Origin of the sequence: Tepidiforma flava (assembly GCF_027594505.1) — a bacterium.
In the GTDB taxonomy this organism is placed as follows: Bacteria; Chloroflexota; Dehalococcoidia; order Tepidiformales; family Tepidiformaceae; genus Tepidiforma; species Tepidiforma flava.
In genome coordinates this window covers 2548244-2605914 of sequence record NZ_CP115149.1, presented here as the reverse complement: position 1 = coordinate 2605914, position 57671 = coordinate 2548244, and the positions used below count along the sequence as shown (strand labels likewise).

46 protein-coding genes, 1 other RNA gene and 1 pseudogene (2 of these 48 running past the window's edge) are annotated in these 57671 nt (G+C 69.5%); 24 read left to right on the top strand and 24 right to left on the bottom strand.

All coding sequences use genetic code 11. The features are described from left to right. The 3 genes and pseudogenes from O0235_RS16155 to O0235_RS14175 form a co-directional block, all read right to left on the bottom strand. Positions 1-178 (bottom strand): annotated as a pseudogene (locus tag O0235_RS16155) (right-handed parallel beta-helix repeat-containing protein); its annotated part reaches 731 nt to the left of the window's first position; the annotation flags it as partial. A gap of 43 nt (positions 179-221) precedes the next feature. Then, positions 222-1055 carry an MBL fold metallo-hydrolase gene (locus O0235_RS14180; RefSeq protein WP_270056424.1) on the bottom strand — a complete coding sequence of 278 codons (834 nt, stop codon included), beginning with the start codon at positions 1053-1055 and terminating at the stop codon, positions 222-224. A gap of 12 nt (positions 1056-1067) precedes the next feature. Further along, a complete protein-coding gene (locus O0235_RS14175) occupies positions 1068-2300 on the bottom strand; it encodes an aminotransferase-like domain-containing protein (protein WP_270056423.1) in 1233 nt (410 codons plus the stop codon). A gap of 242 nt (positions 2301-2542) precedes the next feature. Between O0235_RS14175 and gltB the strand changes: the two genes are divergently transcribed. Together gltB and O0235_RS14165 are read left to right on the top strand one after the other, a co-directional pair. Further along, positions 2543-7108 (top strand): glutamate synthase large subunit, encoded by a 4566-nt coding sequence (gene gltB, locus O0235_RS14170; protein WP_270056422.1) that lies wholly within the window; start codon positions 2543-2545, stop codon positions 7106-7108. Continuing rightward, positions 7101-8540 carry a glutamate synthase subunit beta gene (locus tag O0235_RS14165; protein ID WP_270056421.1) on the top strand — a complete coding sequence of 480 codons (1440 nt, stop codon included), beginning with the start codon at positions 7101-7103 and terminating at the stop codon, positions 8538-8540. The genes gltB and O0235_RS14165 overlap by 8 nt, the downstream gene beginning before the upstream one ends. 45 nt (positions 8541-8585) lie before the next feature. On the opposite strand, the gene O0235_RS14160 is transcribed toward O0235_RS14165, so the two are convergent. The 5 genes from O0235_RS14160 to O0235_RS14140 all read right to left on the bottom strand — a co-directional run bounded on the left by O0235_RS14160 (position 8586) and on the right by O0235_RS14140 (position 14162). After that, positions 8586-9170 carry a serine O-acetyltransferase gene (locus O0235_RS14160; protein WP_270056420.1) on the bottom strand — a complete coding sequence of 195 codons (585 nt, stop codon included), beginning with the start codon at positions 9168-9170 and terminating at the stop codon, positions 8586-8588. Between the two features lie 53 nt (positions 9171-9223). After that, a complete protein-coding gene (locus O0235_RS14155; RefSeq protein WP_270056419.1) occupies positions 9224-10225 on the bottom strand; it encodes a polyprenyl synthetase family protein in 1002 nt (333 codons plus the stop codon). Continuing rightward, positions 10222-12144: a 1-deoxy-D-xylulose-5-phosphate synthase gene (gene dxs, locus O0235_RS14150; protein WP_270056418.1), complete on the bottom strand. Its 1923-nt coding sequence runs from the start codon at positions 12142-12144 to the stop codon at positions 10222-10224. Before dxs ends, O0235_RS14155 begins: the two co-directional genes overlap by 4 nt. A gap of 106 nt (positions 12145-12250) precedes the next feature. Then, the gene (locus O0235_RS14145) at positions 12251-13492 is read right to left on the bottom strand and encodes a sensor histidine kinase (protein ID WP_270056417.1); all 1242 of its coding nucleotides are present in this window, start codon (positions 13490-13492) and stop codon (positions 12251-12253) included. Positions 13493-13499: 7 nt separating this feature from the next. Beyond that, the gene (locus O0235_RS14140; RefSeq protein WP_270056416.1) at positions 13500-14162 is read right to left on the bottom strand and encodes a response regulator transcription factor; all 663 of its coding nucleotides are present in this window, start codon (positions 14160-14162) and stop codon (positions 13500-13502) included. Between the two features lie 166 nt (positions 14163-14328). Here O0235_RS14140 and O0235_RS14135 point away from each other — a divergent pair, with 166 nt between their 5' ends. Next, positions 14329-15429 (top strand): class I fructose-bisphosphate aldolase, encoded by a 1101-nt coding sequence (locus tag O0235_RS14135; protein WP_270056415.1) that lies wholly within the window; start codon positions 14329-14331, stop codon positions 15427-15429. Positions 15430-15523: 94 nt separating this feature from the next. Here O0235_RS14135 and O0235_RS14130 read toward each other — a convergent pair whose 3' ends face one another. Both O0235_RS14130 and O0235_RS14125 read right to left on the bottom strand, forming a co-directional pair. Next, positions 15524-16297: a response regulator transcription factor gene (locus O0235_RS14130; protein WP_270056414.1), complete on the bottom strand. Its 774-nt coding sequence runs from the start codon at positions 16295-16297 to the stop codon at positions 15524-15526. 290 nt (positions 16298-16587) lie between these two features. Beyond that, entirely contained in the window at positions 16588-17367 is a 780-nt protein-coding gene (locus O0235_RS14125) for a sigma-70 family RNA polymerase sigma factor (protein ID WP_270056413.1), read from the bottom strand. A 424-nt stretch (positions 17368-17791) separates the two neighbouring features. On the opposite strand from O0235_RS14125, the gene O0235_RS14120 reads away from it, so the two are divergent. The 3 genes from O0235_RS14120 (at position 17792) to ssrA (ending at position 20036) form a co-directional block, all read left to right on the top strand. Beyond that, positions 17792-19111 (top strand): S41 family peptidase, encoded by a 1320-nt coding sequence (locus O0235_RS14120; protein ID WP_270056412.1) that lies wholly within the window; start codon positions 17792-17794, stop codon positions 19109-19111. A gap of 68 nt (positions 19112-19179) precedes the next feature. Then, a complete protein-coding gene (smpB, locus tag O0235_RS14115) occupies positions 19180-19635 on the top strand; it encodes an SsrA-binding protein SmpB (protein ID WP_270056411.1) in 456 nt (151 codons plus the stop codon). Positions 19636-19676: 41 nt separating this feature from the next. Continuing rightward, positions 19677-20036, top strand: a transfer-messenger RNA (tmRNA) gene (ssrA, locus tag O0235_RS14110). An 83-nt stretch (positions 20037-20119) separates the two neighbouring features. On the opposite strand, the gene O0235_RS14105 is transcribed toward ssrA, so the two are convergent. Both O0235_RS14105 and ispG read right to left on the bottom strand, forming a co-directional pair. Then, complete coding sequence (locus O0235_RS14105; protein WP_270056410.1) at positions 20120-20839, bottom strand: MOSC domain-containing protein; 720 nt, start codon at positions 20837-20839, stop codon at positions 20120-20122. Between the two features lie 36 nt (positions 20840-20875). Continuing rightward, positions 20876-22042 (bottom strand): (E)-4-hydroxy-3-methylbut-2-enyl-diphosphate synthase, encoded by a 1167-nt coding sequence (ispG, locus tag O0235_RS14100; protein WP_270056409.1) that lies wholly within the window; start codon positions 22040-22042, stop codon positions 20876-20878. On the opposite strand from ispG, the gene O0235_RS14095 reads away from it, so the two are divergent. Continuing rightward, positions 22041-22175, top strand: coding sequence for a hypothetical protein (locus tag O0235_RS14095; protein WP_270056408.1), 135 nt, complete (start codon positions 22041-22043; stop codon positions 22173-22175). The two genes, ispG and O0235_RS14095, sit on opposite strands and share 2 nt — an antisense overlap. A gap of 32 nt (positions 22176-22207) precedes the next feature. Here the strand turns inward: O0235_RS14095 and O0235_RS14090 are convergent, their stop codons facing one another. The 4 genes from O0235_RS14090 to O0235_RS14075 are packed head-to-tail and all read right to left on the bottom strand — an operon-like array spanning position 22208 to position 26388. After that, the gene (locus tag O0235_RS14090; protein ID WP_270056407.1) at positions 22208-24589 is read right to left on the bottom strand and encodes a heavy metal translocating P-type ATPase; all 2382 of its coding nucleotides are present in this window, start codon (positions 24587-24589) and stop codon (positions 22208-22210) included. Positions 24590-24616: 27 nt separating this feature from the next. Continuing rightward, the gene (locus O0235_RS14085) at positions 24617-24826 is read right to left on the bottom strand and encodes a CopZ family metallochaperone (RefSeq protein ID WP_270056406.1); all 210 of its coding nucleotides are present in this window, start codon (positions 24824-24826) and stop codon (positions 24617-24619) included. A 26-nt stretch (positions 24827-24852) separates the two neighbouring features. Beyond that, a complete protein-coding gene (locus tag O0235_RS14080; RefSeq protein WP_270056405.1) occupies positions 24853-25128 on the bottom strand; it encodes a metal-sensitive transcriptional regulator in 276 nt (91 codons plus the stop codon). Positions 25129-25185: 57 nt separating this feature from the next. Next, positions 25186-26388 carry a CaiB/BaiF CoA transferase family protein gene (locus O0235_RS14075; RefSeq protein WP_270056404.1) on the bottom strand — a complete coding sequence of 401 codons (1203 nt, stop codon included), beginning with the start codon at positions 26386-26388 and terminating at the stop codon, positions 25186-25188. A gap of 77 nt (positions 26389-26465) precedes the next feature. Between O0235_RS14075 and O0235_RS14070 the strand changes: the two genes are divergently transcribed. The 8 genes from O0235_RS14070 to dnaG all read left to right on the top strand — a co-directional run bounded on the left by O0235_RS14070 (position 26466) and on the right by dnaG (position 37653). Continuing rightward, positions 26466-27083 carry a class I SAM-dependent methyltransferase gene (locus O0235_RS14070; protein ID WP_270056403.1) on the top strand — a complete coding sequence of 206 codons (618 nt, stop codon included), beginning with the start codon at positions 26466-26468 and terminating at the stop codon, positions 27081-27083. Then, positions 27080-27988: a deoxyribonuclease IV gene (locus O0235_RS14065; protein WP_270056402.1), complete on the top strand. Its 909-nt coding sequence runs from the start codon at positions 27080-27082 to the stop codon at positions 27986-27988. The genes O0235_RS14070 and O0235_RS14065 overlap by 4 nt, the downstream gene beginning before the upstream one ends. A gap of 27 nt (positions 27989-28015) precedes the next feature. Beyond that, positions 28016-28321, top strand: coding sequence for a hypothetical protein (locus tag O0235_RS14060; RefSeq protein WP_270056401.1), 306 nt, complete (start codon positions 28016-28018; stop codon positions 28319-28321). A 379-nt stretch (positions 28322-28700) separates the two neighbouring features. Next, entirely contained in the window at positions 28701-30539 is a 1839-nt protein-coding gene (glmS, locus tag O0235_RS14055) for a glutamine--fructose-6-phosphate transaminase (isomerizing) (protein ID WP_270056400.1), read from the top strand. 103 nt (positions 30540-30642) lie between these two features. Next, complete coding sequence (ppsA, locus tag O0235_RS14050; protein ID WP_270056399.1) at positions 30643-32949, top strand: phosphoenolpyruvate synthase; 2307 nt, start codon at positions 30643-30645, stop codon at positions 32947-32949. Positions 32950-33046: 97 nt separating this feature from the next. Continuing rightward, on the top strand, positions 33047-34099 hold the full coding sequence (locus O0235_RS14045) for a deoxyguanosinetriphosphate triphosphohydrolase (protein ID WP_270056398.1): 1053 nt from the start codon (positions 33047-33049) through the stop codon (positions 34097-34099). Positions 34100-34190: 91 nt separating this feature from the next. Next, positions 34191-35735 (top strand): CARDB domain-containing protein, encoded by a 1545-nt coding sequence (locus O0235_RS14040; protein ID WP_270056397.1) that lies wholly within the window; start codon positions 34191-34193, stop codon positions 35733-35735. Positions 35736-35814: 79 nt separating this feature from the next. Continuing rightward, positions 35815-37653 carry a DNA primase gene (dnaG, locus tag O0235_RS14035; RefSeq protein WP_270056396.1) on the top strand — a complete coding sequence of 613 codons (1839 nt, stop codon included), beginning with the start codon at positions 35815-35817 and terminating at the stop codon, positions 37651-37653. A 276-nt stretch (positions 37654-37929) separates the two neighbouring features. Here the strand turns inward: dnaG and O0235_RS14030 are convergent, their stop codons facing one another. Both O0235_RS14030 and O0235_RS14025 read right to left on the bottom strand, forming a co-directional pair. Beyond that, positions 37930-38478: a TetR/AcrR family transcriptional regulator gene (locus O0235_RS14030; protein WP_270056395.1), complete on the bottom strand. Its 549-nt coding sequence runs from the start codon at positions 38476-38478 to the stop codon at positions 37930-37932. After that, the gene (locus tag O0235_RS14025) at positions 38453-39877 is read right to left on the bottom strand and encodes an HD-GYP domain-containing protein (RefSeq protein ID WP_270056394.1); all 1425 of its coding nucleotides are present in this window, start codon (positions 39875-39877) and stop codon (positions 38453-38455) included. The genes O0235_RS14030 and O0235_RS14025 overlap by 26 nt, the downstream gene beginning before the upstream one ends. Positions 39878-40172: 295 nt before the next feature. Here O0235_RS14025 and O0235_RS14020 point away from each other — a divergent pair, with 295 nt between their 5' ends. Beyond that, a complete protein-coding gene (locus O0235_RS14020; protein WP_270056393.1) occupies positions 40173-41366 on the top strand; it encodes a CaiB/BaiF CoA transferase family protein in 1194 nt (397 codons plus the stop codon). 3 nt (positions 41367-41369) lie between these two features. Here the strand turns inward: O0235_RS14020 and cysS are convergent, their stop codons facing one another. Together cysS and O0235_RS14010 are read right to left on the bottom strand one after the other, a co-directional pair. Continuing rightward, complete coding sequence (gene cysS, locus O0235_RS14015; protein WP_270056392.1) at positions 41370-42584, bottom strand: cysteine--tRNA ligase; 1215 nt, start codon at positions 42582-42584, stop codon at positions 41370-41372. A 63-nt stretch (positions 42585-42647) separates the two neighbouring features. Next, positions 42648-45020 carry a CaiB/BaiF CoA-transferase family protein gene (locus O0235_RS14010; protein ID WP_270056391.1) on the bottom strand — a complete coding sequence of 791 codons (2373 nt, stop codon included), beginning with the start codon at positions 45018-45020 and terminating at the stop codon, positions 42648-42650. A 192-nt stretch (positions 45021-45212) separates the two neighbouring features. Between O0235_RS14010 and O0235_RS14005 the strand changes: the two genes are divergently transcribed. Both O0235_RS14005 and O0235_RS14000 read left to right on the top strand, forming a co-directional pair. Beyond that, positions 45213-46052 (top strand): SH3 domain-containing protein, encoded by an 840-nt coding sequence (locus O0235_RS14005; RefSeq protein ID WP_270056390.1) that lies wholly within the window; start codon positions 45213-45215, stop codon positions 46050-46052. 104 nt (positions 46053-46156) lie between these two features. Continuing rightward, positions 46157-47914: a DEAD/DEAH box helicase gene (locus O0235_RS14000; protein WP_270056389.1), complete on the top strand. Its 1758-nt coding sequence runs from the start codon at positions 46157-46159 to the stop codon at positions 47912-47914. Between the two features lie 12 nt (positions 47915-47926). On the opposite strand, the gene O0235_RS13995 is transcribed toward O0235_RS14000, so the two are convergent. After that, entirely contained in the window at positions 47927-48400 is a 474-nt protein-coding gene (locus O0235_RS13995; RefSeq protein ID WP_270056388.1) for a YbaK/EbsC family protein, read from the bottom strand. 57 nt (positions 48401-48457) lie between these two features. Here O0235_RS13995 and O0235_RS13990 point away from each other — a divergent pair, with 57 nt between their 5' ends. From O0235_RS13990 to O0235_RS13965, 6 genes are all read left to right on the top strand, one after another. Beyond that, positions 48458-49717, top strand: a complete 1260-nt coding sequence (locus O0235_RS13990) for an acyl-CoA dehydrogenase family protein (protein ID WP_270056387.1) — start codon at positions 48458-48460, stop codon at positions 49715-49717. Positions 49718-49769: 52 nt separating this feature from the next. After that, positions 49770-50501, top strand: coding sequence for an MBL fold metallo-hydrolase (locus O0235_RS13985; RefSeq protein WP_270056386.1), 732 nt, complete (start codon positions 49770-49772; stop codon positions 50499-50501). Positions 50502-50544: 43 nt separating this feature from the next. Further along, the gene (locus tag O0235_RS13980; RefSeq protein ID WP_270056385.1) at positions 50545-51732 is read left to right on the top strand and encodes a thiolase family protein; all 1188 of its coding nucleotides are present in this window, start codon (positions 50545-50547) and stop codon (positions 51730-51732) included. A 15-nt stretch (positions 51733-51747) separates the two neighbouring features. After that, entirely contained in the window at positions 51748-52155 is a 408-nt protein-coding gene (locus O0235_RS13975; protein WP_270056384.1) for a Zn-ribbon domain-containing OB-fold protein, read from the top strand. Between the two features lie 54 nt (positions 52156-52209). After that, positions 52210-52614, top strand: a complete 405-nt coding sequence (locus O0235_RS13970) for a VOC family protein (protein WP_270056383.1) — start codon at positions 52210-52212, stop codon at positions 52612-52614. Positions 52615-52701: 87 nt separating this feature from the next. Next, positions 52702-52911: a hypothetical protein gene (locus tag O0235_RS13965; RefSeq protein ID WP_270056382.1), complete on the top strand. Its 210-nt coding sequence runs from the start codon at positions 52702-52704 to the stop codon at positions 52909-52911. A gap of 84 nt (positions 52912-52995) precedes the next feature. Here the strand turns inward: O0235_RS13965 and O0235_RS13960 are convergent, their stop codons facing one another. The 3 genes from O0235_RS13960 to O0235_RS13950 form a co-directional block, all read right to left on the bottom strand. Beyond that, on the bottom strand, positions 52996-56430 hold the full coding sequence (locus O0235_RS13960; RefSeq protein WP_270056381.1) for an FtsX-like permease family protein: 3435 nt from the start codon (positions 56428-56430) through the stop codon (positions 52996-52998). 7 nt (positions 56431-56437) lie between these two features. Then, positions 56438-57175, bottom strand: coding sequence for an ABC transporter ATP-binding protein (locus O0235_RS13955; RefSeq protein WP_270056380.1), 738 nt, complete (start codon positions 57173-57175; stop codon positions 56438-56440). Between the two features lie 65 nt (positions 57176-57240). Then, a protein-coding gene (locus O0235_RS13950) for a DUF309 domain-containing protein (RefSeq protein WP_270056379.1) crosses the window boundary here: on the bottom strand, positions 57241-57671 show its 3' portion. It continues 67 nt past the right edge of the window; 431 of the gene's 498 nt are visible here — the last part of the coding sequence; its start codon lies off the right edge, out of view — the gene reads right to left on this strand; its stop codon occupies positions 57241-57243.

The window sequence follows — 57671 nt, the reverse complement described above, 5'->3', positions numbered from 1 at the left end:
TGACGGCCGTGATCGCCGTCCGAAGCGTGCAGTTCGCCGGGTGCGGACAGGTGCCGGGCGCGTCCGAGACGGACGTGACATAAACGACGGCAGGGTCATCGGCCGCCGCCGGGCCAGCCCCCCCGAGAACAGGGCACAGGAGCACGAGGAGGAGCAGCCCCGGCGCAAGTCGTCGCATCAGGCCAACGCTACCGAGCCGCGGCCCGCGACGGCAAGACGGTTCACAGCGGTTCGAAGACGCGCCGGCCGTCCCGCAGCGTCAGCCTTCCGATGCCCGGGTGCGGCCAGTGCCCCGCGAACCACAGCAGGCCTTCGGAAATTGCCCGCTCGAACAGCGCGTCCCGCGTCGCGGCCGACTGCACCGGGTCGACGTCGAATGCCGGCGACCAGTCGGGGTGGATGAGCTGCGCCGGGTGGTGCGAGGCATCGCCGATGATGATGCCCCGGTCCCTGCCGTCGACGACCCCGATCGCGACATGGCCGGGCGTGTGCCCCGGCGTGGGCACGAAGACGAGGTGCTCGTCGAGCGCCGTCTCCCCGTTCACGAACCGGATGCGGCCGGTGTGGCGGAGCGGCTCCACGCAGTCCCGCAGATGCTCGTTCCCGGGCGCATCGAGCCGCCCGGGCGCCATCCAGTAGTCCCACTCCTGCCGCTGGATGACGAACTCCGCGCGGGGAAAGAAGACCTCCGGCTTGCCGCCTGCCCCTTCGACCGTGTTCCAGCCGACGTGGTCGATGTGCAGGTGGGTATGCACCACGAGGTCGATATCGCCCGGCGCCAGCCCCGCGGACCGCAGCGCCTCGTCCAGCCGCCCCGGCGGAAACCCGGGCCGCTTCCTCGGGCCGAGGCCCGTGTCGATGAGGACCGTCTTCCCTGCCGACCGCACGAGGTAGCAGGTGACCGCCATCGTGAAGAGGCCGCGTTCGTCGGCCTGGTGGCCGAACTCCGCGAGGAAGGCGTCGGCGTGCTGCGGCACGAAATGCCGCGGGTTCATCAGCACCGGCGCATCCAGCAGCGGCGCGATCGTCACGGAGCCGATCGAGACGGTGTCCATTCCCGGCCGCTCCTACTTGATGCCCGCGCGCGCAGCRACGTCGGCCATCGCCTCGCCGAGCCGCTGGATGCCCTCGTCGATCTCCTCCATATCGACATAACTGAAAGCCAGCCGCAGGTGATTGGTCGCCTGGCCGTCGGCGAAGAACTGCGGACCCTGCCCGACGATGACGCCCCGCTCGTTCGCTGCGACCTGCACATCCCGGGAGCTCATCCCCGGCCGCAGCGCGAGCCAGAGGAAGAATCCGCCCTTCGGACGGGTGTAGCTGATGTACGGCGCGCAGTACCGCGCCAGCGCAGCCTCGACCCGTTCGAGCTTCCGCCGGTAGATGCCCCGCAGCCGCTCGATGTGCCGGTCGAGGTCGCCGTTGCGGATCATCTCTGCGATGACGCGGCCGAGGAACGGGCTCGTCCCCATGTCGTGGCGCAGCGCCGCGATGCGGGAGATGAGCGCCGGCGGACCCTGGATCCACCCCATCCGGAGGCCGGTGGCGATCGTCTTCGAGAAGCTTGCGACCTTGACCCCGTGCTCGCCTCCGCTCAGCGCAAACAGCGACGGCGGCGGCGGCTCCTCGAACCAGAGCTCGCCGTAGGCGTCGTCCTCGAGGATGAACGTCTCGTACCGCCGGGCGAGCTCAAGCAGGTGCTGCCGCCGTTCGAGCGTCATCGTGCAGCCGGCCGGGTTCTGGTGGTTCGGGATGCAGTAGATGAACTTCGCCCGACGGCCCTGCGCTGCAAGCTCGGCGAGCTTCGCCTCGAGGATGTCGGTCCGCATCCCTTCGGCGTCCAGCGGAATCGCGACCTGTTCCGCGCCGAACGACCGGATCGTCCGCATCGAACCCGGAAAGTTCGGGCTTTCGACCATGACGACGTCGCCCGGGTCCAGCAGCGTCTCGCACACCATGCCGATCGCATGGGCCGAGCCGCTCGCGATGATGACGTGGTCCTTCGTCACCGGGATGCCGTCGAGCCGCGTCCACCGCTCGGCGATCGCCTCCCGCAGAGGCGCCGGCCCGAAGGTCCCGCCGTATTCGAGCGCCTCCTTCCGATCGCGCTCGAGCACCGCCTGCGCCGCGCGCAGCAGTTCGGCTGCCGGCAGCGAGGGAATATCGGGCAGACCCCCGGCGAACGAAATGAGGTGGCGCGGGTCCGGCGTCGCTGCCGCCCAGACTTGCGGGCCGAGGATGCGGGCGCGGGCGCTGACGAGCGCATCGACGCGCTCGGGAGTCCAGTACGGGTCGGTCATCGGGCAGCTCCGGCGGCGAGGGTGCCCGGATTATACGCGCTCGTCGAAACGATTCCCGCGGCCGGGAGGGATGGGGACTTGAGACGCCGGTTGACCGGCCTGTTATACTTCAAGCTCACCCACCTTCTCGCGTGAGATTGCGAAGCATTTCACAAATGGCGCACCGAAATCACGGCGACGCCCGCGGCTCTCTTCATTTCGCAATCCCGCCTGGTGGTGACACGTTTCGAGAGGGACGCAGCATGCAGCAACCCCGGAGGCCTGCGCAGCAGGGTCTGTACCGTCCAGGGCTGGAACATGACGCCTGTGGCGTCGGCTTCATCGTTCACCTGAAGGGCCAGCGGTCCCACAAGCTGGTCGATGATGCCCTCTCTGCCCTGGAGCACCTGCACCACCGCGGGGCCTCCGGCAGCGAGCCGAACACCGGCGACGGCGCCGGCATCCTCATCCAGATGCCGCATGAGTTCCTCCGTCGCGAATGCGCCCAGCTCGGCATCCGCCTGCCCGAGGCCGGCCACTACGGGGCTGGCCTCTTCTTCGCCTCCCGCGACCCCCGCGCCACCGAGCAGGCGAAAGCGCTCTTCGCCGCGATCGTCGAAGAAGAGGGCCAGCACCTCCTCGGCTGGCGCAAGGTTCCCACCAACAACGCCGACCTCGGCGCGACGGCTCTCGCCGCCGAGCCCGAGATGTGGCAGGTCTTCATCAGCCGCGGCGCCGGCATCGAAAACGAGGATGCCTTCGAGCGCCGCCTCTACGTCATCCGCAAGCGGTTCGAAAAGGCCATCCAGCGCTGGGGCATCCGCGATGCGGAATGGTTCTACTTCCCCAGCCTCTCCTGCCGCACCCTCGTGTACAAGGGAATGCTGACCGCCACCCAGCTGCGCGGCTACTTCCCGGACCTCAGCGACCGCCACCTCATCTCGGCGCTCGCGATGTTCCACTCCCGCTTCAGCACCAACACCTTCCCGAGTTGGGAGCTGGCGCACCCCTACCGGATGATCGCCCACAACGGCGAAATCAACACCCTGCGCGGCAACCGGAACTGGATGGCGGCCCGCGAAGCGCTCTTCGCCTCCCCCTACTTCCCGGACATCCACAAGATCCTGCCCGTCATCAACGAGCACGGCAGCGACACCGCCAGCCTCGATGAAGCGCTCGAGCTGCTGGTGATGACCGGGCGCAGCCTCCCCCACGCCATGATGATGCTCATCCCGGAAGCGTGGCAGGAGCACGAGAGCATGGACCCGGCCAAGAAGGCCTTCTACGAATACCACTCCTGCCTCATGGAGCCGTGGGACGGCCCGGCCTCCGTCGCCTTCACCGACGGCCGCAACATCGGCGCCGTGCTCGACCGCAACGGCCTCCGCCCTTCCCGCTACTACGTCACCAAAGACGACCTCGTCATCATGGCCTCCGAGGTCGGTGTCCTGCCCATCGAACCGGAGCGCGTGCTCATCAAGGGCCGCCTCCAGCCGGGCAAGATGTTCCTCGTCAGCCTCGAAGAGGGCCGCATCATCGACGACACCGAGCTCAAGATGAAGCTCGCCACCGAGCGGCCCTACGCCCAGTGGCTGAAGGATAACCTCATCCACATCGATGACATCCCCGCGACGGAGACGCCGCCGCCCCCGCCCCCCGACGTCCTGCTCCAGCAGCAGATGGCCTACGGCTACACCATCGAGGACGAGAAGTACCACCTCGGCCCGATGGCGGAAAAAGGCGAGGAAGCGGTCGGCTCGATGGGCACGGATACTCCGCTCGCCGTCCTCAGCGACCGGCCGCAGCCGCTCTACAACTACTTCCAACAGCTCTTTGCACAGGTCACGAACCCCCCGCTCGATGCCATCCGCGAGGAGCTCGTCACCTCCGTCAAGACGGTCATCGGCCCCGAAGGCAACCTGCTCGACCCGGAGCCGGAGAGCTGCCACCTCGTCAGCCTCGACAACCCCTTCATCGACAACGAACAGCTGGCGAAGTTCAAGTCGCTCAAGGACCACGCGCTCCGGGCCACGGTTCTCCCGATGCTCTTCCCCGCGAAGGCGGGCCCGGCCGGCCTCGAAGCCGCCATGGAGGAGCTCTTCCGCGCCGCCGACCGCGCCATCGACGACGGCGCAAAGGTGCTCATCCTCTCGGACCGCGGGGTCGATGCGGAGCACGCGCCGATCCCCTCGCTCCTCGCCGTCGCCGGCCTCCACAACCACCTGGTCCGCGAGAAGAAGCGCACGCAGGTCGGCCTCATCGTCGAAACCGGCGATGCCCGCGAAGTGCACCATTTCGCGCTCCTCATCGGCTACGGCGCCGGCGCGGTCAACCCGTGGCTCGCGCTCGATTCCCTTGAGCAGGTTCGCCAGGACGGCTACATCACGGCCGACTACCCCATCGAGAAACTCCGGGCCAACTACCTGAAGGCGATCAAGAAGGGCGTCGTGAAGGTGATGTCCAAGATGGGCATCTCCACCATCCAGAGCTACCGCGGTGCCCAGATCTTCGAGGCGGTCGGCCTCAGCGAAGCGTTCATCGACAAGTACTTCACCAACACCGTCTCCCGCATCGGCGGCATCGGCATCCACGAGGTCGCGCAGGAGGTCCTCGCCCACCATCAGCGCGCCTTCCCCGACCGCGACGGCGGCCTCCGCGAACTCGCCTGGGGCGGCCAGTACCAGTGGCGCCGCGACGGCGAGTACCACCTCTTCAACCCCGAGACGGTCTTCCGGCTCCAGCACTCGACCCGAACCGGCCAGTATCGAATCTTCAAGGAGTACACCCGGCTCGTTGACGACCAGAGCAAGCGGCTCGCCACGCTCCGCGGCCTCTTCGAACTGAAGTCCGACCGGCCGCCCATCCCGATCGAGGAAGTCGAACCCGCCGAGAACATCTACAAGCGGTTCGCCACCGGCGCGATGTCGTTCGGCTCCATCAGCGCCGAGGCGCACGAGACCCTCGCCATCGCCATGAACCGCATCGGCGGCAAGAGCAACACCGGCGAAGGCGGCGAAGACCGCCGCCGGTACACGCCCGACCCGAACGGCGATTCCCGCCGCTCCGCCATCAAGCAGGTCGCCTCCGGCCGCTTCGGCGTCACGAGCGAGTACCTCGTCAACGCCGACGAGATCCAGATCAAGATGGCGCAGGGTGCGAAGCCCGGCGAAGGCGGCCAGCTCCCCGGCACGAAGGTCTACCCCTGGATCGCGGAAGTCCGGCACGCCACGCCGGGCGTCGGCCTCATCAGCCCGCCCCCGCACCACGACATCTACTCCATCGAAGACCTCGCCCAGCTCATCCACGACCTGAAGAACGCGAACCCGCGCGCCCGCATCAGCGTGAAGCTCGTCGCAGAGGTCGGCGTCGGAACGGTCGCGGCCGGCGTGGCCAAGGCCAAGTCCGATCACGTCCTCATCTCCGGGCACGACGGCGGCACCGGCGCGAGCCCGCTCACCTCCATCAAGCATGCCGGCCTCCCGTGGGAGCTGGGCCTCGCCGAAACCCAGCAGACGCTGGTCATGAACAAACTCCGCGACCGCATCGTCGTGCAGGTCGACGGGCAGATGAAGACCGGCCGCGACGTCATCATCGGCGCCCTCCTCGGCGCCGAGGAGTACGGCTTCGCGACCGCCCCGCTCGTGGTGATGGGCTGCATCATGATGCGCGTCTGCCACCTCGATACCTGCCCGGTCGGCATCGCCACCCAGAACCCGGCACTGCGCGAGAAGTTCGCCGGCCGCGCCGAGCACGTCGTCAACTTCTTCAAGTTCATCGCTGAAGAGGTGCGCGAGTACCTCGCCCAGCTCGGCTACCGCTCGCTCGACGAGATCATCGGCCGCTCCGACCTCCTCGACGTCCGCCGCGCAGTCGACCACTGGAAGGCGCAGGGGCTCGACCTGAGCGCGATCCTCTACCGGCCGCAGGTCGATGCCAGCGTCGCCACGCGCTGCATCACGACCCAGGACCACGGTCTCGAGCGGGCGCTCGACAACGAGCTCATCCGCCTCGCGCAGCCGGCGCTCGAGCGCGGGGAGAAGGTCGTACTCGATATGCCGATCCGCAACGTCAACCGCACCGTCGGCACGATGCTCGGCAGCGAACTGACCCGGCGGTACGGCCACACGGGCCTCCCCGACGACACGATCGACATCACCTTCCACGGCTCCGCCGGCCAGAGCTTCGGCGCATTCCTGCCCGCCGGCATCACGCTCCGCCTCGAAGGCGACGCCAACGACTACATCGGCAAGGGCCTCTCCGGCGGCAAGATCATCGTCTACCCGCCGAAGGATGCGACGTTCGTGCCCGAGGAGAACATCGTCATCGGCAACGTCGCACTCTACGGCGCAACGAGCGGCGCGGCGTTCTTCCGCGGCGTCGCCGGCGAACGGTTCATGGTCCGCAACTCCGGCGCCGTCGCCGTCGTCGAAGGCACCGGCGACCACGGCTGCGAGTACATGACCGGCGGCCGGGCCGTCATCATCGGGCGCACCGGGCGGAACTTCGCCGCCGGCATGAGCGGCGGCATCGCCTACGTCCTCGACGAGGACGGCGATTTCCACACCCGCTGCAACATGGAGATGGTCGGCCTCGAACCGCTCGAAGAGCCGGAAGACCTCGACCTCGTGAAGGGGCTGCTGGAGCGGCACGTCCAGTACACGGGCAGCACGGTCGCCCAGCGCCTGCTCGACGATTGGCCGGCCGCCGCCCGCAAGTTCGTCAAGGTCATGCCGACCGACTACCGCCGCGTGCTCGAGCAGCAGCGCTATCAGTCGCAGAACGGCGCGCAGGGCACGCCCACCCACACCGTTGGAGCTGCCCGTGGCTAAGCCGACCGGATTCCTCGAGTACTCCCGCGAAACGCCGAAGCGCCGGCCCGTCGACCAGCGCGTCCGCGACTGGCTCGAAGTCTACGAAGAGTTCCCGCTCGAGAAGCTCAAGACGCAGGCCGCCCGGTGCATGGACTGCGGCATCCCGTTCTGCCACCAGGGCTGCCCGCTCGGCAACATCATCCCCGACTGGAACGACCTGGTGTACCGCGACCGGTGGCGCGACGCCATCGACCGCCTGCACGCAACGAACAACTTCCCGGAGTTTACGGGCCGCCTCTGCCCGGCACCCTGCGAGGCCGCCTGTGTCCTCGGCATCAACAACGATCCGGTCACCATCAAGCAGGTCGAGCTCGAAATCATCGAGTACGCGTGGCAGGCCGGCTGGGTGAAGCCGCAGCCCGCCACCCACCGGACCGGCAAGACCGTCGCCGTCATCGGCTCCGGTCCCGCCGGCCTCGCCTGCGCCCAGCAGCTCGCGCGCGCCGGCCACGAAGTCACCGTCTTCGAACGGGATGACCGCATCGGCGGCCTCCTCCGCTACGGCATCCCGGACTTCAAGATGGAGAAGCGCTTCCTCGACCGCCGCCTCGCCCAGATGGAGGCCGAGGGCGTCGTCTTCCGGCCCGGCGTCAACGTCGGCAAAGACATCGACGCCCGCGAGCTGCTGGAAGAGTTCGACGCCATCTGCCTCGCCGGCGGCGCCACCCAGCCGCGCGACTTGCAGGTGCCCGGCCGCGAGCTCAAAGGCGTCTACTTCGCCATGCAGTACCTGCCGATGCAGAACCGCCGGAACGCCGGCGATGAAATCCCCGAGGACGAGTTCATCACCGCGAAAGACAAGCGCGTCATCATCCTCGGCGGCGGCGATACCGGCGCAGACTGCCTCGGGACGGCCCTCCGGCAGGGCGCCCGCGAAGTCCTCCAGTACGAAATCCTGCCGAAGCCGCCCGCCAGCCGGCCGCCGGAGCAGCCCYGGCCGCTCTACCCGAATATCTACCGGGTCTCCTCCGCCCACGAAGAAGGCGGGACGCGCGACTACTGCATCATGACGACCCGCCTCTCTGGCGAGAACGGTCGCCTCACGACGCTCCACGCCGTGCGGGTCGAGTTCGTCAACGAGGACGGCCGCCAGGTGATGCGGGAAATCCCCGGCAGCGAATTCTCGGAGCCGGTCGACCTCCTGCTCCTCGCCATGGGCTTCCTCGGCCCCGAAAAGGGCGGCCTCCTCGAGCAGCTGGGCGTTCAGCTCACCGAACGCGGCAACGTGTGGGCCGACGAGAACAAGATGACCTCGGTGCCCGGCGTCTTCACCGCCGGCGACATGACGCGGGGGCAGTCGCTCATCGTCTGGGCCATCGCCGAGGGGCGCGCCGCCGCCCGCGGCATCGACCAGTACCTGATGGGCGACACCCGCCTGCCGATCAACTGACGCGCCGGCGCCAGCCGGCCGACCTCACCAGCAGCGCCCCGCGGGTCAGCCCCCGGGGCGCTCCGTCTTCGCAGGCCCGAGCGGGTACTCGTGGGCGATGACCCGCGCCGGCACGCCCACCGCCGTCGCGTTCGCGGGCACGTCGGAAATGACCACCGCGTTCGCCCCAATGCGCGCGTTGTCGCCGACCGTCACCGGCCCGAGGATCTTCGCCCCTGTCCCGATGAAGACGAAGCGCCCGATGGTCGGCCCGTCGAGCGAGACATCCGGGCCGCCCGTGTTCAGTCCGATCGTCACGAACGGCGCAATGGAGCAGAACGGCCCGATGCGCGTCGTCCCGTCGATGACGACGTGGCCGTGGTTGAGCAGCAGCCCCGGCCCAATCTCCACGCGGTCGCCAATCGAGACCCCGGCGAGCAGCATCGTCAGCCGGCGGCACAGCCCGGGAAGCACGGGGACGCCATGCCGCCGGAGCCACGCCTGCAGCCGGTAGATGAGCACGACCTGCGCCTCGGGAGAGAGCGCGATGCTCGCGGCAGCCTCCGCGCGCGGTCCGAACCACCGGCGGACGAGCGGCACCGCGTGCCACGTCACCGCCTGGCGGACGTCCTCGCGCACGTTCTCGAACATCTCCGGCCTCAGCACCCCGGTCGGGTCACCCGACCATCGTCGCAGGGGCGAGGCTAGCGGTCACGCTCCGCGATGAAGCGGGCGAACGTCCGCAAGCGGTCTCGCGCATCGTCGGCTATCGCGATGTCCGCAAGCAGCGCCTCTGCTTCGGCCGAAAACCGCCGGGCGAGCGCCCGCGTGTGCTCCCGCGCCCCGCTCGTTTCCAGCAGCTCGAGCACCTTCGCCGTGTCGTCCTCCGGCGCCGGCGCCGCGCGGTAGATCGCGCGCAGCGCGTCGCCGCTGCCATCCGACGCGAGGGCGAACACCACCGGCAGCGTCTTCTTCCGGCGGGCGATATCGCTCGATGTCGACTTGCCGGTGGCCGCCGCGTCGCCCCAGGCGCCCAGGTAGTCGTCCTGGACCTGGAATGCCAGCCCGAGCCGTTCGCCCCAGGCGCGGAATGCGTCGACCGTCCCCCGCGGCGCACCCGCCAGTGCGGCGCCGATGCCCGCTGCTGCTCCCAGCAGCGCGCCTGTCTTGCCCTCGACCATGGCGAGGTAGTCTTCCTCGGTCACGCTTTCTGCATCCTCGAAGGCGATGTCCGCCCACTGGCCGGCGACCATCCGCTCGACGGCTTCGAACAGGATGGCGAGCGCAAGCGGCGCGCCGGGCAGCCGACTGTCTGCCAGCTGGCGCAGCCCCCGCGTGTAGAGGAAATTGCCCAGGTTGATCGCCTGCGGCGCGCCGACGACCTGCCACGCCGTCGGCCGCCCGTGGCGGAGCGCATCGCCGTCCTGGATGTCGTCGTGCACGAGCGAAAAGTTGTGGACGAGCTCCACCGCAACCGCGCCGGGCAGCGCCTGCGCCGGGTCGGCCCCGGCCGCGGCGGCCACTTCGAGGCATAACAGCGGCCGCAGCCGTTTTCCGCCGCCGGCCGACGGGCGGCCGTCCGCGTCTTCCCATCCCAAGACATAACGCGACATCCGCACCAGCTCAGCCGGGCCTTCCGCGAGGGCGCGCCGCAGCGCCTCTTCGATGAGCGCAAGCCGGCCGAGGAACTCCGGCGGCAAACTCATGCGCGGGCGAGGTCGGCCGGGGCGGGGGCCGTCCAGCCCCGGGCCGCGAGCGCTTCCCGTGCAGCCGCCGCGATGCCTTCGGCATCGAGCCGGTGCAGGTGGCGCATGGTGGCCTGCGGCCCGTGGTCCACGATGGCGTCCGGCATCGCCAGGGCGCCCAGGTAGCGGTCCGCCAGGCCGTGGTCGGCAAGCAGCTCGAGCACCGCGTCGCCGAACCCGCCGGCCCGGACGTTCTCCTCTGCGGTGATGATGCCGGCGGTCGTGCGGGCCGCCTCGAGCAGCAGCTCGGCATCGAGCGGCTTCGCGAACCGCGCGTTGATGACCGCCGCGTCGATGCCCTCCGCCTCGAGCAGGCTCGCCGCCTTGAGGCACTCCATCACCGGCGCGCCGAATCCCACGAGCGCGATGTCGCGGCCGGCGCGGAGGAGCTCGCCCTTGCCGATCGGGAGGCGCGCCATCGGCTGGTCCGTCGGGGCGCCGGGGCCGCTGCCGCGCGGGTAGCGAACCGCAAACGGTCCCTCATGGTGGACGCCTGTATAGAGCAGGTCCCGCAGTTCCCGCTCATCCTTGGGCGCGCTCACGACCATGTTCGGCAGGCAGCGGAGGTAGCTGATATCGATGAAGCCCTGGTGCGTCTTCCCGTCATCGCCGACGAATCCCGCCCGGTCCATCGCGAACACGACCGGCAGGTTCTGCACCACGACGTCGTGAACGACCGAGTCATACCCGCGCTGCAGGAACGTGCTGTAGATCGCCGCGATCGGCCGGATGCCCTGGGTCGCAAGCCCGGCGGCGAACGTCACGGCATGCTGCTCCGCGATGGCCACGTCGAACACCCGGTCCGGGTGCTTCGCGTGCACCGGCGCCAGCCCGGTCCCTTCGAGCATCGCCGCCGTGATGGCGACGACGCGCGGGTCCGACTCGATGAGCTCCTGCACCGCCTGCGCGAACACCTGGCTGTACGTCGGCCGCGGCGCCGGCGCTGCCGGGTCCGACTTCTTCAGCCAGTACGTGCCGCTGTGACTCTTGATCGGGTCGGCCGCCGCCTCCGGGACGCCGTGTCCCTTCTCGGTGAGCACGTGCAGGAGGACCGGCTTGCCTTCGACCTTCTTGATGGCGCGCAGCGTCGCCTCGAGCTCCCGGATGTCATGCCCGTCGATCGGACCGTAGTACTCGAATCCGAACTGCTCCCAGAAGCTCGCCGGCACGAGCAGGTCGCGCAGGCTCGCCTTCACCCGCTTCGCACCCTCCCACACCTGCCGGCCGAGCGGGAGGTGCTCGACCAGCTCGCCGATCTCGCGCTTCGCATTCCGGTACAGGGGGTCGACGCGGAGCTTGTTCACGTTCCGGCTGAGCGCGCCGACGTTCGGCGAGATCGACATGGCGTTGTCGTTGAGGATGACGATGAGCCGGTGCAGGCCGAGGTGCCCGGCGTGATTCATCGCCTCGAGCGCCATGCCGCACGTCATCGCGCCGTCTCCGATGACGGCGATGGCGTAGAAATCGTCCCCCTTGAAGTCCCGCGCGACCGCCATGCCGACGGCCGCCGAGATCGACGTGCCGGCGTGGCCGGCGCCGAAGACGTCGTGCTCGCTCTCCTTGCGGTCAGCGAACCCGCTCAGGCCGCCGAACTGGCGGATGGTCGCCATCCGGTCCTTCCGCCCCGTGAGGATCTTGTGGACGTACACCTGGTGGCTGACGTCCCAGACGATCTTGTCCTTCGGCGAGTCGAAGAGCCGGTGGAGCGCGATCGTCAGTTCGACGACGCCGAGGTTCGAGGCCAGGTGGCCGCCGCCCCCGATGCCGTCGACCGTCTGCACGAGGAATTGCCGAATCTCGGCGGCGAGCGTCTCGAGCTGGTCGTACGTGAGCCCCCGGAGGTCGCGCGGGCTGTCAATCCGATCGAGTAGCTGCGTCACGCCGTCATCTCCTCCTGCCTCCAGTAGGCCACGACTCCCGTGGAGGGGCGGTACGGTGGCTTACCGGCAATCCCCCGTTCGAACCTACGGAGGGCCGGAAGACCGGTCAAGCCTGCCGCCCCGGCTCCCACGCAAGCGCGCCGCCCCGCGGCGCCGGCGCCGGCGAATCGGCCGATTCCTGCGACTTCGGCAGCTCGATCCAGAACGTGCTTCCGGAGCCCGGCTCGGACCGCACGCCGACGCTACCGCCCATCGCCTCGATGAGCTCCTTCACGATGGCGAGGCCGAGGCCTGTGCCGCCTTCCCGCCGGCTCCGGCCCTTATCGACGCGGTAGAAACGGTCGAAGATGTGCGGCAGCGCCTCTGCCGGGATGCCCGGCCCGTTGTCCTCGACTTCCACCCGCGCTGCCTTGCCCGCATCCGCGACCCGGACCGTGACCGTCGAGCCCTCGCCGGAATACTTGATGGCGTTGTCGACGAGGTTGAGCACGCAGCGGTGCAGCAGGTCGGGGCTGGCCAGCGCCTCGGCAGGCTCCCGGATGTCGCGGCGGAGCGCCACCCCGCGCTGCGCGGCGAGCGGCTGCAGCTCTGCGATGACGTCGGCCGCCAGCGCCGGCAGATCGACCGCCTCCCGCTCCACGCGCGCGCCGTCGTCGTTGGTCAGCAGGAGGAGGTCTTCGCTCAGCCGCGTGAGCCGCTCAGTCTGGCTCTTGATGGTCGCCACGAGCTCGCGGTACTCCTCGAGCGAGGCGTCCGGGTCCATCTCGGTGACTTCGATGTTCGTCCGGATCGCCGCGAGCGGCGTTCTGAGTTCGTGCGAGGCGTCCTGCACGAACTGCCGCTGCCGTTCGAACGAGGCTTCCAGCCGCCCGATCATCGAGTCGAACGTGTCGGCCAGCGCCCACAGCTCGTCGCGCGGCCCCTGGTAGTTGATGCGCCGGCTGAGGTTCGTCGCGCTGATCTCCGATGCCGCCTCCGTGATGTCGCGAACCGGCCGGAGCAGGACGCCAGACAGGACATAACCGCCGATACCCGACGCAATCGCGAGGCCCAGCACGGAGACGAGCGACCAGTACTGCAGCCGATCCAGGCTGTGCGAGTAGATGCCGTCTTCCACCTCGCGCAGGCTGTACGTCTCGGTCTCGATGGGCACCACGATGGCCTGCGCCGGGCCGGTCCGGACTGGTGTATAGACCACGTCGTTGGAGCGGGACAGCTCGAACACGCGCGGCTGGTCGAACCGCACGGCGAGGTTCAGCGCGACGACGAAGGCGACGCCGAAGACCAGCAAGAGGCTGGAGTACCAGACCGTGAGCCGGAACCTGATGCTCCGGAAGAACGGCGGCATGCGCACCCTAGAGGACGTAGCCCTTTCCGCGGATCGTCTCGATCAGCTGTTCCTCGAATCCCTCGTTCAGTTTGCGGCGCAGGTTGTTCATATGCACCTTCACCGTCTGGGTGAAGGGGTTGGCGTGCTCGTCCCAGATGTTTTCGAGCAGCTCTTCCTGCGGAACCGCCCGGCCCTCGTTCCTCGCGAGGTAGTAGAGGAGCGCGAACTCCTTCGGGGTGAGGTGGATATCCTTGCCCTCCCTCCGGCAGCGGTTCGTGTTCGGGTCCAGCTCGAGGCCGCGAGTTTCGATGACCGGCTCGCGCATCGACCCCTCCCGCCGGGTGATCGCGCGGATCCGGGCCGCGAGCTCGCTGAAGGCGAACGGCTTCACGAGGTAGTCGTCGGCGCCCTGGTCCAGCCCTTCGATCCGCTCCCGGATCGAACTCCGGGCCGTCAGCATGATGATCCCGCCGGAGAACCGGTCCTCCCGCAGCCGCCGGCACACTTCGATCCCGTCCACACGCGGCAGGTTCAGGTCGAGGCAGATGACGTCGTAGTTCGTCTCCGCCGCCATCTCGAGCGCCTCAGCGCCGTCGCGCGCCACGTCGACGTCGTACCCCTGCTTCACGAGGCCGCGCTCGATCGCCCCCGCAATGGCCTCTTCGTCCTCGACGACCAGCACGCGCATCGCCGACCCTCCTTCGTCGTTGCCGATTTCTTTCACCGTACCGCATCGAAACCGAAGCGAAGGTAAAGAAATGCGCGCGGCGAATAGGGGACCACGACCGCTCGGGACGGCCGCGGTATCATCCCCGTGGCGGCTTCCGCCGCCCATTCCGCACCGAGGCGCAACGATGGTTCTCGCTGAACGCCCCACCCGCGAACTCTCCCTTGCCGACATCGCCGACATCCTCGGCGACGAGGCATCCTCCCTGCTCGAACACCGCTGCGAAGGCATCCCCGCGGAGAGCCTTCATCTGCCCGGGCCTGATTTCGTGACCCGCGTCTGGGCCCAGTCCGACCGCTCCCCGCAAGTGCTGCGCAACCTCCAGGCGATCCTGGGCCACGGCCGGCTGGCCGGCACCGGCTACGTTTCCATCCTGCCCGTCGACCAGGGCATCGAACACTCGGGCGGCGCTTCGTTCGCAAAGAATCCGGCCTACTTCGACCCCGAGAACATCGTCCTCCTGGCGCTCGAAGGCGGCTGCAACGCGGTCGCGTCGACCTTCGGCGTGCTCGGCGCAGTCGCCCGCAAGTACGCCCACCGCATCCCCTTCATCGTCAAGATCAACCACAACGAGCTCCTGACCTACCCGAACAAGTACGACCAGATCATGTTCGGCACCATCAAGGAGGCGTGGAACCTCGGCGCGGCGGCCGTCGGCGCGACCATCTATTTCGGGTCCGAGGAGAGCAGCCGCCAGATCGTCGAAGTGTCCGAAGCGTTCGCCTACGCCCATGAGCTCGGCATGGCGACCGTCCTCTGGTGCTACCTCCGCAACCCCGGCTTCAAGGTCGACGGCGTCAACCACGAAACTTCGGCCGACCTGACCGGCCAGGCGAACCACCTGGGCGTCACCATCCAGGCCGACATCGTGAAGCAGAAGCTCCCGGAGCAGAACGGCGGCTACCGGGCCCTCAACCAGAAGGGCAGCTACGGCAAGTTCGACGAGCGGATGTACACGAAGCTCACGACCGACCACCCGATCGACCTCACCCGCTACCAGGTCGCGAACGGCTACATGGGGCGCGTCGGGCTCATCAACTCGGGCGGCGCCAGCGCGGGCGAAAGCGACCTGAAGGAGGCGGTCAAGACCGCCGTCATCAACAAGCGCGCGGGCGGCATGGGCCTCATCTCCGGCCGGAAGGCCTTCCAGCGGCCGATGAACGAAGGCATCGCGCTCCTCAACGCCATCCAGGACGTCTACCGCTGCGAGGGCGTGACGATCGCCTGACGGGACTTCTCCCTCTGCGTAACATAAATCAGCCCCGGCAGGAACCTGCCGGGGCGTGTCCGTTTCGCCGTCCGTCGCGGGAGTGCTGGTTCGCTCAGGCAGCCTCCGCCGAGCGGACCGCATCGCGCCGGTTGCTCCGCCGCTCCAGCATGTAGCCGAAGCCCCGGACGTTGACGATGTAGCTTGGCTCGGCGGGGTCGTGCTCCACCTTCCGGCGAATCCGCCGGATGTACACCTTCACGATCTCCTGCGCTTCGCGCTCAGAGTAGGTGTAGTCCTGCACGGCGCGGAGGATTTCGACCGGGCTGACCACCTTGCCGGCGTTCTTCGCGAGGTAGGCGAGGATCTTGAACTCGGTCGGCGTGAGGGGAATTGTCTCGCCGTTCCGGACCGCCTGGCAGCGGTCGAAGTCGAGCACGAGGTCGCGGACCGTGATCGTGCTCGGGCCTTCATCCTCCGCCGGCTCGGCCTGCGCTGCCGTGCGGCGCCGGAGCATCGCCCCGAGCTGCGCGTTGAACATCTCCGCGCCGTCAGTGTCGCGGACGCAGACGTCCGCGCCCGCTTCGAGGGCGAGGCTCAAGCCGTGCGGGTGCGGGCCGGGTGCGACAACGATGATGTTCGCCTTGCAAGCCCGCGCCACCTGCCGCACGAGCGCGATATCGTCGTCGTGGCGCGGGTCGATGGCGAGCACGACCAGGTCGGGGTCGAACTGCGCCAGCAGCCGTTCGGTCTCGCGGTCATGCGGCCGTTCCGTCGTCGTGAAACCGTGGCGCGCCAGCGACGGGAGCACGTCCGCGGAGCGGTAGTCGCGCGTATGGGTTACGAACGCGACCTGGCTCCGGAAGCCGTCATTGAAGCGGTCCGCCATAGCATCACCCCCAAGTGCACCGCCGGGCTCGCTGGCCCGCCTGTGCCGTCCTTCGTTCTCGAGCCGGTGCCGCTTCCCGCGCGCGCCGATAGCCGATGGCATCGACGGCGCGACACGGGCTCATTCTCTATCTTCGGCAGCCCTCGCCGGTCTAATAGGGGTCGGGCGGGTGAAGGAGGAACCGTTTCGCACCCGACCCGACACCACGCGGCCGGCCCCGCGAAGGAAAACGCGGCGGCCGGGGCGCACCGGCCCCGGCCGCAACAGCTGTTCCGAAGAGCTGAACTGAGTCAGGCGACGTCGCGGAGGAGCGAACGCCGCAGCCGCTTCACCGCCTGGGCGTGCAGCTGGCTGACCCGCGTCTCCGAAACCTGGAGCACCGCGGCGATGTCGCGCATCGTCAGCCGTTCGACATAATACAGACTGATGACCAGCCGTTCGCGCTCCGGCAGGGCGGCAACCGACCGCGCAAGGTCCTCGTAGAGCTCCTTCTCCTCGAACGACCGCGTGAAGTCGAGGTCTTCTTCAGCTGTCGGCATCTCCGCCGCCGGGAACGAATCGCCGTCGTCGTCGCGCTCGAGCATCCGGTCGAGCGACACCGTCACCCATCGCGACTGGGAGGTTGCCTCCCGGTACTGCTCGACCGAGACGCCCATGTGCTCCGCGGTCTCCGCGTCGGTCGGCGTGCGCCCGAGGAGCATCTCCAGCTCAGACTGGGCGCGCTGCACGTCGCGCGCCTTCTGCCGCATCGTCCGGCTCAGCCGGTCCATCCTGCGGAAGGCGTCGATCATCGCGCCCCGGATGCGCTGGACGGCGTAGGCGTGGAAGTTCGTCCCCTTCGACGGGTCGTAGCGCCGCACCGCTTCGACGAGTCCGCAGGTGCCGTACCCGACCGCGTCTTCGAACTCCAGGAGCCCAGGGATCTCGAGCGGGAGCGTCCGGGCGACCCGCCGCACCAGCGGCGCGTACTGCATCACGAGGCGCTGCTGCTCCTCCAGCGACAGGCGGTTCGGCGTCGTCTCTGGACTCCCATCGATGGGCTGTTCATCGTAGGCGGACGGCCACTGCATGTTCGTTCTCCCCCGTTGCTGCCTTTTCCCGGTGTATCGGTGATGCGCCGGGAAAGGTGTCGCCCGTAGCCCAAATCTGGCGGTTCCCCCGAGTTGAAACCGTTCGTGCCTTTGTTGTCGGGCGGTTGCGCCGATTGTTCAGGTCCGCCGGGTGACAGAACAACGAGCGCCCCGTGACACCGCAGTGGTGCTTTGGTGACAACCGGAGACATAAACGCACCGAGCGCGCGCGCCCGCACCCCAGGGAGGGCGCTCCGGCCGGGCAGGAACTCACATAACATGTATAGTGCGAACATCGAACCGCGGAACGGCGGTCGCGTCCGCCCGGCCGCGTAAACCCCCGGTAATCGCCAAATTGAAGGCCCCGGAATACGGCCTGTACACTCGGAGCATCTCCGCGCACCCGGCTGCGCAAAGGACTCCCATGGACCTGCCACGCGACACGGCCCGCCCCGGCGGCGGCGAACAGCTCGCCCGCGCAGCAGTCGCGGTCTTCCTCCTCCTCAGCATGCTCACGCTCTCCTTCGGGCTCGGCTGGGCGGTCCACGGGCTCGTTTCCGATGACCCGGCGCCCGCTGCCCAGCAGCAGGGAGGCAGCGCCGCCGCATCCCGCGATACCGTTGGCGCCGCCATCATCGACGAAATCGTCAACCTGCTCGAGACACGTTACGTCGACAAGGCAGCCCTCGACCCCGAGACCCTCCGCCAGGCCGCCATCGACGGCATCATCCGCTCCCTCAACGACTCCCATACCGAATACCTCACACCCGCTGAGCTCCRGGCGGGCGCCCTCAACCTCGCCTCGAGCTACGACGGCATCGGCGCCACCGTCTCCGACCGCGGCGGCGCCATCACCATCGTGGCGCCGTTCCGCGATTCGCCCGCCGAAAAAGCCGGAATCCGCCCCGGCGACATCATCCTCGAGGTCGACGGCGTCTCGACCGAAGGCTGGACGCAAACGCAAGCCGTCCAGGTCATCCGGGGGCCCTCCGGCACGCAGGTCACCCTCAAGGTGAAGCACACCGACGGCACCATCGAAACCATCACCATCACCCGCGGCAACATCCCGCTCGAGAGCGTCTTCCTCGAGCCCAACCTCGAGGTCATCCCCGGCGAAAGCGGCACGAAGCTCGTCGACCGCAACGGCAATGAGGTCACCGACATCGCCTACGTCGCCATCACCCAGTTCCATGACCGCACCCTCGACGAGCTCCGCACGAAGCTCAAGGACGTCGAGAGCAAGGGCTACAAGGGTCTCATCGTCGACGTCCGCGGGAATCCCGGCGGACTCCTCCAGGCGACGGTCGACGTGGTGGACGAGTTCCTCAACCAGGGCGTCATCCTTTCCGAAGTCGACGCCGACGGCCGCACGCAGAGCTGGAGCGCCCGCCGCGGCGGCATCCTCACGAACATCCCCGTGGTGATTCTCCAGGACCAGGGCAGCGCCTCCGGCGCCGAAGTCTTCGCTGCCGCGCTCCGCGACAACGGCCGGGCGACGATCATCGGCACGCGCAGCTTCGGCAAGGGCACGGTCAACCAGCTGCAGGAGCTCAAGAGCTGCGGCGACCCCAAGGGCTGCGGCGCGCTCTACATCTCGGTCGGCCGCTGGCTCACCCCGCGCGGCGACCAGATCGAAGGGCTCGGCGTGAAGCCCGACATCGAGGTTCCCATGACGTACGATGATTATGTCGCGCAGGGCGACGTCCAGATCTTCCGCGCGATCGACTTCCTGCGCGGGAACTGACCGCGCGGTACACTGGCCCTACCACCTGCGGGCCCATCCGATGGCGATGGGCCCGCTCCCTTTCCGCCATGTCCGACGCCACCATCGCCCAGAACCGCCGCGCCCGGCACGACTACGACATCCTCGCCCGGTTCGAGGCCGGCATCGTCCTGACCGGCAGCGAAATCAAATCCGTCCGCGAGCACAAGGTCCAGCTCCRGGGCGCCTACGCCCGCATCAAGGACGGCGAGGCGTGGCTCATCGGCGCCCACATCGCCCCGTACGCCAACGCCGGCTACGCCGCGCACGACCCGACCCGCGACCGCAAGCTCCTCCTCCACAAGAAAGAGATTCGCCGCATCGCGCAGATGGTCGACCAGAAGGGGCTCACGCTCATCCCGCTCTCGATGTACTTCAAACGCGGCAAGGCAAAAGTCGAACTCGGCGTCGGGCGCGGACGAAAGAGTTATGACAAGCGTGAGGCCGTGAAGCAGCGCGAGCAGCAGCGCGCCGCCGCCGAAGCCCTCAAGCGCTCCGCCCGCTAGGCGCGCGGGCCCGAACGGGTGTGCTATACTCACCTCATCACGGGGACGAAAGGAATCGACAGGAAGCCAGGTAGCCGGATAGCAGGCCGAGGTTGGCTGTCACCCTCGTAAATCAGGCGGCCAAAAATAAACGGCAACACTCGCCAACTCGCTCTCGCCGCTTAGTGCGGAGCCGTCCTCCCCGGGGCCCGGCCTGGTAGCGCCGGGGTAGGGCGTCACCAAAGCCAGGCTGCCGCGGGCCGACGCCGATACCGCCCGCGAAAGATCGCTCGGCTGGCCGGGTGACGTGGGGACCACCACTGCAGTCGCCCGGCGAGATTCCCATCGGTGGGAAAGCCTGTAGGAGAATCCGGAGCCGACCTTCACTGGACCGGGAGTTCGACTCTCCCGCGTCTCCACCAGTAACCACCGCGGGCCCGCATTTGCGGGCCCGTCGTTTCGAGGCTCGCCGTTCGAACCCGCCCGCGGCGGCGGCCTCCGCTCCCTATGCAGGCGAGACGGGGTCGCCGAGTTGCACCTCGCCCGGGACGAGCACCGAGCAATACACCCCGGCGCTCACCTCCGGGCTGAGCCGCCCCAGCTGCTTCAGCACCGCCGGACTCGATGCGCCCGTCTCGGGGTCCAGCGTGATCATCTGGCAGCGGCGGTCCGGCTCGTGGACCGCCAGCACCGCTCCCCCGGCCCTCACCTGCCGCCCCACCCAGCGCAGCTCTGCGAACGGCTCGTCGCCGACATCGACGACGAGGTTCATGCGAAACCGCCGATGGTCCGCCGGCACCCCCGCGGCTTCAGCAATCGCGCGCACCGTCGCGGTCGAAATCAGTGAAACGTACGCGACGTCCTGGCTCCCCCGATAGTCGACGTGAAGCCGCACCTGCCGCCCCGACCACGAGGCGAGCAGCGCGGCGAGCTCCGGGCTCTCGAGCGGCAGGACGGAGCCGCCCGGCACGGTGACCTCCACCCTCGGCCACGGCCCGGACGGCCACTCCACTGCCCCGGCAATGACCGCAGGGGAGCACTGGAGCAGCTGCGGGCATTCCCGCCCGGTGAACCACGGAAACGGGCTCACGAGGCCGTCCTGGACGAATGCGAACGCCCGGTCGAGCGGAATCCCGTGGAAGCCGAAGCGCGCCCGCTCGAGCTGCTCCCCCCGCATCGACTTCACGGGGTAGCGCGCTATCGCAGTCACCGTACCCGTCGTCATCGAGCGGAGGTTAGCGAAATCCGCCGCCGCGCACCATCATGCCCGGGCTGCCGCAGCCTTCTTCTCCTCGATGAGCCGGTCGAGCTCTTCCTTCAGGCGGTCCAGGACGGTGTCGTAGGGGAACGCGCCCAGCTCCTGTTCGCCCTTCTTCAGGTTGACGAACGTCGGCGCGCACCACAGGCCGAGGTCGGCGTCGTCCGTCTCGCCGGGGCCGTTCACACGGCAGCCCATCACCGCGATGGTGATGTCGTACTCCTTCGCGTAGGCGGTCATCTCCTTCACCTTGAAGGCGAGGTCGACGAACGCCTCGTTTTCGACACGGCTGCAGCTCGGGCAGCTGATGATGTTCAGCCCGCCCTCGAGGAACTGCGGCACCGAACGGAACCGCCCGGCCTCCACGTCCGCGATGATCTGCCGCCCGACCTCCACCTCGCGCCACTTCTCGGCGAACGGCAGCGTCAGCGAAACCCGGATCGTGTCGCCGATGCCGCGCGACAGGAGCTGCTCGAAGGCGATCCGCGTCTTGATTGCGCCGTCCGGCAGCATCCCCGCCTCCGTCACGCCGAGGTGGAGCGGCACCTCCGGGCGAACCACCGCGAACCTCACGTTCGACTCGATCACCTTGCGCGGGTCGGAATCCTTCAGAGAGACGACGTAGCGGTCGAACCTGAGGTCGTCGAGGATGGCGCAGTGCTCGAGGGCGCTTTCGACCATCGCCGTCACGCCTTCGAGGCCGGGCGGGTCGGCGCCTTCGAACTTCGCATCCATGTCCGGGTCCACCGAGCCGCAGTTCACGCCAACGCGCACGGCAAGGTCATGGCGGGCCGCCGTCTCGGCGATGAAGGCGACCTTCTCCCGGACGGTCTTCTGCCTTTCGTGGTGGTAGAGATGTCCCGGGTTGTAGCGCACCTTGTTCACGTGGGGCGCGACCTGCGTGATGAGCCGGTAGTTCTCCTGCAGATCGACGACGAGGTTCGCCTCCGGCACCCGGGCGCGGATTTCGGCAAGGGCCGCGACGTCCTTCGCGCTGTCGACGGCGATGCGCACCAGCCCGGCGCCGGCTTCGTGGAGCATCTTCGCCTGCGCTGCCGTCGCCTCGATGTCCGTCGTCCGCGTCGCGCACATCGACTGGACTACGATCGGGTTTCCCCCGCCGATGATGACCGTACCGGCCCGGACCGGCCGGGTGTTCGCGCGCTTCATGACGTCAGTCTACCAGCGGGCCGGTGAACGCGGCGTGAGCGGGTCGCGCCCCGGCTACGGCTGCGCGGGCGCCGACCCAATCGCCCAGCCGGCCGCGACGTTCCGCGCGTGCGTCGCGTGGCAGGCGCGGTAGACCTCGAAGACGGAGGCCGCTGGCACCGCGGCTCACTGGTGCGGGCCGGCGTGGCTTTCCGACGCGGTCCCGGCTGTGCCGAACCAGCCCCGGTCGATGCCGGTGAACACGACGAGCGGCACGATGAGCAGGACGAACGCCGCCGCCATCGCGATGACCGGCCCGCGGTTCACCCGGAGCACACTCTCGACGGGCGCGGTGTATTCGTTCCCGGCGGCGCGCGCCAGCGCCCGCGCCTTCGTCCGCAGCCGCAGGCTGTTCGCCATCACACTCACCGAGCTCAGCGCCATCGCTGCGCCAGCGAAAAGGGGATTGAGCAGCCCGAGCGCCGCGACCGGCAGCGCAACGACGTTGTAGCCGAAGGCCCACGCGAGGTTCTGTTTGATGGTGGTCAGCGTCTCCCGCGACAGCGCGATCGCTTCAGCAATCTTCGCCACGTCGCCGTGCAGCAGCGTAATGTCGCCGGTCTCGATAGCGACGTCGGTACCGTTGCTCATCGCAATCCCGACATCGGCCTGCGCCAGCGCCGGGGCGTCGTTGATGCCGTCCCCCGCCATCGCCACCGCGAGCCCCTGTGCCTGCAGCCCGCGGACGCAGGCGAGCTTCTCCTCCGGACGCATGCCCGACGTGAACTCGCGGATGCCCACCTGCGCCGCCACCGCCGCCGCCGCGCGCTCATTGTCGCCCGTCAGCATGACGACCCGGAGCCCGAGCCGATGGAGGGCCGCGACGGCCCGCGCTGCGTTTGGTTTCACCTCGTCGAAGAGGCCAAGCAGGCCAGCGACCGTCCCGTCGACTGCCACGATCGCGACCGTCCGTCCCTGCGCTTCCAGGCCGCCGATCGCCGCGCTGAGCGGGTCCAGCGTGAACCCGAGCTCCTCGAACATCGCCCGGTTGCCGACCTGCACCAGGCGCCCCTCGACCATCGCCTGCACGCCCCGCGCCGTCACGGCCTCGAACTGTGTGGCAGCCGGCGGTTCGATGCCGGCGTCCGCCGCCGCGTCGACCACCGCGCGGCTCAGCGGGTGCTCGCTCGGCGACTCTGCCGCCGCCGCCAGCCGGAGCAGCTCGTCCCGCGAGAGCGTCCCGACCGGCACGACGTCCGCGACCACCGGCCGCCCGGCCGTGAGCGTCCCGGTCTTGTCGAGCACGACGACATCGAGCTTCCGCGTGCGCTCGAGGACGCCCGCGTTCCGGATCAGGATGCCGCGGCTCGCGCCCAGCCCCGTGCCGACCATAATCGCCGTCGGCGTCGCGAGGCCGAGCGCGCACGGGCAGGCGATGACGAGGACGGCCACGGCCGCCGTCATCCCCCGCTGCCAGTCGCCCGCCGCCCAGCCCCAGGTGAGGAACGTCGCCAGCGCAATCACGATGACCACGGGGACGAAGACCGCAGCGACACGGTCAACCAGCCGCTCGACCGGCGCCTTCGACCCCTGCGCCTCTTCGACGAGCCGCACCATCCGCTGCAGCGCGGCATCAGCGCCCACCGCCGTCGCTTCGATGACCATCATGCCGTTCCGGTTCAGCGAGCCGCCGATGACCGGGTCACCCGGCTTCCGCTCCACGGGCACCGACTCGCCAGTCAGCATCGACTCATCGACCGCGCTTGCTCCCTCGACCACCACGCCGTCGACCGGCACCCGCTGGCCGGGGCGAACCACGATGCGGTCGCCGACGCGGACCTGCTCGACCGGGCGCTCGATCTCCGCGCCGTCGCGGAGCACCGCGGCGGTCGCAGGGGCCTGCGCGAGCAGCGCCCGGATCGCCTGCGAAGCGGCCCCTTTCGAGGTCTCCTCGAAGTACTTGCCCATCGAGATGAACAGCAGCACGGCCACACTCACGTCGAAGTACATGTGCGTGTCGTGCCGCCCGCTCACCACCACCCAGGCGCTGTAGAGGTAGGCGACCGACGTGCCGAGCGCCACGAGCACGTCCATGTTCGGGTTGAGCTGCCGGAGGCTCGCCCACGCGCCCCGGTAGAACCGCCACCCGAGGCCGGCCTGGACCGGCGTCGCGAGCGCCAGCACCACCCACCCGTGCACCGCGGGGCTGCCGAACAGATGGAGCCCGGCGATGTCCATCGCCATCGCGAGGAGGACGGCCGGGACGGCGAACACCGACGCGGCGAGCAGCCGGATGAGGCTCCCCCGCGCTTCCGCCGAGAGGTCGCGCCGCTCCCCGGCCGTCACCGGCGCGGCCCGGTAGCCGGCCTTCTCGACGGCGGCGACCAGGTCTTCGACCGCGACGGGCCCGCCGAGCGTCACCCGGGCGGTCTCCGCCGCGAAGTTCACACTCGCAGTTTCGACGCCTTCGACTTTGCTGAGCGCCCGTTCGACGCGGCGCACGCACGACGCGCAGGTCATCCCGCTCACGCTCAGCGTGACGGCTCGTTCCTCCGTGCCGGTTGCCATGGCCGGGCCTCCTGCCGCGCTAGCCCGTCAGCGGGCCGCGGCGTCGTACCCCTCTTCTTTGACCGCTTCGATGAGCTTCGCGGCGTCGAGGCCTTCGCCCGTGACCTTCGCCGACTTCTCGGCGAGGCTGACGACCGCGTCGCTCACGCCGGGAACGGCCTTCAGGGCCGCCGTGACGGCGTTCACGCAGTGGTCGCACGTCATCCCGGTGATGCTGAGTTCGATGACCTGGGCCATGATGACGCTCCTTCTTGTCGTTGTGGTCAGGGTTCGCTGGGCCCCTGGGTCCGGTACAGCCGCTGCAATTCGGCGATCGCCTTCTCCTCCTCGCCGCCTTTCATCATCTCGACCACGTGCGTCTTGAGATGGCCGTCCAGCACGAGCGCATCCAGGCTCCGGAGCGCCCGCTGGATGGACAGCGAGAGGTCGAGGATGTCCATGCAGTAGCGGTCCTCCTCGAGCTGCTTCTCGAGGGCGGCCACCTGCCCGGCGATGATCTTGATGCGGCGCAGCGCCTGCCGTCGGACTTCCGGGATCATCGAACCTCCAATAGGGTACCCCCCTATCCTCAAGGAGCGGTCGGGGGATGTCAACCGTCAGCCGCGCGACCCGATTGCGCCGGCGCTCCGCAGCCGTTCGACTTCGTCCCAGCCGAACCCGAACTCGAGCAGCACCTCTTCGGTGTGCTCGTCGAATTCTGGTGCGCCCCGGCGAATCGACCCGGGCGTCGCGCCAAGCTGGACCGCGGGCCCGACCATCCTGCGGCGCTCCCCGGAGCGGTGGTCGTACTCCGCGATGTAGCCGTTCGCCACCACCTGCGGGTCGCGAATCAGCTGGGCATAGTCCTGCACCGGGGCGACCGGCAGCCCCTGCCCGCAGAGGTACTCCACCCACTCCCACTGGTCACGCCCCGCGAAGATGCGGTCCAGCTCGGCGATGAGCTCCGCCCGGTGCTCCATATGGGCCGGGAGCGCGTTGAACCGGGGGTCGTCGCGCAGGTCGGGACGGCCCAGCGCCTCGCAAAACGGCGCCCACCAGCGGCTCAGCTGGGCCATGCTCAGCGCTATCCAGCCGCCGTCGCGGCAGCGGTAGACGTTCCAGAGCGGCGCGGCATCCTCCCGCGCCCGCCGCGGCGGCACCTGCCCGGTGAACAGCGTCCCCGTGATGTTGAACGACTGGAGCATCACCTGCCCGCCCAGCAGCGACGCCTCAACCTGCTGCCCTTCGCCGGTCCGCGCCCGGTGGATGAGTGCGAGCAGGATGCCGTAACTCAGCGAAATGGCCCCCACCTGGTCCGCCATCCCGCCGAACGAGAACACCGGCGGCTGGTCGGGCGGCCCCTGCATCATCATCGTTCCGCCGCGCGCCTGGCCGAGGATGTCCATCGCCGGCCAGCGGGCGTGCGGCCCCTTCGAACCGTACCCGCTCGCCGTCGCGTAGATGATGGCCGGGTTGCGCGCCCGCAGGTCGTCGTACCCGAGCCCCAACCGCTCCATCACGCCCTGCCGCATGTTCTGCACGAACACGTCCGCCTGCTCCGCCAGCCGGAGCACGGTCTCCCGGCCGTCCGGGTGCTTGAGGTCGACCACGATGCCCCGCTTGTTCCGGTTGTGACTTTCGAAGTAGGCCTCGCTCAGGCCGCGGCCCGGGTCCGGGGCATCCGGCCCTTCGATTTTGATGACGTCAGCCCCGAAGTCGGCGAGCATCGCCGTCGCGTACGTGCCCTGCTGCCAGATCGTGCAATCGAGCACGACCAGCCCGGACAGCGGCAGCCCGGTGTGCGGCGCGTTCGGAAACATCCCTGCTCCCCTCCCCGGTTGCGCGGGATCTTGGTGAGGCCGCACCATCCTGTCAACGAACCCGAGGAACGCCCCCGATGCCGTCATCTGCCGGACACCGCCGCTTCGCCGCCGCCTGGGACTGGCTTTCCCGGCACGAGAGCGCCCGGGAGCGCCGCCTGCGCGCCCGCCTCGCCGGCCAGGCAACCGGCCGCGTGCTCGAAATCGGCTACGGCGTCGGCTCCAACTGGCCCCACCTGCCGGCTGACGTCGACTACGTCGGCATCGAACCCGACCCCTACATGCGCGAGCGCGCCGAACGCCACCGGCCGCCGGGCCGCGAGCTCGACCTGCGCGACGGCGACGCGCAAGCGCTCGACTTCCCCGACGCGAGCTTCGACACGGTCATCGGCACGCTCGTGCTCTGCACCGTCCCCGACCCGGCCGCTGCCCTGCGGGAAATCCGCCGCGTCCTCAAGCCGGGCGGCCGCCTCATCTTCTGGGAGCACGTCAATGCCCGCGCGAAGGCCGGCCGCCTCGCGCTCGGCGCGATCACGCCGCTCTGGTCCCGCGTGGGCGGAGGCTGCCACCCGAACCGCGACACCCTGCAGGCCATCGAGGCCGCCGGCTTCGCGGTCGAGGACCTCCGGCGGGGGAAGATCGGGCCGCTGCCCGCCATCTCCGGCGTCGCCCGCCCCGCGGAGGCCGCCCCGTGAGAATCGGCGCACACGTCTCCAGCGCAGGCGGGCCGCACCTCGTATTCGAACGGGCGCGCGCCATCGGCGCCGAGGCCGTCCAGCTGTTCATCAGCGCCCCCCAGCAGTGGAAGCTCCCGGCGCTCACCGACGAGCAGGTCGCTCGCTTCAACCGCGTCCGGGAAGCGGCCGCCATGCCGGTCTTTTTCCACGGCGTCTACCTGATGAACTTCGGGAGCCAGGACCCGGCCGTCCTCGAAAAATCGCAAGCCTCCCTCCTCGCCTACCACCGCTGCGCCGGCCGGATGGGCATCGTCGGCACCATCTTCCACGTCGGCAGCCACCTCGGCGCCGGCTTCGATGGGGCGATGATCGAGCGCATCGCCGGGATGCTGACCGCCGTCCTCGAGGATGACCCCGCCAACCCGGCGCTCCTCATCCTCGAGAACAACGCAGGCCAGGGGAACTGCATCGGCGGCAAGTTCGGCGAGCTCGGCGCCATCATCCGGGCGATGGGCAGCCCGCCGCGCGTCGGCATCTGCCTCGACACCTGCCACGCCTACGCGATGGGCTACGACATCGCGACGCCCGCCGGGCTCGAGGCGGCGCTCGAGGAGTTCGACCGCGAGCTCGGGCTCAGCCGCCTCGTCGCGGTCCACGCGAACGATACGAAGCTGCCCATCGGCACCTTCCGCGACCGCCACGAGAACATCGGCGAAGGCCACCTTGGGCTGGAAGGTTTTCGCACCATCATCGGCCACCCTGCCTTCTCCGAGGTGCCGTTCCTGCTCGAGGTGCCCGGGTTCGAAGGCGATGGGCCCGACCGGAAGAACGTGCAGCGGCTGAAGCGCCTCCGCTCGGAGGCAGGGCTCCCTGCGCCGAAGCTCCCGCCGCTTGACCGTATCCGGCGGGCAGCTGGAGCCTAACGAAAACCGAAAACGAGGACATGCGCCGTGCCGCTCACCGGGCGTCTCCAGGGCCAGCTGTTCACCGAGTGCGCTGAATGGGTGTGGGAGCAGCTCCAGGAAGAGGGCATCCAGCTCCAGGGAGAGCTCATCGAGCTCATCCTCGAAACCGAACGCGAACTCGGCATCCACACCGCGCCGCTCGAGGTCATCGCCGGCGAGCTCGCGGAGGAGTTCGAACGGCGCGGCATCGTCGCTCGCCCCTATCCCGTCGATGCCCGCGTTATCCGCGCCGTGCTCGAATGGGAAGACGACTTCCTCGGGTTCGCCGGCATCCCGCGCGCCGAAAGTTGACGGGCCGGCCGCTGCGCCGGACACTCGAGCCGACCCCCGCGACAGGAGGTGCACGGGTAACCTACGCATCAGGTTCGACCTCGGCACGCAGGGAGCAGCAACCAGAAGCGCCAGGTCCGCGCACACCGCGCGGATGACGAGGCGGGGGCAGTATCGAACCATTCGGCGGATGGCCCCCCGGCTGCACAGCCGCAGGCGACGCACAAACCACGCCGGGCAACCGGGTGACAAAAGCGCGCCGCGTGCACGGGTTCCCCACCCGTTCCCCGTTGCTCCAGCCCGATCACACCGCTCGACCGCACCGCTTCACCGGTGCCGATAGCGGGTGCTGCGTGCCCCCTGCGGCAGGGAGTCCTGCCGGGAAGGAGCATCGTTCACCATGTGCGGCATCATCGGGTACGCCGGGCACCGGCCCGCCGTGCCCATCCTCCTCCGGGCGCTCAAGGACCTCGAGTACCGGGGGTACGACTCGGCCGGCATCGCCGTCCTCGACGGCGACAGCCTCGCGGTGACCAAAAAGCAGGGGAAGATCGCCAACCTCGAGCAGGCGCTCGGCCCCGCGCCCGCCGGCACCGTGGGCATCGGCCATACCCGCTGGGCCACCCACGGCCGGCCGAGCGACCAGAACGCCCATCCCCACGTCTCCTGCGACGGGCGGGTGGTCGTCATCCACAACGGCATCGTCGAGAACTACGCATCGCTGCGGGAGGAGCTCGCTGCGCGGGGCCACACCTTCCGCAGCGAGACCGACACCGAAACCGTCGCACACCTCATCGAGGAGGCAGTCCGCGGCGGCGCCGACCTGTTCGAAGCGCTCAGGCGCACCGCCGCGCGGGTCGAAGGCTCGCAGGCGATCGTTGCCATGAGTCTCGATGAGCCGGGCACCCTCGCCGCCGCTCGCCTCGGCAACGCGGGCGGCGTCGTCATCGGCTTCGGGCAGGACGAGACGGTCGTCGCCAGCGACCTCGCTGCCGTCCTCCCCATCACACAGGACGTCGCCTTCCTCGCCGACGGCCRGGTCGCGCGCGTCACCGCCGCCGGCGCCGAAGCGAAAACGGTCGCCGGCGACCCCGTCCTGCTTCAGCGGAAGCGCATCCCGATCGACCCGGTGACGGCCCTCAAGGGCCAGTACCCCCACTTCATGCTCAAGGAGATTCACGAGCAGCCCGAGGCGATCGCCGACACGATCTGGAGCCTCGCGACCCTCGAGCCGCCGGCCCTGTACTTCGACGACCTCGGCCCCGCGGCCGAACGGCTCGCCAGTGTCGAGCGCGTGGTCCTCATTGGCATGGGGACGAGCCTCCACGCTGCGATGATCGGCCAGCGGTACATCGAGGCCTTCGCCCGCATCCCGGCGTGGGCCGACAACGCCTCGGAATTCCGCTACCGCGACCCGGTGCTCGACGACCGCACGCTCGTCATCAGCGTCTCCCAGTCCGGCGAGACGGTGGACGTGCTCGAGGCGATGGCCGTTGCGCGGCAGGCCGGCGCCCTCCAGGTCACCATCTGCAACACGGAGGGCGCGCAGACCACCCGCGTCGCCGACGGAACGGTCTACACCCGCGCGGGGCTCGAACGTGGCGTCGCGAGCACCAAGTGCTTCACCGCGGCGGTCGTTGCGCTCTACCTCCTCGCGCTCCGCATCGCCGAGGCGAAGGGCCGGCTGCGGCAGGAGGACCTGGCGGCGCACCTTGCCGAACTGGCGCACCTTCCGCGGGCCGTCGCCGGCATCATCGCCAGGCGCGACGCCTTCCGGAAGATTGCGCTCCGCCATGCCCAGGCTCAGCACGTCCTCTTCCTTGGCCGCGGCCTCGCCTTCCCGGTGGCGATGGAAGGCGCGCTCAAGCTCAAGGAAGTCTCCTACATCCACGCCGAGGGGTACGCCGCCGGCGAGATGAAGCACGGCCCCATCGCCCTCATCGAGCCCGCCTTCCCCACGGTCGCCATCGCCACCCGCCACGCCCTGCGCTCGAAGATGGTCTCCAACATCGAGCAGATCCAGGCGCGCGGCGGCCCCGTCACCGGGATCGTGACCGAAGGCGACGCCGAGCTTGCGTCGCTCTGTGATGCCGTCATTTCGGTGCCCGCGGTTTCGTCGTGGCTCGAGCCGGTGGCCGCCGTGATCCCTCTTCAGCTCCTCGCCTACGATGTGGCGGTGCACCGCGGCTGCGACGTCGACCAGCCGCGGAACCTCGCCAAGACGGTGACGGTCGAATGAGCGGCCGTCCAGCCAGCCAGGAACGGCCGATTGGCCGGCCGTGCAAACGCCGGCCATCGGCCTATAATCGTGCGACCGAAGCCATCGGTCTGCACTATGCGCGATGCGCGGAGGTATAGACAGATTGGTAAGCGTCACTCGTTCCGTCGTCTGGTTTTCCGAGGTAGGCCGCGAGGACATCGGCCTCGTGGGAGGCAAAGGCGCCAACCTCGGTGAGTTGACCCGCGCCTCCATCCCCGTCCCGCCCGGGTTCGTCGTCACCGCGGATACGTATTTCCGCTTCATCCACCAGAACGGGCTCGAGCCGGTCATCCGCAAGGAGCTGTTCGGGCTCGATGTGCATGACACGAAGCTCCTCAACGAGCGCGCCGAGAACATCCGCCGCCGCATCATGGAGGCGCCGATGCCGGCCCACATCGCCGACGAAATCCGCGCCGCCTACCGCGAACTCGGCGAAGGCCCCGTCGCTGTCCGCAGCTCCGCCACTGCGGAGGACCTCCCGGAGGCGAGCTTCGCCGGCCAGCAGAGCACCTTCCTCAACGTCGTGGGCGCCGACAACGTCGTCCGGGCCGTCCAGGCCTGCTGGGCCTCGCTCTTCGAAGCCCGCGCCATCTTCTACCGCGAAGAATCCGGCTACGACCACACCAAGGTCGGCCTCGCGGTGCCCGTGCAGCGCATGGTGCAGTCGGAAATTTCCGGCGTCATGTTCACCGTCGAGCCGGTCACCTCGGACCGGACCCGCATCACCATCGAAGCGGTCTACGGGCTCGGCGAAGGCATCGTCTCCGGCGAAATCTCGCCCGACCTCTACCTGGTCGCGAAGGAATCGCTCCAGATCATTTCGAAAACGGTCACGCCGCAGGACCGCATGATCGCCCGCCGGCCCGACGCCGACGGCAGCCACGAGGCGGCGAACGCCTGGCTGCCGGTGCCTGAGCACCTTCGCGAGCGCCAGAAGCTCACCGACGCAGAAATCCGCGAGCTCGCCCGCATCGGCCGCGCCGTCGAGGAGCACTACGGCAGCCCCCRGGACATCGAATGGGCCTACGAACAGGGGCGCTTCTACCTCGTCCAGGCGCGACCGGTCACCACGCTCAAGCACGAATTCCAGGAAGAGGAAGGGGAAGAAGAAACGGCGCCCGTGCTCCTCACCGGCCAGCCGGCGAGCCCCGGCGTCGGAGTGGGCGCCGTCCGCATCGTCCACGACCCGCGCGAAATCGACATCGTCAAGCAGGGCGACGTCCTCGTCGCCGAGATGACCACGCCGGATTTCGTCCCCGCCATGAAGCGCGCCTCCGCTATCGTCACCGAGCGCGGGGGCCGCACCTGCCACGCCGCCATCGTCAGCCGCGAACTCGGCATCCCCTGCGTCGTCGGCGTCGCCGGCGCCACCGCGCTCGAGGTCGGCCGCGAAGTCACCGTCGACGGCTCCGCGGGCCGCATCTACGACGGCCGCGCTGAGGCGCGCCTCGCCTGGTACGAGCGCCAGAAGGAGCGCTATGCCCGGTCTGCGTCGCTCAAGACCACCACGAAACTTTACGTCAACCTCGCAGAGCCTGAGCTCGCCGAGGTGGTCGCGAAGCGTCACGTCGACGGCGTCGGCCTGCTCCGGGCCGAGTKCATCGTCGCGCAGATCGGCAAGCATCCGCGCCAGTTCATCGAAGAAGGCCGCCCCGAGGAGTACACCCGCCGACTCGAGGAGGGCATCAAGGAGTTCTGCCGCGCCTTCGACCCGCGGCCCGTCGTCTACCGTCTCACCGACTTCAAGACGAACGAGTACGCCAACCTCGAAGGCGGCGCGAAGTTCGAGCCGACCGAGGAGAACCCGATGATCGGCTACCGCGGCGCCAGCCGGTATCTCCGGGAGCCCGACATCTTCCAGCTCGAACTCGAGGCCATCAAAGGCGTCCGCCGCGAATTCAAGAATCTCTACGTCATGGTGCCCTTCGTCCGCACCCCGGACGAACTCCGCGGGGTGAAACAGCTCATGAGCGAGCAGGGCCTCGTCCGCGGCGACGATTTCAAGCTCTGGATGATGGTCGAGGTCCCCTCGAACGTCATCATCCTCGACCGCTTCATCGATGTCGGCATCGACGGCATCTCCATCGGCTCCAACGACCTCACGCAGCTCGTCCTCGGCATCGACCGCGACAGCGAAGCCCTCGCGGACACCTTCGACGAGCGGAATGAGGCCGTGATGGCCGCCATCCAGACCGCCGTGACCGTCGCCCGCCGCCGCGGCATCACCGCCTCCATCTGCGGGCAGGCGCCCAGCGTGTATCCCGAAGTGACCGAGAAGCTCGTCGAATGGGGCATCACGAGCGTCAGTGTGAGCCCGGACATGATCGACCAGACCCGCGAAATCATCGCCAACGCGGAGGCGAAGCTGGGCCGCGCGCCCGCGCACTAGCCGTCGCTCCGTCCCCAGGGCGTCCGCCGGCCCCGGCCGTCCGCCGGGGCCGCGCTGCATTCGGCCGAGCCGGTCCGCGGTACTACAATCCGGGTCGATGGACCTCAACGTCGTGCGGCGCCGGCTCGAGGCAGCGGAAGCCTCGCTCAGCCCCTACGCCGCGCGCGCCTCCACCAGCCGGGGCCGCAAGCGCCCCGAGCCGCCGTCGCCGCTCCGGACCGAGTACCAGCGCGACCGCGACCGCATCCTCCACACGAAGGCCTTCCGCCGGCTCAAACACAAGACCCAGGTCTTCATCGCCCCGCAGCAGGACCACTTCGTCACCCGGCTGACCCACACCCTCGAAGTCGCCCAGGTCGCCCGGACCATCGCGCGCGCCCTCAACCTCAACGAAGACCTCGCCGAGGCCGCTGCGCTCGGCCACGACATCGGCCACGGGCCGTTCGGCCACGCCGGCGAAGAGGCGCTCGCCGAATGCCTGCCCGAGGGCTTCCGCCACAACTACCAGTCCGTCCGCGTCCTCGACCGCCTCGAAAACGGCGGCCGCGGACTCAACCTCACCTTCGAAGTGCTGGATGCGATCGAGAAGAGCTCGAAAGCCCGCGAAGACATCTTCGCCGAGGGCTGGGGCGTCCCGGTCACCCTCGAGGGCCAGGTCGTCAAGACCGCCGACGCCATCGCCTACCTGAACCACGATATCCTCGATGCCATCCGCGCCGGCATCATCACCGAAGACGACCTGCCCGACAGCACGCAGCGCCTGCTCGGACGCAGCCACGGCGAGCGGCTCGACGCGCTCATCTGCGACATCGTCGAGGCGAGCTGGGCCACGACCGGCGCAGGCCCGGAGCCCGTCATCCAGTTCAGCCCCGCCATCCGCGACGCCGCGAACGAGCTTCGCGAATTCATGTTCCGGCGCGTCTACCTCTACGACGAGACCCGGCGCGAAGCGGAGCGCGGGAAGCGCATCGTCAAATTCCTCTTCGCGTACTTCGTCGAGCATCCCGAGCGCATTTCGCCCGACTACTCCCTGCCGAACGACCCCGTCGAACGGCGCGCTGCCGACTACGTGAGCGGCATGACCGACCGCTACGCCATCCGGGTGGCCGCGTCGCTCGACTGTCCCGACGCCGTCGGCTGGCAGGTCTAGCCGCCCGGCCCCGCCTTTCCGGGGCGTTTATGTCCCCGCTCGCCCGTCTTGAAGGTAGAAACCCCCGCGCCGATACTCGGAGCAACCCGCCATGTCCAACCGTTACGGCTCCAGCTTCGACGATGAGCCGGTGATCGGTGCGCCCCCGCCTGCGGATGAGCCTGTCATCGGTGCCGGCACCCCGCCGCCCTACCCGCGGTATGCGCCCGCCGACCCCGACGTCTACCCCGACGACGACGGGTACGCCGACGAGGAGTACCCGTGGGATGAGGACGACTACTACGGCGGCGACGAACCACCGGCCCGCCAACCGATGTTTTATGTCTTCCTGTTCCTTGCGGCTGTGGTCGGCGGCATCCTCGTCTTCCTCGTTTTCAGCCTCATCAGCGGGGGCGGCAGCAACGGCGGCATCGCGACCGAGTTCGCCGTCCAGATCGACAGCCCGGCCCGCGACCAGCGCCTCGAAATCAATCAGCCGCACGACGTCGTCGTCCAGGCGTCCGCCACCGAGCCGATTCGCCGCGTCGAGCTGTTCGTCGGCGATCGCGTCGCCGATGCCGTCGACCTTACGGAGACGCCGCCGGACAACCGGTATCGCGTGACCCTTCGCTTTACCGTCGCCGACAAAGGCACCTACGACATCTTCGTGCGCGTCTTCGCCGAATCCGGGGCCTCGAAAGACTCCGCGAAGGTCCGCATCGTCGCCATCGAGCCGGTGGGCGAACGCCCGCAGGCAATCCAGGGCAGGGTCGTCGCCGACGCGACCGTCCGGGAGGGGCCCGGCGATACCTTCCCCGAGTCCGGCAGCCTTCGCGCAGGGTCGCAGGTCACGATTACCGGGAAGACGCGCGACCTCGCATGGCTGCTCGTCCAGCCGCCGGCCGGCACCCAGGGCTGGGTCCGCCGGACCGCGATCGAACCGCTCGACACCCTCGACCTCGTCCCGGTTCGCGACGTGACGCCCACCCCGGCGCCGACCGCCACGCCCACCGCGGAGACCTCGCCCACGGCCACCGTTTCGCCGTCCCCCTCGCCAGCCGCGAACGCGCCCGACTTCGTCCCGACCAACGCGGTCCTCGCGAGCGGCGGCGCCGTCCTCCGCGTGACGATTTCGAACGTCAGCAACAACGCCTACAGCGGGCCCCTCGTGGTCGCGGTGGGCGGCGATGTTCCGCAGCAGGAGCTGGCGGTCAACGTCAATTTGGCGGCGAACGGCGGCTCCACCGTCGTCGAGTTCCCGATTTCGCCCCCCATCACCCAGGGCGGCAAACGCGCCATCGTGACCGTCGACCCGGCCAACATCGTCCGCGAGCAGCGCGAGGACAATAACAGTGCGACGTTCGTGCTCCAGCCGCCCGTCGAGGCGCCGAACCTCGTCATCACCGCGGCGAACGTCACGGGGTCGACCATCGAAGTCACCGTGCGCAACGACGGCGGGCCGCTCCCCGCGTCCACGGTCGTCGTCCAGGTCCAGCTCGGCGGCCAGATCACCAGCAACAGCGTGAGCATCGCCCTTGCCACCGGGCAGTCGTCGCCGGTCATCGCCGTGGCCCGCCCCGCCGGCTCCGGCGAGGCAACGGTAACCGTGTACGTCGGCAACCAGCCCATGGCGAGCACGACGGTGCAGCTCCCGTAGGCGAGGCGACGGCCCCGGCCGCCGGGAGCGCGCTGCTCCCCTCGCCCCGGCGGCCGCGCCGGGCCGTACCATGTGCACCATGGACGTCGTCGACGCCATCAAGCGCCAGGTCGACCTCGTCGCCTACATCGGGCGATTCACGCAGCTCCAGAAATCGGGGCGGAGCTTCCGCGGGCTCTGCCCGTTCCATAGCGAGCGAACCCCGTCGTTCTACGTGTTCCCCGACCGCGGCACGTGGCGCTGCTTCGGCCAGTGCGGCGAAGGCGGCGACCTCTTCACGTTCGTCCAGAAGCGGGAGAACCTCGATTTCCGCGGCGCGTTGCGGCTCCTTGCCAGCGAAGCCGGCATCAGCCTGCAGGACGACGACCCGAAGCGCCGGTCCCACCTCGAGCGGCTCGCCGCCATCGTCTCGGCCGCTGTCGGCTTCTACGAACGGCAGCTCCGCGAGGCCGGCGGCGAGGCGGCGATGGCCTACCTCGTCGAGCGGCGCGGCCTCTCGCCGGAGACCATCGCAGCGTGGCACCTCGGCTGGGCTCCGGCCGGCTGGCACCACCTGCGCGATTTCCTGCTGAACCGCGGCTACACCGAAGCCGACATGCTCGCCGCCGGCGTCCTCGTCGAATCCGACGAAGGGCGCGAACCGTACGACCGCTTCCGGGGCCGGGTCATCATTCCCATCGCCAACGAACGCGGCGAGTTCGTCGCCCTCGGCGGCCGGGGCCTCCACGGCGAGGAGCCGAAGTACCTCAACTCGCCCCAGACGGAGATCTTCGACAAAAGCCGCACCCTGTTCGGCCTTCACCACGCCGCTGGAGCCATCCGCGAGAAGGGGGAAGTCATCGTCGTCGAAGGCTACATGGACGTCCTCGGCCCGTGGCAGGCCGGCTACCGCAACGTCGTCGCAACCATGGGGACGTCCCTCACGCGTCACCATGCCGCGCTCCTCCGGCGGTTCGCGCCGCGCATCGTCCTCGCGCTCGACCCCGACGCCGCCGGGATGAACGCCGCCGCCCGCGCCGGCAGCCTCGTGCTCGGGTTCGAAACCGACGAGCAGGCGGCGGCATCGGCCCGCTCGGCCGACGAACTTTCGTCTGAGGTCGACGTCGACCTCCGGGTCGCAGCCCTGCCGCCGGGCTGCGACCCGGATGAACTCGTCCGGGAAGACCCGGCCCGCTGGGAGCAGGCGATCGCCGGCGCCGTCCCGTTCGTCGAATTCCTGCTCGGGCGCCTGCTGGGCGATGCCCGCCCCGCCTCTCCGCTCGAGGCCCGCCACCTCGTCGACCGCCTCCGGCCGGTGCTGCTCGCAGTCCGCGACCCGGTCGAGCGGGCCCTCTACATCCAGCGCGTGGCGCGCCAGCTCGGCGTAACCGAGGCGAGCGTCGCCGAACGGCTGAAAACCCCGCGCCCCGCCCGGGTGCCCCGGTCCGCCGGCCGCGCGAGCCCCCCGAACCCGGAGGAAGTGCTCCTCGCCATCCTCCTCCAGCACCCGGCGCTCCGTCTCGCCTACCGGAACTACCCGGAAACCCTCTTCACAGGAGCCGTGGAGCGGGAGATTTTCCGCCGCTGGCTTCGCGACCCGGAGACCGCGGCGGAGCCGGTCGATGATGTCGGCGCCCGCGCGGCGCGGCTGGCGGCCTACCGTCTCCCGCCGCTCACCGATTTCGAGGCGCGGCGCGCTGCCGACGAGAAAATCGCCGCCGTCTTGCGCGAGCGCATCCGCATGCACCAGGCAGCCCGCGCGCAGGAGCTTTCGGAAGCCGAGCAGCGCCTCGGGCCTAATCGCCTGGCCGAGCTCGCCGCGGCAGCCTGGCGGGGCGAAATCCCGCCCGGCGAGGAGCGGGAGCTTGCCGAAGCGCTCATCGAGGAGCTCGAACTCGGCCTGAGCATCCACCGCCGCGAGCACCCGCCTGCCCGCTGACGAAAAATTTTACAATTCGAAGCCGTTTTCCCCCGTCCACCGCCTGTTCCCCATCTTGACACCTTTACCGGCGCGGACGTATTACATACCGGCCGGTCGGCATGTTCCGTCCGGAATATCGCGGGAGGTGCCTAATGGCTAGGCTCCGGATGCTCCTCGTTGCTGGCGCGCTGGCTGCGGTCGCGGTCGTTTCGACGGCTGCGCCCATGCTGACCATCCGCTGGTAAGCCAGGAGCGCAACACCCAGGGAGGGGGCCGGCATACCGGCCCCCTTCGTCATGCCCCGCGATGTCCGCCGGCGACGGACCCTGCGGAACCTTCGTGCCGCTCGTGCAGCACCGCGGCGTCGATGAGCCGGCCCGTCACCGCGGCGAGGGCGAGCGCTTCCTCCGGCCGCGCCCCGGCATCGACCGCCGCGGCAGCGAGCGCCGCCTGCCGCTCCGCGAGGTACGCGTCGAGCAGCGCCCGCACCTCCGGCTCCCGGGTGGCGGCCGTCCAGGCGTCCATCAGCAGAGCCGCGTGTTCCGCATCGCCGGCAGCCCCGCGGAAGTAGCGCCGCGCGGCGCCGTCGGACCGGTCCCCCTTGCGGAGCGCCGCAGCAACGGCTTCCAGGCGCTCCTTCGCTTCGTCGAGCACTTCGCCGATGACCGCCGCGTACAGGTGGAGCTTCGTCGGGAAGTGGGCGTACACCGCCCCCTTCGAAAGCCCTGCCGAGGCAGCGATCGCATCGAGCGAGCCGCCGTCGAACCCGCGCGCCGCGAAGGCCGCCCGCGCAGCGTCGAGCAGCTGCCGCCGAGTCCTAGCTCGCCGCTCTTCCTGGCGCATCGTCGTCCTGCCTCCAGGCCGGGAGGTAGAGCAGCGGCCGGGCGGGGTTCCCGAACGTCTCCTGTTTCCAGCGGGGGAACAGCGCTTCGAACGCTTCCACCACGCGCGGGTCGAACTGGCTCCCCGCGCAGCGCAGTATCTCAGCAAGCGCTGCATCCGGCGACTGCCCCCGCCGGTACGGGCGGTCGGAAATGATCGCGTCGTACGTATCGCAGACCGCGAAAATGCGGGCCCCGAGCGGGATCTCCTCCCCCTCGAGCCCCCGCGGGTAGCCGGCGCCGTCCCACCGCTCGTGGTGCGCCAGCACGATCTTCGCTGCCGGCCGGAGGTACGGCACCTGCGCGAGGATCCGGTAGCCCATCGCCGGGTGCCGCCGCATGAACTCCCACTCCTCCTCGGTCAGCCGGTCCGGCTTCAGCAGAATCGCGTCCGGCACCCCGATCTTGCCGACGTCGTGCATCAGCGCGCCGCGGTAGATGGTCAGCAGCTCCTCCTCGTCCTTGATGCCGAGCAGCTTCGCGATGTCGAGCGCATGCTGCGCCACCCGGACCGAATGCCCGCGCGTCTCCTGGTCGCGCACGTCCRRGGCGGTTACGAGCGACTCCAGCGTCCCCGTGTAGGCGTCCCGCAGCTGTTCGGACATGTCCCGGATTTCGATGTACGCCCGGTGCAGCTGCTCGTTCGACCGCTCCAGCCGGATGACGTTCTCCCGCGTCCGCTCGACGAACTGGGTCACCGAGTACCGCGCCAGCACGAGCGGCAGCACCATCACCGCCACCGCGGCGACGCCCAGCTCCYGGAAGATGACCGCCAGCCCGCCGGCGACCAGGCCGAGAATCGCGTAGTACGGGAACAGCCAGCCGATGTTGTCGCGGAAACTCGAAGCGATCGCCCGGCCGCTCGTCAGCGCGATGATCGCGGCGACCCACGCCCCGTCGATGGCGTACAGGACGAGCGCGGCGGCGCCGCCTTCCGCGAGCGCGAGCACCGGCCGCGGCACGTGCCCATCCGCCGCGGCCTGGATGGCCATCACCGCGAGCGCAGCGCAAAATGCCGCCAGCGTTTCATGGCCGAAGTTGAACGCGAGCTTGCGCGGGTCCCGCTCGCCCGTCAGCCAGCCTGCGATCGCAATCGCGCCGGCCGTCGTCACTGCCCCGGGCGGCCCAAACAGGACCGCCGCCATCGCCGTGCCGACGAAGCTGACGGAGACCCAGCCGCCGAAGTAGAGCCGGACCGAGAGCGCCTCAGTGAGCACGGCGAGCAGCAGGACGACGGCGAGCCCGACCGGGTCGCCGAGCGGCTGGAGGAAGAACGCCGCGGTGAACGCCATCGCCCCGCCCGCGAACGTCAGAGCGATGAACCAGTCTTCGCGCGGGCTGCGGGTGGATGGGCGGGACATCTCACGGTTACTTATCGACCGCTCAGGATGCCCGCTGCAGCCCATCGGCCCCGCGCTGCCGATGGCAAATTGTCGTGGTGCTGTCGCCACAGGATCCCGGCGCGCCGCCGGGTGAACGGCCGGGGCGGCCCGCCGCGCCGGCGGCCGTGGCCTCTACCGTATTCAATCGGCTGACTCGCAGGAGGCTGTACCGCCGCAATCGCCCCCTGCCGTGCCGTCGCTGGTGACAGCGGGTGACAGTCCGGTGACCGCGGCGGCCTTCGCAGCCAGCCGCTCCGCGCGTACACTCCCGCCCATGGCAGCACCGCTCGAAGGTATCCGCGTCCTCGATTTCACCCGCTACCAGCAGGGCCCCTTCGCCACCGTCATCCTCGCCGACTTTGGCGCCGACGTCATCAAGGTCGAAGACCCGGGCGGCGACTACGGCCGGCGCATGTGGCGGGAGCCGGACGGCTTCTCGGCCTTCTGGGAATCGCTCGACCGCGGCAAGCGCTCCGTCTGCATCGACCTCCGCCGGCGGGAGGGCGTCGACCTCGCGCTCCGCCTCGCCGAGGGCGCCGATATCCTCGTCGAGAACTTCCGGCCCGGGACCATGGAGCGCTGGGGCCTCGGCCCGGACATCGTCTGCGAACGGAATCCGCGGCTCATCTACGCCCGCGCCACCGGCTGGGGCTCGAGGGGCCCGATGGCGAAGCTCCCATCCTTCGACCAGATCGCGCAGGCCTACTCCGGCTTCGCCCAGCACGCCGGCGGCGGCYCCGGCCACCGGCCCGAGATTCCCTACCCCGGCATCGCCGACCAGACCGGCGGCATGAACCTCGCGCTCGGCATCATGACCGCGCTCTACGCGCGCGAGCGCACCGGCCGCGGCCAGGTCGTCGAGGTTTCGCTCCTCGGCACCCAGCTCGCGCTCCAGGCGCCCGAACTCCTCCACGCGCTCCACTTCGGCAAAGAGCGGCCGCGGGAGTTCCGCGCCGCCCCGACCGTCGGCCACTACCAGTGCTCCGACGGCCGCTGGGTGATGATCGTCGGCATCGACCAGAAGTTCTGGCCGCGCATCGCCCGGGCGCTGGGCCTCGACCATCTCATCGACGACCCGCGGTTCGCGCGCGGCTTCGTTCGTTACAAGAATCGGCACGAACTCGAGCCAATCATGGAAGCGGCGTTCGCCAGCAACACCTCAGCGCACTGGCTCGAGCGGCTCCGGCAGGAGGATGTCCCCGCCTCCGTCGTCCAGGACTACCTCGAGCTCGCCGAATCTGAGCAGGCGTGGGCGAACGGCTACCTCGCTGAGACGGACCACCCCAAGTTCGGGCGGCAGCGCGTCGTCGGGCCCCATATTCAGCTCTCCGCAACGCCGCCCCGCCTCAGCTTCCCCGCCCGCGACCTCGGCGTCGATACGGCCGAAGTCCTGCGCGAGGCCGGCCTGTCCGACGAGGAAATCGCGCGGCTGAGCGCCGAGCGGGTCATCGGCCCCGCCGCGGACTGACCGTCACGGCGTAACGTCGCCGTTGGCCGGTCCGCGCGCCCCGGCGAAGGCGAAGCCCAGCACCTGCAGCCCGGCGCGGACTGCCGCGGCTACCCCGGGACGGCCCGCGCCGGCGAGCACGCGGGAAGCCGCGGCGTCGGCAGCCTCCAGCGCCCCCGGGACGTCGAAATCGTCGCCGAGCCGTTCCGTCATCGCGCCAAGGACTGCCGGGTCGGGTTCGGCCTCCCCGGCCTGGCCGACCGCCGCCTTCAGCCGGCCGTACCGCTCAGCCAGCGCATCGAGCGCCCCCGGGACGTAGTTCGCGTCCGCGCGGAGATGGTGGCTGAGGAGGTAGAGGCGCAGATGGTCCGGCTCGTACGTCCGCATCAGGTCGCGGGCCAGCACGAGGTTGCCGAGCGATTTGCTCATCTTCACCCCTTCGAGCTGGAGCATGCCGTTGTGCACCCACCAGCCGCAGAACGGCTCGACGCCGTAGGCGCACTCGGCCTGGGCGATTTCGTTCTCGTGGTGCGGGTACTTCAGGTCGCTTCCGCCCCCGTGGATGTCGATCTGCGTGCCGAGGTGCTTCACCGCCATGGCCGTGCACTCGATGCTCCAGCCGGGCCGCCCCGGGCCCCACGGGCTGTCCCACGCCGGGTCGCCGGGGTCCACCTGCTGCCAGAGCAGGAAGTCGAGGTGGCCGCGCTTCTTGTGCGCCCGTTTCGATTCCGGGTTCTCCCGCTTTCCGAGCTCCTCCAGCGTCAGCCCGTTCAACCGCCCGTAGCGCGGGAACGAGGCGACGTCGAAGAACACGTCGCCATCCACCACGTACGCATGCCCCCGCTCGATGAGGCGCGCCGTCGTCTCGATGATTTCCGGAATGTGGTCGGTCGCGTACGGATAGACGGTCGGCCGGAGGACGTTCAGCCGGTCCAGGTCCGCCCGCAGGATGGCGTCGTTTTCGTCCCGGATTTCGGCGATCGGCCGGCCGCCCTGCCGCCGGGAGACCATGATCATGTCGTCGTCGATGTCCGTCACGTTCTGGACGTACCGCACCCGGTAGCCGAGCCAGCCGAGATAGCGCCGTAATGCATCGAACTGCACGTACGAAAACGCGTGCCCGAGGTGGGTGACGTCGTACGGGGTGACCCCGCAGACGTACATGCGGACCTCGCCGGGGCTGACGGTTCGGAATTCGCGGACCTCGTTCCCCAGCGACGTGAACAGGCGAAACGGCACGTGGCGGCTCCTCGCGGCGGGCTTCGGCTAGCGTAGCAGAGGCTCGGTTTCTCTTCGCAACCTTCAGCTGAGCGCGCCGGAGGCCATCAGCTCGGCGATGCGGCCGTCGTCATAGCCGAGCACCGAAGCCAGGACGTCGAACGTGTCTTCGCCAACCTGGTGGACCCCTTCGTAGACCGGCGGGCGGGCGCCGTCGAAGCGGGCCGGGAACCGGTCGAGGCCGTACTCGCCCCACTTCTCCGCCCGTGCGCTCCCGAAGAAGTCCCGCGCCTCGAGCTGCGGGTCGCTCTCCGCGAGGTCGCGGGCGTGTTGAACCGGCCCGGCGTGGACGCCGGCGCGCTGGAGCCGCTCGGCGAGTTCGAAGGCGTCCTCCCGGCGGGTGCGCGACGCGATCGCATCGTCGAGCTGGCGCCAGTTCGCGACGCGGAGGTCGTGGGTCGCGAACTGGCCGCCCGGGTCGATTTCCAGCATGCCCGCGAGCCGGCGCCACTCGTCATCGCCGCGCGCCGCGATGGCAATCCACCGGTCGTCGCCGGCGCACGGGTAGATGCCGTGCGGCGCCCACGCGTCGAACGGGTGGCGGTTGCCGGGCGGCTCGGGGTTCGTTCCATTGGCGAGGAAGTCCATCAGCGCCGGCGCCATGATGCCGAGCCCGAGTTCGTACTGCGCGAGGTCCACGGCCAGCCCGCGGCCCGTCCGCTCCCGGTGCTCGAGACCTTCGAGCGCAGCGAGCGCGGCGGCCAGCCCGCTCAGGTGGTCGGTGAGCGAGAAGCCGTAGCCGTCGGTCCGCGTCCCTTCCGGGTTCGTCAGGTAGGTCAGGCCGGTGAGGGCGTGGATGGTCGGCGCGTACGTCACGAAATCCTTCCATGGGCCGTCCTGCCCCATGCCGCCCATCGAGATGACCGTCACCCCCGGGTGCTCGGCTTCCAGCGACGCGTAGTCGAGCCCCCAGCGCCGCAGCACCCCGGCCGAGAAGTTCTCGATGATCACGTCCGACTTCAGGGCCAGGTCGCGGGCCACGGCGCGGGCCTCGGGGCGCGTCATGTCGAGCGCTACGCTCTTCTTGTTCCGGTTCCAGCAGACGTAGTACGGGTGGTCGGGCGAGTTCGCGCCGCCGCTCCGCTTCGCGCTGCTCACCTTGATGACCTCCGCGCCGAGGTCGCCGAGCACGCGCGTGCCGAACGGCCCTGCGAGGACGTGCGTGAAGTCGAGGATGCGCACGCCTTCCAGCGGCCGCGCGCGGTCGAGGCTGGCGGCGCGCGCCTGCCGGGCACCTCCCGTGCGGGGCTTCCATCCGGCCTCGCTCACGGCGATGCGCGCCGGCAGCGCCAGCGGCGGCCCGTCGGCATTCGTCCGGAAGAATCGGCCGGGGAGCTTCGCCCTGCCGAACCCGGGCACCTCCGCCTCCGAGAAGTACCCGCGCGCTTCGATCTGCGGACTCCGCTCGATAGCCTCGCGGACGTTCCACACCACCCCGAACGGCTGGTGCCGCCGCTGGCCTTCGTAGAACAGGTCCTCGCCGCGCTCCCAGGTCGCGACCCACTCCCGCAGCACCTTCATCACGTAGGGGAGGTTCTTCACCATCGCGATGACGTCCGGGTACTTCTCACGGTCGGCGAGGTCCTGCGCGGCGCCGCATTCGATGAGCCACGGCACCAGCACCTCGGTCAGCTTCAGCGAAGCGGTGACCATCACCCCGTGGCCGTCCTTCGCCGGGTACACCTCGTACGCGCCGCTCCAGTGGAGGCTCCCCTGCCGCCTGGCGATAGGGGTGCCCCAGGTGCCGTTCGGGAAGAACCACTGCATCAGGAGCTGCTCGGTGCAGGACACCAGCGCCTCGTGCGCCGAAAGGTCGATGCGCACACCTTCGCCGGTGACGCGCGCGAACCGGTAGCCGGCCAGCGCGGCCACCGCCGCGTACAGCCCGGCCGTGTGGTGCGACTGGTTGCCGTAACCCGAAATCGGCGGGCTCGCCGCGTCGCCCGTCAGCCACGCCGAGCCGCAGAGCGCGTTGGCGACGAGGTCATTCACGCGCCAGCCGCTGCGCGGCCCGTCGAGACCCATCGGCGTCACCGAAACGCGAACCAGCGCCGGGTTCGCAGCCCGGAGGTCACCATCCTCGAACGGCGGCGAGGCAGGGGGCCAGTCCTCGAGCAGGATGTCGGCCGCGCGCGCGAGGTCGAGGAACTGCGCCCGGCCGGCGGCGTCCGAAAGGTCGACCATCGTGACGCGCTTGCCGGCGTTGTAGAACGCGGACTGGATCGATACCCCGCTGGAACCAAAGAAGGGCGGTTCGCGGTCCAGGGGATCCCCGTCCGGCCCGACCACCCGGACGACGTCCGCGCCGGCCTCGGCGAGCAGGCGGCCGGCCAGCACGCCGTTCCACCCGGCGCATTCGAGGACGCGGAGCCCGGAAAGCGGCTGCAGCGCGGTCATGGCGACGATCATAGCCGCGCCGGCCGAAAGAGCAGCGGCGCGCCGGCCGGCGCGCTGCGGTTTCCCTGGCGTTCACCGGGATTTCCCGCGTTTGGCGTGGTCAGCATGCTGATTTCGCTATCGTTCCGGTTGTCACAAAGGGCGCGGCTGGGGTACGGTGCCCGGAGCCCCCGGGAAACAGGAGCAGGTGCGATGCCGATGACCCGCCACCGGCACACCMYGGCAGCCGTCCTGGTCGCCATGCTGACCCTCTTCGGCGCCGCCGGGCCGTTCAAGCCCGCAGCCGCCGATTCCAGCCATCCGATCGTCGAGCGCGCCCTGCGCGACCTCGGCACCTACCAGGGCGAATGCTGGCCCYGGGTGAAGCGCGTCGTCTTCGAAGCGACCGGGCGCGAGATGGGCTTCGACTACCGCGAAGGCTTCCTCGAAGCCGGCGCCATCGAAGTCTCGGCCGCAGACGCCGGCCCCGGCGACGTCATCCAGGTTGCGCTCGATAGCTGGACGTCCCCGGATGCCGACTACCCCGGCCTCCACACCGCCATCATCATCCGCAACCGCGGCGACGGGACCTTCGATGCCATCGACTCGAACCAGCTCTGGGACGGCGTCGTCCGCCTCCGGCCCGGCTATGACCCCTTCGCCCAGGCACAAGCCAGCGGCCTGCAGGTCCGCATCTACCGGTTCCCGGCCGGCGCGGGCCAGCCGCGCGAGGCAGCTCCGGCGGGCGCGCTCCTCGCCCCCGGCGACGCGGCGCGGGTCAACACGCCCGGCGACTGCCTGCGGCTCCGGACGGCCCCGGGCGGAGACATCATCCAGTGCCTGGCGCACGGCACCCGCGTGACGGTCATCGAGGGACCAGTCCGACAGGTCGGCGTCGACTGGTATCGGGTCGCCACCCCCGTCGGCGAAGGCTGGATGGCCGGGCAGTACCTCCAGAAGGAGACCGGCCCGGCGGCGGCGCCGAGCGCCCRRGGGCCGACGCGCCCGCTGCTCCAGTACCGCGCCGTCGTACCCCTCGCCGCCGCCGATTGACCCCGAACGGCGCATGACGCCTTGTGGCGAGCTCCACGGCTGCTGACACCGCCCGCGGACGGTAGCCTGATCCCGATGCCAGCGACGGGACGGGATCAGCCGGCATGATCGACCTCGAAGCTGCTTCCCTTCGGCCCGGCCAGGCCGAGGCGCTCCGCCGCTGGCGGGAGGCGCTCGCTGGCGGCTCGCGCGCCGAGCTGGTCGTCGTGCCGGTGGGCTACGGCAAGACCGTCATCGGCGTCGGCTCGTTCCTCGTCGCCGCGTCGACAGCCGGCGTCGATACCTGCCTCTACCTGACGCCCACCGATGTCCTCAGGACGCAGGTCTACGACGGCATCGAGCGCGCCCTCGCCCTCCTCGGCGCCCGGTTCGATGCCCGCAAGTACCTCGCGGAGAACGCAACGCTCCACCGTGCGGCCGCCAACCGGGCCAACGTGGTCGTGGCGACCTACCAGCAGGTCGCTGCCGCGCCCGAACGGTACGCCCGCCTCTGCGCCAGGCGCCGCGTGCACCTCGTCTGCGACGAAGCGCACCACCTTGGGGAACGCGGGCAATGGGCCGGTGCGCTCCGGCAGCTCCCCGTCGCCACGAGCCTGCTCCTCTCCGCGACGCCGGTCCGGCTCGACCGCGAGCCGCTCGCCGGCGCGCGCTACCTGCCCGCCGAAGACGGCGACGGCCTCGTCATCGACCCGCTCGTCCACGTGACGATGCGGCAGGCCTGGCGCGAAGGCCGCATCCTCAAGCGCCTCGCGATGCAGATGAAGGACTACGCCGTCGAACTCCGCAGCGCGGAAGGCGAAATCTACACCTTCACCGCCTCCGAAATGGCCGAGCTGCCAGACTTCGACCAGCGCTGCGTCCGCCAGCAGCTCCGCTGGAACGACGATTATGTCGAGCCGCTCGTCCGCGAGTTCGCGATCACGCTCGAGCGGAAACGCGCCCTCGCGCCAGGCCAGCACCAGGGGCTCGTCTTCGCCGCCACCACCGCCCACGCCGACCACCTGGCGCGGGTCTTCGCGAAACACCACCCCGGCCTCCGCTGCACCGTCGTCCACAGCGGCGAGGACCTCCCGGCGGCCGAGGCCGAGCGGCGCATGCGCGATTTCCACGCCGGCCGCTACGACGTCCTCATCCAGGTCCGGAAGGCCAGCGAGGGCTTCGACGCCCCGACCGTCTCGGTCCTCCTCAAGCTCGATGCCGTGTTCAGCCGCGAGCCTGTCATCCAGCAGCTCGGCCGGGGACTCCGCTTCAACCATAGCCTCCCTGAAGCACAAAACGTGCTGCACGTCTTCATCGGTCGCGACCCCCGGCTCGCGCCCATCATCGACCACCTCGAACGCGAAGCCGCCATCCCCGCCATCCCCCGCCCGGTCGACGCTCCCGGTCATGCGGCAGACGAAACCGCGCCGGACGCGCCCCTCGAGGAAGCTGAGCCCGGCGACGATGCGGCCCGGCCGGGCGCCCCGGAGATCGTCGACGTGATCGAAGCCGGCGACGCCGTGCTCGACGAAACCGGGCGGCTCATCGAAGGTCAGCAGCTCACGATGTTCGGCGTGCCCGCGCCGCCGCACCCGTCTGCCGCGCGAATGGCCCCTCCGGTTGCCGCACCCGCCAACGACCCGCGCGCAACGGTCGTCGACCTCCAGGCGGAGCTGCAGGAGGCGATCGAGTACTGCAAGACGTGGACGGCCCGCGCCGCCCGCGAGCGCGCGCGCCGCTTCGGCCAGCGCGAAAACCACTTCGCGGTCCTCAACGCCGCCTACGCGCGCGAGACCGGCCAGCGCGGCACCCTCGCCACGCCCGCCGACTATCGCCGCAAAGGCGACTGGATGAAGCGGAAGTACCTCGAGCTGCTGGGGTAGCCAGGCTCCCGGTCAGACATCCACGATTCGCGCGCCGGTGACCGCCGCCAGGTCGCCCGGCCGGAGTTCGATGTCCGCGCCGCGCTCCCCGGCGCTCACCAGCACCGTGTCGTGGGCCATCGCCGCGGCATCGAGCAGCACGCGAAAGCCGCGGCCGAGCAGGGCGAGCGCGCTGATGCCGCCGAGCTTCAGCCCTGTCAGCCGTTCCGCTTCGGCTGGCGCTGCCATCTTCAGACGTTTCGCCCCGAGCTGCGCCGCCAGCCGCCTCAGGTCCAGCTCCGCCGACCCCCGGACCATCACGAGGAACGGCCGGCCGCGCGGCGGCTCCTCGACGACGACGAGCGTCTTGAAAACGCGCCCCGGGTCGACGCCCGCCGCGGCAGCGACTCCCTCCGCGGAACGCACCGCGGGGTCGAACCGCACGAGCCGGTGCGGGACGCCCCGCGCCTCGAGCAACTTCGCGGCGACTGGTTTGTTCTCAGGCATCTCCGGCCCCGGGCCGGTAGGATACGCCGGCAATCTCTCCCTGCGAGGCCTGCCCCTATGGACTTCCAGCTCCCGGCCCACATCCCCGACCTCCTGCGGGAACTCGACGAGTTCATCGAGCGCGAAATCAAGCCGCTCGAGCAGGAGAACGACAACATCCGCTTCTTCGACCACCGCCGCGAATGGGCGCGCACCGATTTCGAAAACGGCGGCATCCCGCGCAAGGAGTGGGAAGAGCTCCTCGCCGAGATGCGCCGCCGCGCCGACCGCGCCGGCTGGCTCCGCTTCGCCGTGCCGAAGAAGTACGGCGGCCGCGACGGCACCAACCTCGAGATGGCCATCATCCGCGAGCACCTTGCCAAGAAAGGCCTTGGGCTCCACAACGACCTCCAGAACGAATCGTCCGTCGTCGGCAACTTCCCGACCGTGAAGATGTGGGAGCAGTTCGGAACCGAGGAGCAGAAGAAGGAGTTCCTCGAAGGCATGTTCACCGGCAAGACCCGCGTCGCCTTCGGGCTGACCGAGCCGAACCACGGCTCCGATGCCTCATGGCTCGAAACCCGGGCCGTCCGCGACGGCGACGAGTGGGTTATCAACGGCAAGAAGCGCTTCAACAGCGGCCTCCACAACGCCACCCATGACCTCATCTTCGCCCGGACCTCCGGCGACGAGGGCAAGCCCCGCGGCATCAGCTGCTTCATCGTCCCGACGAACGCCGAAGGGTTCTCCGTCGACTTCATGTGGTGGACGATGAACATGCCGACCGACCACGCCGAGGTCACCCTCAAGGACGTCCGTGTCCCCGCCACCGCGATGCTCGGGAAGGAGGGCGACGGCCTCGCGCTCGCCAACACGTTCGTCCACGAGAACCGAATCCGGCAGGCAGCCTCGGGCGTCGGGGCGGCCCAGTACTGCATCGACCGCGCCGTCGAATACGCGAAGCAGCGCGTGACCTTCGGCCAGCCCCTCGCCACCCGGCAGGCCATCCAGTGGCCGCTCGCAGAGCTCCAGACCGAGTGCGAAATGGTCCGCTGGATGGTCTACCGCACCGCCTGGCTGCTCGACCAGCAGCACCACATGGAGGTCAGCGACAAAGTCGCGATGTGCAACTACCGCGCGAACCGCCTCGCCTGCAACGCCGCCGACCTCGCCATCCAGGTCCACGGCGGCATCGGCTACACGCGTCACATGCCGTTTGAGCACATTTACCGCCACCACCGGCGCTACCGCATCACCGAGGGCAGCGACGAGATCCAGATCCGCCGCATCGCCCAGGTGATGTTCGGGATGGGCAGCGCGCGGCGGCAGACCGAGTAACCGCCTGCCCCGGCGCGGGAACGTTGACCGTTCGCCCGCTACGATGCCGCCGATGACCGCACTCGACCTCGCTTTCATCGGCACCGGCAACGCATTCGCGCCCGGCGGGCTCTGCTGGAACGGGTTCGTCGCCGGGGGGCGGTTCCTCTTCGAGGCGCCGCCCCAGGCGCTCCAGTCGCTCAACCGGATGGGCATCGACCCGAACGGCCTCGACGCCGTCATCCTCAGCCACCACCACGGCGACCACTTCCTCGGCCTGCCGTTCATCCTCCTCCACTGGAAGTACTTCGGCCGGGCGCGGCCGGCGGTCATCGTCGGCCCGCCCGGCACGCGCGAGCTCGCGACGGCAATCGGCCGCTCGGTCTACCCGGGGCTGTTCGATATCGCCTACGACCTCCGCTGGGTCGAGCTCGCCGACGGGCAGTCTGTAGAGGTCGAAGGGCTCCGGCTCACGGCCCGCCGCGTCGAGCATGACACCCGCCTCAGTCTCAACCTCGGCTACGTCGGCGAGCTCGGGGGGCGCACGTTCGCCTACACGGGTGACACCGGTTTCTGCGACGCCATCGTCGCGATGGCCCGCGACGTCGAGGTGCTCGTGGCCGAGTGTTCGTCGGTCAGCGACAGGGTCCCCATCCACCTCAACCTCGCTGATGACATCCCCCGGCTGCGGGACGCCATGCAGCCGCGCGCCCGCCTCGTCCTGACCCACCTCGGCGCCGGGGTTTCGGCGGACCACCTGCGCGATACCGTCATCGCCCGCGACCTCGAGCGCTACCGCCTCTGAAACCCGCCGGTAGAATGGTCCGGCGGAAGGAGAGACAGCACCCATGCCACATCCGCTGCGCGGCGCCGCGGCCATCACCGGCCTCGGCATGACCCCCATGGGCCGCATCTACAAGTCCACGAGCGAACTCGCCGCCGAGGCCGTCGCGAAAGCGATCACAGACGCCGGGCTGAAGAAAGACGACATCGACGGCCTCCTCATCAACGCCGGCATCACGGGTACGACCGGCGGCGGCCTGACGCTCGGGCTGCAGAACTACCTCGGCCTCCGGAACCTCCGGCTGCTCAACCACATGAACGCCGCCGGTTCGACGGCCGCCCAGATGGTCCAGTACGCAACCATGGCGATTCACGCCGACATGGCCACGCACGTCGTCTGCGTGTTCGCCGATGCGCCGCTCAAAGAAGGCACGTCGGCGGGAGCGGCGTACGGCGGCGCGGCCCGCAATCCCCAGCGACCGCGCGGCATGGCCGGGCTCTACGCCGCAGCCGGCTATTTCGGCGCCAACACCCCGTACGCCCTCGCCGCGCGCCGCCACATGGCCCTCTACGGCACGAAACAGGACCACCTCGGCATCATCGCCGTCGGACAGCGGCAATGGGCGACGATGAACCCCCTCGCCCAGATGCGCGAGCCCATCACGCTCGAGGACTACCATGCCTCCCGCTGGATCATCGAGCCGCTCCACCTGCTCGATTGCTGTCTCGTTTCGAACGGCGCCGTCGCGGTCATCGTCAGCCCGGCGGAGCGGGCGAAGGACATGCCCCAGCCCCCCGTCTACATCCACGGCATGGGCCAGGGGCACCCCGGCGACAGCGGCCGCGCCGGCTCCGACTGGGAGACCGAAACCGGCGCGAAGTTCGCCGCCGAAACGGCGTACCGCATGGCCGGCGTCGGCCCCGCCGACTTCACCCAGTGCCAAATCTACGACTGCTACACCTACACCGTCCTCGTCACGCTCGAGGACTACGGCTTCTGCAAGAAAGGCGAGGGCGGCCCCTTCGTCGAGGATGGAAAGCTCGGGCCGGGCGGCTCGCTTCCGACGAATACCGGCGGCGGCGAGCTCTCGGCCTACTACATGTGGGGCATGACGCCGCTCAGCGAGGCCGTCATCCAGGGCCGCGGGCACGGCGGCGAGCGGCAGGCGAAGAACGACCTCATCCTCGTCACCGGCAACGGCGGCAGCCTCAGCTACCACGCCTGCCTCATCCTCAGCCCCCACCCCGCCTGACCGAGGAGCGCCCCGATGTCCCAGCCCCAAATTCCCGTGCCCGAACCTGATGAAGCCTCCCGCCCCTTCTTCGACGGCGCCGCCGAGGGCCGGCTGATGCTCATGCGCTGCGCGGACTGCCGAACCTGGCGGCTGCCGTCCCGCCAGCACTGCGACGCCTGCCTCTCCGACCGCTTCACCTGGGAGGCTGCCAGCGGCCGCGGCACCGTCCGCACCTTCGGCATCATGCACCAGCGCTACCACCCCGCGTTCCAGGTCCCGTACAACGTCACCATCGTGGAACTGGAGGAAGGCCCGCGCTTGCCGACGAACCTCGTCGATGTCGCCAACGACGAAATCCGGGTCGGGATGCCGGTGGAAGTCGTATTCGAGCGCTACGACGACGTGACGCTCCCGCGCTTCCGGCCGGCGGGCCGATTATGACGAGTTTATTTCTTCACACTTGACACAGGATTACGCGCGGGCGACGGTTCGGGCGTGGGCAGCGACACGGAGTTCCGCCTCATCCTCTGGGCAACGGACGTCGGCGCGCTGGCCGACTTTCTCGCAGCGGTCGCCGGCGCTGCGTCCATCGCCCGCCACCCGGGGTACGCCGAGCTCAGCGCCTCCGGCATCCGGGTCGAAATCCACGCCGACGAGACCTTCCGCGGCCATCCYYGGTTTCACGCCCTCGCGCGCGAAGGCGTCGCCCGCGGCATCGGCGCGGAGCTGATTTTCCGCGTGCCGGATGTGCTCGCCGCCTACCGGGCGGCCCTGCGCGTCGGCGCACAGGTCATCGCCCAGCCGTACGAGTTCGAAGGCAGGCTCGAATGCTCGGTCATGGGGCCGGACGGCTATGTCTTCGGTCTATGGCAGCCATGGGAATCGGCAACATCGGGCTGAAATTTTCCAATCCGTAACGAAATTGCCTCCACACTGTGCTACGGTGGTTTTGAAGGAACGCACAAGCACAGTGCACGGAGGTGCCATATGAACCTCGACCCGATGTCTCTCACCTACCTGACGCAGGTCCACGAGCCGGCGCCCGAGGCGCGGTTCCGCGAAGAGTACGCCCGCGCCCGGGCAGCCCGCGCGCGCAAGCACGACGAGCTCGTCGACCCTGAGCAGCGCAAGGCGGCCTCGCTCCTCCGCGAGCGGGTCGTCGTGAACATCGGCCGGTTCTTCGCCCGGCCCAGCTGATTCGCCCGGCCCGCAGCGGCCGAACGCATCAGAAACGACGGGGCTCCCAAAAGGGAGCCCCGTCCGCTTTCCTCACGCCGCGGCCTATTCGTACCGCAGCGCTTCGGCCACCGGAACCCGGGAGGCGCTGCGCGCCGGCAGCACGGTCATCAGCATCGACGCGCCGAACGCGATTCCGCAGATGACGGCGATCTGCAGCCACGGCACGGTGAAGTCGATCTGCTCCGTCCCGTCGCCAAAGTCGCCCGTCGTGAAGAGGACCCAGGCGAGCGACAGCCCGAGCACCAGCCCGACGAGAATGCCCGCGATCGCGATGAATCCGGATTCCATCAGGAAGCTCAGCGCCACCATCCGCCGCTGGTAGCCGATGGCGCGGAGCATCCCGATCTGCTGGCGCCGTTCGACGACGGCCCGCGACGCGATGACGGCGAGCGCCGCGATGCCCACGATGAGGCCGAGCCCCATGAAGCCCTGGAACACCAGCAGGAAGCCCGTCTGCTGCCGCTGCTGGTCGGAGAGCAGCTTGTCCAGCGAATCCGCGGAGGCCTGGACCAGGGCACCCTCGACCTGCTTGGCAAACGCCTCGCTGTCGGTGCCCGGGCGCAGCTTCAGGAAGAACATCTGCCCGCGCGCCGCCGGGAACGCCTGCGCCAGCGTCTGCCCCGTGATCACGAGCCCGGTGCCGAAATCCGGGCTTCCCAGCGCGAAAAACGTGTCCGCCGATTCCTTCAGCTGGCCGATGACCGTCACGGTCGTGACCTCGCCCGTGCCCGGGTCCCGCAGGTCCAGCGTGAACGGCTCGAACCCGTCCGCCAGCGGCTTCAGCCGCAGGCGCAGATTGCTCCCGCCGAACCCCTGCTGCGACGAAGTGATATCGGCCGGTACGAGCGCGAGGTTCGGCTGGCTGGCCAGCGCGGCCCAAACGTCCGCGTCGGTGGCGTACCCCGCGGCCCGGAACTTCAGCTTCAGGTCCTGAGCCCGGAGGAACCCGTCGTCGACGCCGAAGACCTTTACCCGGCTGTAGGGGGCAACCGTTCCGTCGTCAGTGTTGACGAACCCGTCGCGGTTCTGGACCTCGACCTCCTGCGGGTTCGCCACCCGCGCGATGCCGGTTGCTTCGACCGGCGAGGTATCGACGCCCGCGGCCGCCAGCGCCGCGCCAAGGTCGTCGATCGGGTTGTTCTCGTTCACCGAGCCGACCACGTCGAACCCGCCTTTGGCCTCGTCGTTCAGGAACAGCGAGGCGAAATTCGTGTTGATGGTCGACATCATGACGAGGGAGAACATGATGAGCCCGATCATCGCCATCGTCATGCCCGTCCGGAACCGTGAGGTCAGCGGGTACGCGACCGCCGTCTTGAGCGCCGGCACGATCCGGCCGAAGCGGCTGCCGAGGCTCGCGAGCGCCGGCAGCACGACGTCGGCGTTGTAGACGACGATGAACACCCCGCACGTGACCATCACGACGCCGCTCAGGAAGAACATTTCGATGTCGCCCTCGAGCGGACCGGTAATCGGTTCGAGCCACTGGCTCGGGACGTACCAGAGGGCGAGCAGCACCGCGCTCGTCGCCGTGAACGCCAGGCGCTCGGACACCCCGAAATACCGCAGGGTGACCGCGGCCCACAGGAAAATCGTGGAAACCCCGAGGAGGAAGAAGAAGGCGCTGTCCCGGTCGAGCCCGCCGTAGGTGAGCGCGACGCCCGCGATGCCGAAGGCGATGGCCGTCGCCGCCGTCCAGGGCACGCGCACCCGCCACGTCTGGAGCAGCGCCGCGACGAACGCCAGCGGCCAGGCGGCCAGGGCGCCGACCGCCAGCCACCGCGGCAGCGCTTCGGGCTTCCTGTCACGAACGACGCGCACGAGCAGCAGCGCTGCCGCATACCACGGCAGGATGAGCAGCCAGCCGACGACCGGGAGGAACACGCCCAGCAGCCACGGCCAGCGCGGCGCCGGCTCGCCGGTCCGCCTGGCCCGCGGCGCGGCTACGTCCGAGTTCCGAAGCAGGTAGAACCACGGGCTGATGAGGCCAATGACGATGAGCGGCGCGCCGAGCACGGCGCCCGGCGGCCCGAACAGGAAGAACGACGCCCCGATCGGCAGGCTGAAGGCCGCGATGCCGTTGATCGCGGCCCGGTAGTAGCCGCGCCAGGTCGACGCCTCCGGGTCGACCGGGCTCGTTTCCGGCAGGTCACGGATCGCCGCCGTGATGTTGGTCCGGCTCGCCCGCCACGAAGCTACGAGGATGACGAGGAACGTCGCGATGATCCCGAGGCAGAACGCCGTGACCATGCTCCGCGGCGTGAACTGGACCGTCAGGTTCAGCCCGAGGCTGTCCCCGCCGAAGTACTGGATGACCTGCACCATCGCCACCGTCACGCCCATACCGGCGAACAGCCCCACCACCGCGGACCCGAGGTCGTACCCCATTCCTTCGGCGAGGAACGATTCGACGATTTGCCGGCGCTTCGCGCCGACCGCCCGCGCCATCCCGATCTCCGGCTTCCGCTCGGCCGCCAGCATGACGAAGATGAGGAAGATCAGCAGGATGCCGGCCGCAATCGAGAAGAGCCCGAACACCACGAAAATGGCGGTAAACGCCGAACCGACGAACTCGGCCGTCGCAACCAGCTGCTGCTTGATCGGGATGACGCGGTACGGCGTGCCCTCCAGCAGCTGCTCCAGCCGCTCGGTCACCGCATCCGACCGCTTCAAGCCCCCGTGCGCGTCGCCGACGTTCGACACGATGACGGCATCGGCAACGTCGCCGCGGCCGGTCAGCTGCGCGAAGGTGTCGAACGCGACGGTGCCGCCGCGCATCGCGAAGGGGTCCACAGCCCCCGACAGCACGTTCGAGGGCGTGATGGCGACGACCGTGAACTCGACCGGCTGCCCCTGGTAGAACAGCAGCACCGCGTCGCCCACATTTGCGTCGATCTGCCTGGCGAGATCTTCGTTGATGGCGATGCTCCGCCCCGTGAGCTGGACGGCCGCCCCAGAGGTGTCCCGCAGGCCGCCGAGCGCCGCCGCGTCCGCTTCCCGGAAGGCAACGATGCGGGCTGACGGCTCGTTGAGCCGCGTCCGCGTGTTGAAGACCGGCAGCGTTTCGCGTTGGAGCGGAACGATCGCCTCGATATCCGGGTCCCCCGCGAGCCGCTGCTTCCAGTCATCGACGGTCGCGAGCGGGATGACCTGCTCTTCCTGGGGCGCGGGGTTCTTCTGGGCGTCCCACGAAATCCACTCGTCCGCCTCGCCGAGGATGCTGTACACCTCTGAGCTCACGGATGACGTGAGCGTGTCCCCTGTCCCGAACGCCGCGCTCATGATGAGCGTCGAAAGCATCAGCCCCACGACGATCAGCGCCGTCTGCGCCTTTCGCCGCGGGATGTTGCGCAGCCCCATCTTGAACATCACGGGGTTGCGCCAGGCGATCCAGCCGATGGCGGCGAAAATTAGCGCCGTCACCGCGACGCATACCGACGCAATGATCGTCATCGAAACGCCAAACAGTTCGTTCATGCGCCCGTTACTCCGCGCCGCTCGCTGCGGCGGCGGTCTGCATCGTCTCCCGGCTGTCCTCCCGCACGATGACGCCGTCGGCCATGTGGATCGTCCGGTGACAGCGGGCAGCCACCTTCGGGTCGTGCGTCACGATGACGCAGGTCTGACGTTCGGCGGCGTTCAGCTCGACGATGAGGTCCATGATTTCGTTCGCCGTTTTCGAATCCAGCGCACCCGTCGGCTCGTCCGCCCAGACGATCGACGGGTGGTTGACGAGCGCGCGCGCGATGGTGACCCGCTGGCGCTGGCCGCCGGAGAGCTGCGCCGGCCGCTGGTTCGCCCACGCCCGGAGGCCGACGCGGTCCAGCGCTTCGAGCGCCAGCTCCCGTGCGACCTTCGGCCGTGTCCCCGAGACGATGAGCGGCAGCTCCACGTTCTCCACCGCGCTCAGCACCGGCAGCAGGTTGTACGTCTGGAAGACGAACCCCATGTCGCGCGCCCGGAACTCGGTCTTCCGGTCGTCCGGCATATGCGCGATGTCCTGTCCTGCGATGAGCACGGTCCCCGAATCGAACTCGTCGAGGCCCGAAAAGCAGTTGAGCAGGGTCGTCTTGCCGCATCCCGACGGCCCCATGATGGCCACCATCTCCCCGCGGCGGACCTGCAGGCTCACGCCGCGCAGCGCCTGCACCTGCACGGTGCCGGTGTCGTACGTCTTCACTACGTCGCGCGCATCGATGACGACGTCGTCGAACTCGTTCATCTCCGTTCCCCCATTCGAACTCAGGTCGAGGCCCGACAGGCGGGCCGTTGATGGGCCGGGGCGCGTCAGGCCGCCACGGTGACTTCCATGTGCAGCGCCTCTCCGGTCTCGTCGAATCCCCACGCCTCCCAGCGCCGCGCTTCGGCGGCCTGCGCCGCGGGGTCGAACACCAGCACGGGCCGCGCATCCAGCGGGAACCGCTGGATGCCGGCCGGACCGAGCGTTTCGAGCGTCTCCAGTGCAAACGTCAGCCAGGCCGCCAATGGTTCCACCTCCATCCCCATCACCGGCCCCGGCCGGTAGGGCGCAAGGTAGCCGCCCGCAGTGGCCAGCAGCCGACGCGCCCCGGGGTAACCGCCCCGTGAGAGATGGACGCACGCCGCCGCCGCCTGGATGAGCCCTTTGTAGAAGTCGCGCACCGGCCCGCGCTCGAACTGCCAGACTTCCTCCAGGTGCTCGTGCGCCTCATAGAACCGCCCGGCGTTGAAGTCCGCGC

Coding starts and splice junctions, on each gene's coding strand:
- O0235_RS14180 (WP_270056424.1), bottom strand. CDS start 1,055: ATGGACACCGTCTCGATCGGCTCCGTGACGATCGCGCCGCTGCTGGAT.
- gltB (WP_270056422.1), top strand. CDS start 2,543: ATGCAGCAACCCCGGAGGCCTGCGCAGCAGGGTCTGTACCGTCCAGGG.
- O0235_RS14160 (WP_270056420.1), bottom strand. CDS start 9,170: ATGTTCGAGAACGTGCGCGAGGACGTCCGCCAGGCGGTGACGTGGCAC.
- O0235_RS14155 (WP_270056419.1), bottom strand. CDS start 10,225: ATGAGTTTGCCGCCGGAGTTCCTCGGCCGGCTTGCGCTCATCGAAGAG.
- O0235_RS14145 (WP_270056417.1), bottom strand. CDS start 13,492: ATGCCGCCGTTCTTCCGGAGCATCAGGTTCCGGCTCACGGTCTGGTAC.
- O0235_RS14140 (WP_270056416.1), bottom strand. CDS start 14,162: ATGCGCGTGCTGGTCGTCGAGGACGAAGAGGCCATTGCGGGGGCGATC.
- O0235_RS14135 (WP_270056415.1), top strand. CDS start 14,329: ATGGTTCTCGCTGAACGCCCCACCCGCGAACTCTCCCTTGCCGACATC.
- O0235_RS14130 (WP_270056414.1), bottom strand. CDS start 16,297: ATGGCGGACCGCTTCAATGACGGCTTCCGGAGCCAGGTCGCGTTCGTA.
- O0235_RS14125 (WP_270056413.1), bottom strand. CDS start 17,367: ATGCAGTGGCCGTCCGCCTACGATGAACAGCCCATCGATGGGAGTCCA.
- O0235_RS14105 (WP_270056410.1), bottom strand. CDS start 20,839: ATGACGACGGGTACGGTGACTGCGATAGCGCGCTACCCCGTGAAGTCG.
- O0235_RS14095 (WP_270056408.1), top strand. CDS start 22,041: ATGACGTCAGTCTACCAGCGGGCCGGTGAACGCGGCGTGAGCGGGTCG.
- ispG (WP_270056409.1), bottom strand. CDS start 22,042: ATGAAGCGCGCGAACACCCGGCCGGTCCGGGCCGGTACGGTCATCATC.
- O0235_RS14090 (WP_270056407.1), bottom strand. CDS start 24,589: ATGGCAACCGGCACGGAGGAACGAGCCGTCACGCTGAGCGTGAGCGGG.
- O0235_RS14085 (WP_270056406.1), bottom strand. CDS start 24,826: ATGGCCCAGGTCATCGAACTCAGCATCACCGGGATGACGTGCGACCAC.
- O0235_RS14080 (WP_270056405.1), bottom strand. CDS start 25,128: ATGATCCCGGAAGTCCGACGGCAGGCGCTGCGCCGCATCAAGATCATC.
- O0235_RS14075 (WP_270056404.1), bottom strand. CDS start 26,388: ATGTTTCCGAACGCGCCGCACACCGGGCTGCCGCTGTCCGGGCTGGTC.
- O0235_RS14070 (WP_270056403.1), top strand. CDS start 26,466: ATGCCGTCATCTGCCGGACACCGCCGCTTCGCCGCCGCCTGGGACTGG.
- O0235_RS14045 (WP_270056398.1), top strand. CDS start 33,047: ATGGACCTCAACGTCGTGCGGCGCCGGCTCGAGGCAGCGGAAGCCTCG.
- O0235_RS14040 (WP_270056397.1), top strand. CDS start 34,191: ATGTCCAACCGTTACGGCTCCAGCTTCGACGATGAGCCGGTGATCGGT.
- dnaG (WP_270056396.1), top strand. CDS start 35,815: ATGGACGTCGTCGACGCCATCAAGCGCCAGGTCGACCTCGTCGCCTAC.
- O0235_RS14030 (WP_270056395.1), bottom strand. CDS start 38,478: ATGCGCCAGGAAGAGCGGCGAGCTAGGACTCGGCGGCAGCTGCTCGAC.
- O0235_RS14010 (WP_270056391.1), bottom strand. CDS start 45,020: ATGACCGCGCTGCAGCCGCTTTCCGGGCTCCGCGTCCTCGAATGCGCC.
- O0235_RS14000 (WP_270056389.1), top strand. CDS start 46,157: ATGATCGACCTCGAAGCTGCTTCCCTTCGGCCCGGCCAGGCCGAGGCG.
- O0235_RS13995 (WP_270056388.1), bottom strand. CDS start 48,400: ATGCCTGAGAACAAACCAGTCGCCGCGAAGTTGCTCGAGGCGCGGGGC.
- O0235_RS13990 (WP_270056387.1), top strand. CDS start 48,458: ATGGACTTCCAGCTCCCGGCCCACATCCCCGACCTCCTGCGGGAACTC.
- O0235_RS13985 (WP_270056386.1), top strand. CDS start 49,770: ATGACCGCACTCGACCTCGCTTTCATCGGCACCGGCAACGCATTCGCG.
- O0235_RS13980 (WP_270056385.1), top strand. CDS start 50,545: ATGCCACATCCGCTGCGCGGCGCCGCGGCCATCACCGGCCTCGGCATG.
- O0235_RS13975 (WP_270056384.1), top strand. CDS start 51,748: ATGTCCCAGCCCCAAATTCCCGTGCCCGAACCTGATGAAGCCTCCCGC.
- O0235_RS13965 (WP_270056382.1), top strand. CDS start 52,702: ATGAACCTCGACCCGATGTCTCTCACCTACCTGACGCAGGTCCACGAG.
- O0235_RS13960 (WP_270056381.1), bottom strand. CDS start 56,430: ATGAACGAACTGTTTGGCGTTTCGATGACGATCATTGCGTCGGTATGC.
- O0235_RS13955 (WP_270056380.1), bottom strand. CDS start 57,175: ATGAACGAGTTCGACGACGTCGTCATCGATGCGCGCGACGTAGTGAAG.